The organism is Mycobacterium sp. SMC-11, assembly GCF_046250095.1.
Taxonomy (GTDB): Bacteria; Actinomycetota; Actinomycetes; order Mycobacteriales; family Mycobacteriaceae; genus Mycobacterium; species Mycobacterium heraklionense_A.
This window is the reverse complement of record NZ_CP176430.1, coordinates 3201476-3259146: the sequence shown is the minus strand read 5'-3', so window position 1 is coordinate 3259146 and position 57671 is coordinate 3201476. Positions and strand designations below refer to the sequence as shown.

The window sequence follows — 57671 nt, the reverse complement described above, 5'->3', positions numbered from 1 at the left end:
CTGTTCGTCACCGAAGTCCTGGACCGCGGGCCCTCCTTCGCCGGACTGACACTGGCCATGATCGGGATAGGCAATGTCTGTGCGGTGCTGCCCAGCGGCCAGCTCTCCGACCGGATTGGTCGCAAGGGGCTGCTGATCGCCGGCCTGGCGGCATCTGGTGTCACGACGATCTTGCTGGGCGCGAGCGCATCGCTGGTGGTGTTCTTGTTGGTGTCGTACCTGACCGGAGTGGCCTCGGGGATCTACGGGTCGCCGCAGCAGGCCGTCATCTCCGACCTGGTCGGAAACCAAGCCCGGGCGGGCACCGCGGTGGCGACCTATCAGATGATGGCCGACTTCGGGTCGATCGTCGGTTCGATTGCGGTCGGCCAGATCGCCGAACGGATGTCTTTCGAGTGGGGTTTTGCGATCAGCGGTGGGGTGCTGCTGGTGGCGGCGCTCACGTGGCTGTGGGCGCCGGAGACCAGGGAGAGCAGCCCGATCGGCGGGCTCGCCGACGAGACGTGGCTAGGCTCGGTTGATGGTGACACTGGACCGGCTGGTCAACGTGGTGGGCAGCTACGGGGTTCGGCTGAGGTTCTGCTCCATTCCGAGGACGACGCGGCTGAGCAGTGTCGTGATGCACGAGGTGACCGGTGAGCGTGTCGTTGTCGGCGACGTCCTGTTGGCGGTCGGCGCCCGCTCGGTAAAGGAGGCGGTGCGCTGGGCGGTGGCCGCCAAGGCCGTCGCTGTACTGGTGCGCGACGTCGAAGACAAGACCTCCTTCGCCGGCGAGGGTGAGTCGCTTGCCGTGCTCGTGGTGGACGCCGCGGTGTCCTGGAGCGAGCTGGCCGCGGTGGTCTACGGCTTGGTGCTCGAAGGCCGGGAGACCGAATCGGGCCGTGGGCCAACGGATCTTTTCGCCGTGGCCGACAGTCTCGCCGAAGCGGTGGGCGGTGCGGTCACCATCGAGGACCAGCTGGGCAGGGTGCTGTCCTACTCGCGTGGCCAGCGGCATGCCGACCCGGCGCGATCGGCGACGATCCTGAACCGGCAGGAGTCCGAGCCGCTTCGGGAGTTATTCGAAAAGCGCGGCGTTTTAGCGCATTTGGATATCCACGACGAGCCGCTATTCGTCGCTGCCGATCCCGAGTACGGCTTGACCGGCCGGATGGTGGTGGCGGTGCGTGCCGGCCGCGAGACGCTGGGTGCGGTATGGGTGGCCTGCCCGCACCCGTTGAGCGGTGAGCGGCTGACCGCACTGGCCGACGGTGCCCGCACGGTGGCCTTGCATGTGCTGCGGTCGCGGGCTAGTGCCGACTTGGAGCGACAAGTCGAATCCGACTGGGTGACCAGGCTTTTGGATGAACAGACTGAGCCGGACGATGCGCTGGCCCTGGTGGCCAGATTGGGGCTGCCGCAGGCTCCGTTGCGAGTAATTGCCGTGCACACCCGGATCGCTACGCAACCTCATGCCGGGCTGCTGTTGGCTTTCGAGGCCGTCACCACGGGATTCGGCTGGTCGCGTCCAGGTCGCAGCGCACTGGCCGCCAACACCGTCTACACCCTGCTGCCCGCTGAGGACGCCGCTGCTGCCCGGCAGTGGGTGCGCGGCCTGGCCGGTGCCCTGCCGCCACACGCGAGCGTGTGGGCCGGGATCAGTGCGGTTGCCACGGTCACCGAGCTGGCCGCCGCGGGTCGCGAAGCCGAAGAATGCCTCGGGCTGCACGAAGTCGGCCGGCCCGAGAGCGTTCCGCCGGCCTACGACGAGTCCTGGGACGAGATCGTGCTGCGCCGGCTGCACACCGCGGCGCGAGCCGGACGGGTGCCGACCCGCGGGCCGGTCGCAGAGCTACGACACCACGACGCGGCCCACAACACGCCCTATGTGTCCACGCTGCGGGCCTGGCTCGACGCACAAGGCGACCTGGCCCGGGCCGCCGAGCAGCTGGGCGTGCACGAGAACACCGTCCGGTACCGGCTGCGCAAGATGGCCGAGGTGACGCCACTGGGGCTGGAGGATCCGCGGACCCGATTCGCGGCGATGATCGAGCTCGCGGCGGGTGACATGTCGGAACTCGACAAACAGTGACGTCGCTGTTGTGCGATTCGGTTAAACCAGGTGTCTGAGGGCAGTCGCATCATGGAGTAATGGGTGCAGCCAATCGAATCGACGGCGCACCACGATCTGTGATCGTGGTGGGTGCCGGCGTCGTTGGCTTGTCCACCGCCTGGTTTCTGCAGGAGCGCGGCGTCGAAGTCACCGTGGTCGACCGTGTCGGAGTGGCGGCCGGGTCCTCGTGGGGCAACGCCGGCTGGATCTCCCCGGCGCTGGCGATTCCGCTCAACGAGCCGGCCAACCTGCGCTTCGGGCTGCGGTCCCTGCTGAGTCGGACCGCGCCGCTGCAGGTGCCGCTCAATGCCGGCCCGGCACTGTGGACGTTCTTGGCGCGCTTCGCGGCGAACAGCCGTCCCGCGGCCTGGCGCCGCGCGGTGCGGGCCAACGCGCCTCTGAGCGCGGAATGCATTGAGGCCTATGACGTTCTGCTCGCCAACGGGGTGGACGCCCCGATCACCGATGCCCCCATCACCGCGATCTTCCGCACCTCGGCTGACGCGGAGCGACTGCTCGACGAGCTGCGCCGGTTCTCCGAGGCCGGCCAGCCGGTGTACGGCACCGAACTGACCGGTGCCGCATTGGCCGAGCGGGTGCCGCTGGCGTCCTCGGCGGTCGCTGCCGGGGTGCAGATCGACGGTCAGCGCTTCCTCGACCCGGGCCGGTTCGTGACTGCACTGGGCCGCACGGTGGTGCAGCGCGGTGCCGTTCTGCACGTTCTCGATGTCGCCGATGTGTCGCCCCACGGTGACGGCGTGGCCGTGACCAGCAGCGACGGCAGCACTTTGACGGCCGATGCAGCGGTGATCGCCAGCGGTGCCTGGCTGTCCCGACTCGCAGCGCGCTGGATCCGGGTGCCGGTGCGGGCCGGGCGCGGCTACTCCTTCTCGGTGCCGGTCGATGGGCCGGTCACCGGGCCGATCTACCTGCCCGATGCCCGGGTGGCCTGCACGCCGTTGAATGCCCGGCTGCGAGTCGCCGGCACCATGGAGTTCGGCGATCCCGACGCCCCGATCGTCCCGGCCCGCGTCGAAGCCATCGTCGCCGCCACCCGACCCCTGCTCGACGGTGTCCGCTGGGATGAGCGCACCGACGTGTGGGTGGGTCCACGTCCGGTCAGCCCCGACGGGCGGCCCTTGGTGGGGGAGGTGTGCCCGCACACCGTTTACGTTGCCGGTGGGCACGGCATGTGGGGCATGACGCACGGTCCGATAACGGGCCGATTGTTGGCCGAGCAGATCACCACCGGCAAACAGTCCGCCGTGCTGCGTGACCTCGATCCCTTGCGCTGACCCACTCGGGTCGGTGAATTTTCGAATCAAATGCTGTTGTAAAGGAGAACTGTCGATGACTGATACGAACGGTGTCTGGATGACCCAGCAGACCAAGGACCGGTTGCTGGCCGAGCTGGCGGAACTATCTGCACCGCAAGATGTTTCGGGCGGTGAAGACATCAGTGACCAACAGGCACGCCAGGCTCGGATCCACCAGATCCACGACCTGCTGGCGGTCGCCGTGGTCGGCCAGGATCCGCCGGACGACGGGGTCGCCGAGCCCGGCATGGTACTGACTGTCCGCTACAGCGACGGGGACACCGAGACCTTCCTGCTCGGCGTCCGCGATGACGACCAGAGCGGGTTGGAGGTCTATTCGCCGCAGTCGCCGCTGGGCATGGCGATCACCGGAGCCCGGCCCGGGGAGGAGCGCAGTTACCAGGTGCCCAGCGGGGCCAACGTGACGGTGACGCTGCTCGACGCGGTGCCCTACGGGTTGCATCAGACCCAGCATCCGGCCTGAAAACAGGCCCACTGAGTAGCTGTTTTGAACCTTGGTGCGCCTGTGGTGTAGCTTCGATGAGCACGACAACGCGGGGCTATGGCGCAGCTGGTAGCGCACCACACTGGCAGTGTGGGGGTCAGGGGTTCGAGTCCCCTTAGCTCCACTCATTTCGATGGGTATCCCGTTCGGTCTGCGCTGATTGCGCAGAATCGCGACCAGGCCGCCTGGTGAACATAGAGTCACAAAGCCTGAACCGCATCGTTACGGTAACGAGTCAATTGGCCGGCCCGGTAACTTACACGCCTGTGATACGGTTCGTTTTGCAGTCAGAAGATTGCGTGTCCGGGGGGACTGGATACTAATCATCGGAGTTTACGTGAAGAGCCTCGGGAGACTCGGTAAAGCGATATTCGCCGGTATCGGCTTTTATGCAAGCGGGTTGATTCTCAGCGGTCCGGCGGGTGCTGTGCCCGTCGGGAACCTGCCCCTTGGTGGGCCGGTGTGTGCGGGTGGTGTGATCGCTCAAACATCCGGTGACGGTGGGGCACCGGCAGGCGTGGTCGGGGCGGCCGGCGCGGTGCCCTGTGGGCCAGCTGCGGCTGATCTGACCACTCTTGCTGGTCCTGTACCGATGGGACTGCCGGGGCCGGTGCCCCCGATCCCGATTGCCCCGATTCCGGTGGTTCCCGGACTGCCGCCGCCCGTGCCTCTGGTGGCGCCGGGTCCGGCCGGAGCCGCTGCGGCCAGCCCGATCGCGGGACTGATGACAGACGCCATCAGTGCCCCTATCGGTTTGGCTGGCGGCACTAAATAGCACGTTTCAGAAAAGGGTCCGCGAACATTGTGTTCGCGGACCTTTTTCTGTTACGGAATCATTGTGAAATCGTCCGACGATAGTTTGTTTGTAGAACCGTTATTCCAGGGCGACTGCACCGTTACAAAAAGCTGTTATCGGAAAAGGTGTGAACGGCGCGATTATGGTTTCACCAACCGGCACGGAGTACCGGCGCAGTAGCCGACGATGTCGTCGACGATATCGCGATAAAAGACGTTCATGCAGTTCTCGGTCACGTAGCCCAGGTGCGGGGTCAGCACGGTGTTGCCCAGCGTGGTGAGCGGGTGCCCGGCCGGCAGCGGCTCCTGGTCGTAGACGTCGAGCCCCGCCCCGCGGATCCGGTTGGTGCGCAGTGCGTCGATCAGTGCCGCCTCATCGATCAACCCGCCCCGGGAGGTGTTGACCAGGATCGCGCTGGATTTCATCGCGGCCAGCTCGTCGCGACCGACGAGGCCGCGGGTCGCCTCGGAGAGCACCATGTGGATCGATACGACGTCGGCGCTCTCGAACAGACTGCGCCGGTCCAGCAGCTGCGCCTGCGCCTCGGCGGCCCGCTCTGGAGTCAGGTGTGGGCTCCATGCCGTCACTCGCATGCCGTAGGCGTGGCCCACCGCGGCGACCAGCCGGCCGATGCGGCCCAGCCCCACCAGTCCGAGCGTCGCGCCGGCCAGATCGGCGCCGACGGTCTGCTGCCACCGACCGGCCCGCAGCGCCGCGTCCTCGGCGATCAGCTGGCGTTGCAAGGCATGGATCAACGCCCAGGTGAGTTCGACCGTGGGCGTGATGGTGCCACCGGTCCCGCACACCGTGATCCCGAGCCGGTGGGCCGCGGCCACGTCGATGGCGGCGTTGAACGGCCCGGTGGTGACCAGCAGCTTCAGCTCCGACAGCCGAGACAGCAGGTCGGCGCCGATCGGCGTGCGTTCGCGCATCGCCACCACCACCTCGCGGTCGGCCAGCCGGGCCACCAGTTCGTCACCGGGAGCGAGGTGTTCACGGATCGCCAACAGATCCACGGGCCGGGGGATGGGCGACCAGTCCACCGTGGCGGCGATGCCCTGGTAGTCATCGAGCACCGCAACTCGTAGCGGTGACGGTGAGGCAGCCATGTTCAGTACGCATCCGGGTTGTGCTGGACCGCCTCGGGAACCGGATGCCGATAGAGGCGAGAGGCGTTCTGCCAGGTGAACTTCCGGATCACCTCGGGGGCAAGGTTGCCGATCTCCTCATGGATCACCTGCTGAGTGTTCGGCCAGGTCGAATCGCAGTGCGGGTAGTCGGCTTCCAGCATGATGTGGTCGGTGCCGATGCGCTCGTGCTGGCAGAACGACGACTGATCCTCGACCGCGCAGAACCAGAAGTTGCGTTGCAGCACCTCAGCCGGGGAGAGCGTCTCGCCGAGCGCCTTCCAGGTTCCGTACATTTCGTGATAGCTCAGCATGTGGTCGAGGCGGTCCAGCAGCCCTGCGACCCAGCCGATTCCGCCCTCGGACAGGCAGATCTTCAACTCGGGGAAGCGGCTGGGCAACCCGGAGTACAGCCAGTCGACCGCGGCGGAGATGGCGTAGGCGAAGAACAGGACGCCGGCGACGTCGGGCGGAGCATCATCGGTGGTCGACGGCGAGGTGCCCGACGAACCGATGTGCAGATTGACTACGGTGCCGGTTTCGGCGCAGGCGGCGATCATCGGGTCCCAATGCCCGGAGTGAATGGTCGGCAGCCCCAGCATGGCCGGATTCTCACTGAAAGTGATGGCGCGAAAGCCTCTTTCGGCGTTCTCGTAGATCATGGCTGCGCCGACCTCGGGATCCAGCAGCCAGGGCAGCTGACAGCCGATGATGCGGTCGGGATAGGAACCGGCCCATACCTCGTGGTGCCAGTCGTTCCATGCCCGCACTGATGCCAGTGCCAGCTCGCGGTCGCCGGTCGTCAGTTGCAGGCGCTGGCCGGCGAACCCGGGCAGGAAGGAGGGAAAGTTCAGCGAGGCGTAGACGCCGTTGAGGTCCATGTCTTTGATGCGTGCGTGGATATCCCAGGCGCCGCGGCGCATCTCGTCGAATCGGGCCGGCTCGAAGCCGAACTCCGACACCGGACGCCCCACCACGGCGTTGAACCCGACGTTGGGCAGTGATTGGCCGTCGTACATCCAGGTCTGGCCGCCAGTCTCGGTCTCGACCACCCGCGGCGCCCGGTCGGCAAGTTTGCGGGGTACTCGACCGAGGAAGGTGTCCGGGGGTTCGACGATGTGGTCGTCGACCGAGATCACCGTGTAGCGGCGTTGTGCGCGGGGCGGTTCCGGGAGGAAGGTCACGGTGCGTTCCGCTCCGGCCTTGGCGGTGGTGAAGCTCAGGTCGGAGCTGAGCTCGTCAATCGATTTCACCGGTGAACCTCAGTCTTGGTCAGTCGAGAGTCTTGATCAGTCGAGCACATGCCGGTCGGCCTTGATGGTCATGCGGGCCGCGCCGGCCCAGTACACGTCGGCGGCGCGTTCGATCAGCGACGCCTGCATCCCGGCCATATCGGAGCGTTTCATCGGCGTGGGCGTCCGGCCGGTCAACATGACGTGGTAGGCCAGCTTGCACACCCGCTCTATGGTGGCGGACCGATAGACCGCCTCGGCCAGGGTGCGTCCGGTGGCGATCACCCCGTGCGAAGCCAGGATCGCCAGGTTCGCGGTACCGATACGCTCGGCCAGATCCCGGGCCCGCGCGGCGCTGTCCACCTCGCCGTCGTAGTCCTCGACGAAGCACAGGTCGTCGAGGAACAGCGAGCCGGTCTGGTGGACCAGCTCCGGCAGCGTCTGCAGCGACGCCAACAGGCTCACGTAGTAGGGGTGGTTGTGGATCACCACGCGTGCGTCGGGGCGGGCGCGGTGCAGTTCGGTGTGGATATGAATGGCGGGGGTGACATCCCAGCGGCCGGCGACGACGCGGGCGTCCGCGTCGACGGTGCAGATGTCGGAGGCGGTGAGTTCGGCCCACCACAGGCCCCACGGATTGACCAGCATGTCGGTCTGGCCGGTGGGCTGCCAGGTGATGTGGCCGGCCATGTTCTCGGCGAAGCCGATGTCGGCGAGATGACGAAACGCGATGGCCAGCGCCTGGGCGTTGCTCAGCTCGACGCCGATCGGCGGAACCACGGATGGCGACCAGACCGCTGAGCCGCCGGGACGGGCGCACTGGACGTCGACGGACTCCGTCATGAACAAATCATATGGAAATAAGGGGCCCCGTCAACGGAGTCGACGAGTTCCTCAAAGGTCGGGGTGCCCGGCGCTGGAGATCCCGCGGGGACGGACCATGGCGGGGTCGACGACCCCCGAACGGCCGGGATAGTGCTGGACGTGCAGAAGGTGCGCCGCGGCGAGGTCGCGGGCCCGCTGGGCGTCGCCGACATCGATGGCGTCGATCACCTGACGGTGGTCCTCCAAGACAGCGCGGCGCTCGGGAACGGGCACCGTCGAATGGTCGGTGACCTGGCTGGACCAGCTTTGCTCGTGTGCGGACCACAGGGCTTCGAGCGCGCCCGCCATGACGAGCATGGTGGTGTTGCCGCAGTGGGTGACCAGGGCCTCGTGGTAGCGGCGGCTGGCGGAGGTGGCCTTCTGCAGGTCGTCGACCGCGGCCACCGATTCCTCGTGTAAACGGCGCAGAATGGGCACCACCGTGCTTTTTCGGTCCGGCCGCCCCGCGCACAGTGCCGCGCAGGCCGGTTCGACCTGCAGCAGTGCGGTCCCGACGTCGGCGAGACTGACCTGTTGCGAGCCCAAGACCAGGCCCATGGTGTAGGCGACGTTTGCTGGAGTGGGTCGATGGATCACCGCGCCGCCCCGTTTGCCCCGGCGCACGGTGAGCAGGCCCTCGGCCTCGAGGATGCGCATGGCCTCACGCAGGGACGGCTTGCTGATGGCGAACTCGACCAGGAGTTCGTCCTCCTTGGGGAGCACGTGATCGTCGGTCAGCTCGCCGGTCAGAATGCGCCGACGAAGTTCGTCGGCGACCTGTTCGGCGAGCCGCCGAAAGCGAACGGTGGGAGCTGCCACGCGTCGAGTGTGCCAGATCGGGCCGCACGGACCCGGTTCCTCGAATCGCTCACTTCCAAATGATTCGTGGCATACGATCGCGCTGCGAGAAGGGGACCCTGGCGTGCAGCACTGGACCGTCGGCGACGTTGACATCCACGCGGTCCTGCAGGCGGTCATACCGATCCCACCCGCCCTGCTCTTCGAAGCGGCATCCGAGCGATTCGCGGACGACACGCTGGCGGACTACCGCGACGCGTCGGGCAACATCTTGATGGCGATCCAGTCCTATCTGATCGCGTCCGAGGCGTCGTGCGTGCTGGTCGACACCTGCTTCGCCGAAAGCTTTCTGCGGACGCGCAACCTCCCCGACCGCTTCGAGGAGTCGTTGGCGGCTACCGGATTCAGCCCCGGCGACATCACGGCGGTGGTGTGCACGCATCTGCACCGAGATCACGCCGGGGGCAACACCATCGAGCAGGACGGGCAGTGGGTGCCGAGGTTCGCCGGCGCCGACTACCTGGTGACCGCGGCCGAGCACGCGCACTGGAGCGAATTCACCGGTGAGGACCGGGTGGCACCCGAATGCGTCGCGCCGCTGGCTCAGCACGGCAAGCTGCGGCTGGTCGGGCCGGATCATCGGCTGACCGAGACGGTCCGGCTCGTCCCCACTGCCGGTCACACCCCGGGCCACGTGTCGGTGCGTATCGAATCCGCGGGCGCGGTCGCCTACATCAGCGGCGACGTCGTGCACCATCCGGTCCAGATCGCCGACCCCGAGATCAGTGCCCGGCCCGACGCCGACCCGAGCGCTGCTCGCGCCAGCCGTCGGGCTCTGCTGCGCCGCGTCGCCGACGAGCGGGCGCTGCTGCTCGGATCGCATTTCGCCGCCCCCTCGGGCGGCTACATCAACAGCGCCGGTGCAGGTTTGGCGTGGCAACCGCTGGTAGAGCGAGAGGGAGCACGATGACCGACACACAGCACCTGCTGCCGGAGGGGTTCGACTTCACCGACCCCGCACTCATCGGCGAGCGGATCCCGCACGAGGAGTTCGCCTTGCTGCGCAAAACCGAACCGATCTGGTGGAACGCTCAGCCCTTCGGCGTATCTGGCTACCCGGACGAGGGCTACTGGGTCGTCACCAAGCACGCCGATGTCCGGGCGGTGTCTCTGCAGGACGAGGTGTTCTCCTCGCACGAGAACACCTCGCTGATCCGGACGAATACCACGGACAACCAAGAGCTCCACGATGCCAGCCGCGACAACATCATGCTGTTTCTCGATGGACCCAAGCACGCCAAGCTGCGCCGGATCGTCTCGCGGGGTTTCACGCCCCGCGTGGTTGCCGGCATGCGGGATTCGCTGGACCGCCAAGCCCGAGAGATCGTCACGGCCGCCGCCGAGCACAACACCGGCGACTTCGTCACCGAGGTGGCCTCGCAGCTGCCATTGGCGACCATCTGCGAGTTGATCGGTGTCCCAGCAGACGAGCGCCAGCAGGTCTTCGACTGGAGCAACCGGCTGGTGGGCGGCGGCAACGGCGAACCGGAAGCCGGAGCCGACGGGCTCCAAGCCTCCGCCGAACTGTTGGGCTACGCCTATCAGATGGCCGAAGACCGCAAGGCACACCCGCGCGACGACATCGCGACGGCGTTGGTTACCGCGACCATCGATGGCGAAGAGCTGACCGCGCTGGAATTCGGTTACTACGTGATGATGCTGATGGTGGCCGGCAACGAGACCACCCGCAACGCCACCTCGCAGGGGATGCTGGCGTTCTTCGACCACCCCGACCAATGGCGGCTGTTCGTCGACGAACGCCCCACCACCATGGCCGAAGAAGTGGTTCGCTGGGCGACGCCGGTCATCTCCTTCCAGCGCACGGCGTTACGCGATGTCGAACTCGGCGGAGTGCAGATCCGTAAGGGCCAGCGGGTCGGCATGTTCTACGGCTCGGCCAACTACGACGACGAGGTGTTCGACAACCCGTTCAGGTTCGACATCCTGCGAAGCCCCAATCCGCACTTGGGCTTCGGGGCTCCCGGAGCGCACTACTGCATCGGGGCCAACCTCGCCCGCATGCAGATCAACCTGATCTTCGGTGCGCTGGCAGACATCATTCCCGACATCCACCAGCTGGATCGCCCGTCACGGTCGGTGCTGCCCTGGATCAACGGGATCGACGCTATGCCGGTCGAATTCGGCAGCGCTGGGACGTCCTAGCGGACGTCCCAGCGGCCCGCGTCACTCCTTGATGATCACCGGGTCGCCGATGTTGACCCGGTCGAAGTACCACTCGGCATCGGTGGGGCTCAGGCCGACACAACCGTGGCTGACGTTCTCCAGCCCCAGGGAGTGCAGCGCCCAGGGTGCGGAGTGGACGTAGAGTCCGCGGCGGGTGATACGTACCGCCTGCTCGACCTCGAAGCGGTAGCCCTCGGCGGAGTCGATCGGGATCCCCACACTGCTCGAGTCCATCACGACCTTGCGGTCCTTGCCCAGCACGGTGTAGTTGCCCGTCGGCGTCTCGTATTCGGTCTTGCCCATGGTGGCGGGCATGACGCCGTCTTCGCCCCAGTGCGGGCGGTGGTGCGGCGTGGGCAGCGGGCCGGCCTCGTCGCTGTCACCGTCGACGGTCACGGTGAAGGTGTGCGCCGAGATGCTGGCGACGCCGACAACCTTTGCGCCCGTGCTGAAGTCGACGGAGAGCTTGCCCACCGACAGTGCCACGGCGCTGTGCGCGGGCCAGTAGTGGTCGGGAACCCACTGCACCTCGGTGTCGTCGACCCAGTCAAACGTTCCGGTCATTGGCGGGTTGGACCGCACCGCGATGGAGCGCTCGGCGGCCCGGCGGTCGATCACCGGTGCGGAGAACGTCACCACGACCGGGTGCGCCACGCCGACGACCGCACCCGACGACGGCTGGATCGACGCGATCCCCGCGCCGGGCGGCTGGCTGGCCGCGGCCGAACTTGTTCCGGGCGGCGTCACGAGCGTTGTGACCGCGACCCCGATCACCACCATTGCTGAGCGCACCGATGTCCACATCGTCGGCATACCTTCCCGATCTTGTAACTTTGGTTATCGCCGTTGATGGTAGGGAGATTCGCGTCGATATGCCTCGCGCACATGCCCACGAGACGGTCAAGGCTTCATTAAGGTTTGGACACGGCCCGTGGGCGGCGGTGTCAGCAGCAGCGCGCTCCGGGATCGCCGTCGTGACGGCGCCGCCAGTAGTCGCGCTCGGAGAGCACCGGTTCGCCGGGATGAGCACGGCGGCGGTACTCCAGGTAGCGGTGGTAGTGGTTGTCGCCCAACAGCGATGCCCAGTACCAGCCGACATGGCGAGCGGCCCGCGCTAATCCGAGCAGCGGGCGTCCCATTGCTCCTGCACCTTTCGTTCGGCCGCGGTCGGAATCAACCCAGCAGGCGCGAACCGCTTCGATGGCATCGGCGGCGGCTCGATTGTCGAGACTGTTCCACGAATCGCCCGTAGCGACACCACAATTCCGGCGACGACCACCGCCGCCACCAGCGAGGCGAACACAATCGACAAGGTGCCCTGGATGAAGGTGTTGCGGACGACATCGTGCAACTGCGATGCGTTGGCCGCCGATCCGAACGACGTCTCGCCGGCCCGCTCAGCGGCCCGATAGGCGAAATGCTGCGTCCAGTAGCCCACCCGCGGATCGCCGGAGAAGATCTTCTGCCACGAGGCCGTCATGGTGACCGTTAGATCCCACAGCAGCGGAATGCCCGGGACCAGCGCCCATTTCAGGCCGTAGTTGCCCCGGCTCTTCTTGATCACGATCACCGTCACCACCGTCAGCGCGATCGCGGCCAGCAGCTGGTTGGCGATACCGAACAACGGGAACAGGGTGTTGATCCCGCCGAGCGGATCGGTGACGCCCATCAACAGGATCGAACCCCACCCGGCGACCACGGCCACACTGCACACCCACGCCCCGATCCGCCAACTGGGGTTGGACAGCCGGCGCAGCGGCCCACCCAGGTTGCTCAGGGCGTCGGAGAGCATGAATCGAGCCACCCGGGTGCCGGCGTCAACGGTGGTCAGGATGAACAGCGCTTCGAACATGATCGCGAAGTGGTACCAGAAGGCCTTGAGACCCGGTCCGCCGAACACACGCCCCAGCACGTCGGCCATTCCTAGCGCCAGGGTGGGGGCCCCGCCGGTGCGCGACACGATCGACTGTTCCCCGACCGAGGTGGCGGCCTCGGTGATCTGCTCGGCGGTCACCGGGGGCCCGTCCAGCCCGAGCCCGTTGACGTACGCGGCGGCACTCTCGGCGGTACCGCCGGTTGCGGCGACCGGTGCATTGAGCGTGAAGAACAGGTGCTGGTCCAGGATCGATGCGGTGATCAGCGCCATCACCGCCACGAAGGACTCGGTGAGCATGCCGCCATAGCCGATCAGCCGCATCTGGCTCTCTTTTTCGAGCAGTTTCGGCGTGGTACCCGAGGCGATCAGCGAATGAAATCCGGACAGCGCTCCGCACGCGATCGTGATGAACAGGAACGGGAAGAGGGACCCGGCGAACACCGGTCCGTCGCCGGTGCGGGCGAACTCCGAGACGGCCGGCGCGGCCATCAGCGGCCGGGCAACCAGGATGCCGACGGCCAGCAGGATGATGGTGCCGACCTTCATGAACGTCGACAGATAGTCGCGCGGCGCCAGCAGCAGCCACACCGGCAGCACCGAGGCGGCGAAACCGTAACCGATGATGCACCAGGACAACGTCACCGGGGACAACGTGAACCATGCGACACCCCAAGAGGTTTCGGCGACCCACTTGCCCGCTGCTACAGCGCCCAGCAACGCGACGATTCCGATCAGGGACACCTCGGATACCCGGCCTGGCCGCAGGAACCGCAGATAGAACCCCATGAACAGGGCGATCGGAATCGTCATCGCGATGGAGAACACACCCCAGGGACTTACGGCCAACGCCCGCACCACGATCAGTGCCAGTACCGCGATCAGAATCACCATGATGACCAGCACGCCGATGATCGCGGCCGCACCGCCGACGGCGCCCAGCTCCTCGCGGGCCATCTGTCCCAAGGAGCGACCCCGTCGGCGCACCGAGCACCACAGCACCAGGTAGTCCTGCACGCAACCGGCCACCACCGCGCCGATGATGATCCAGATGGTCCCCGGCAGGTAGCCCATCTGAGTGGCCAGTACCGGGCCGACCAGCGGACCTGCGCCGGCGATGGCAGCGAAATGGTGGCCGAAGAGCACCCTGCGATCGGTCGGCAGATAGTCGGTGCCGTCCTCCAAGATCTCCGCAGGCGTGGCGTGGTCGTCGCGCGGTTGCACGATCTTGCGCTCGATAAACCGTGCGTAGAAACGGAATCCGATGATGTAGGTGCACACCGCGGCGATGACGAACCACACCGCGTTCACCGACTCGCCGCGGGCGAACGCGATCGATGCCCAGGCCACCGCCCCCGCGACCGCCAGCGCACCGAACACCGTCTTGTGCCGCGCGGAGATGGGGGAGCGGTCGAGCACGGCCACCGGGGGCAGCTGGGGATCGGTGTGCACATAGGTCACCGGCCCGTCGTGTCGCTCGACTACCTCTGGCGCCGTCGGTGCGGCCACGGGTACCTCCTGGGGGCCTTCTGTGATGCCCGAGGGGCAGCGGTTTCCGAGCGGAACGATAACTTGTCCTAGATTCTCAACTACTAGATTTCCAGTAACGGCGGCGAAGGGGTCTGCATGGACATCAACGGGAAGAAGGTCATCATCGTCGGTGGCGCCTCCGGAATGGGCCGCGCTACCGCGGAGTTGCTGGCTGCCGGCGGGGCGGATGTTGCGGTGCTCGACCGGGAAGGCTCGGAGGGCGGGGAGGTGGCCGCCGGTCTGAAGGGCGGAGCCGGTGTCTTCTACCCGGTGGACATCACCGACTTCGACGCTACCGAGAAGACTCTGGCTGCGGCGGTCGAGGGCCTGGGCGGGCTGCACGTCATCGTCACCACGGCCGGCGGGGGTATCGCCAAGCGCACCCTGTCCAAGTCCGGCCCGCACGATTTGGAGTCCTTCCGTGCGGTGATCGACCTGAATCTGATCGCCACGTTCAACATCAACCGGCTGGCCGCCGCGCACATGAGCACCAACGAGCCCGAAGACGAAGAGCGCGGCGTCATCATCAACACGGCGTCGATCGCGGCCTTCGAGGGCCAGATCGGCCAGGTCGCCTACACCGCCGCCAAGGCGGGCGTGGCCGGTATGGCCCTGACCATGGCTCGCGACCTCGGTTCGGTGGGCATCCGGGCGCTGGCGATCGCGCCGAGCCTGTTCGCCACCGGCCTGACCAAGGGCATCCCGGAGGAGTTCGCCAGTGCCCTGACCAAAGACGCGGCGTTCCCCAAGCGCCTCGGCCGGCCCGAGGAGTTCGCCAAGTTGGTTGCCGCTGTCGTCGACAACCCGATGCTTAACGGACAATGCCTGCGGCTCGACGCCGGGCAGCGGTTCGCCCCCAAGTAAACGAAAGCCAGGAGACTCCCCATGGGCATTGGATTGACCGACGACCACCGCGAACTTGCCGAGGTGGCCCGCGGGTTCTTGACCGCACAGAAGGCCCGCTCGGCGGCCCGGACGCTGCTGGACGCCGCCGAGGAGACTCGGCCCCCGTTCTGGACCGAACTGGCGTCCCTGGGCTGGCTGGGCCTGCATATCGGCGAGGAGCACGGCGGCTCCGGTTTCGGGCTGCCCGAGTTGGTGGTGGTGATCGAGGAGCTGGGCCGCGCAGTTGCCCCGGGTCCGTTCGTTCCGACCGTCATCGCCTCCGCGGTGATCGCCGCCGCCGGCACCCCCGAGCAGCAGGCCCGCCTGCTGCCCGGACTGATCGACGGTTCGGTGACCGCCGGGGTCGGACTGGCCGGCGGCCCGGGCGGCCTGGTCCTGGACGGCGGAGTGGCCTCCGGTGACGCCGGGGTGGTGCTGGGCGCGGGCCTGGCCGATGTGCTGCTGGTGGCCGCCGGCGAGGACGTGCTGGTGCTCGAGCGCGACCGCGCCGGTGTCAATGTCGACGTGCCCGGCAACCTCGACCCGACCCGCCGGTCCGGGCGCGTGACGCTGACCGGGGTCGGCGTCACCCCGGACGACGTCTTGGCCGGCGGGCGCGAGTCCGCGCTGGCGCGCGCCCGGGTGCTGCTGGCCGCCGAAGCGGTCGGCGGCGCGGCCGACTGCACCGATTCGGCAGTCGAGTACGCCAAGGTGCGCGAACAGTTCGGCCGCACCATCGCCACCTTCCAGGCCATCAAGCACCACTGCGCCAACATGCTGGTCGGCGCCGAATCGGCAATCGCCGCAGTGTGGGATGCCGCTCGGGCTGATGGCGAGGACGAATTCGCCTTCCGGCTGGCCGCCGCGGTGGCCGCCACGTTGGCGTTCCCCGCCTACGTGCGCAACGCCGAGCTCAACATCCAGGTGCACGGCGGTATCGGCTACACCTGGGAGCACGACGCACACCTGCAGCTGCGCCGGGCCCTGACGGTGCAGGCGTTGTTCGGCGGCGACGCACCGGCCCTGGCCGTCTTCGAGAGCGCCGCGGCCGGCATCACCCGGGCCAACAGCCTGGACCTGCCGCCCGAGGCCGAGGAGCTGCGCACCCGGATCCACGCCGACGCCGCCGAGATCGCGGCGTTGGGCAGCGAAGACCAGCTGGACAAGCTGATCGCGACCGGCTATGTCATGCCGCACTGGCCCAAGCCCTGGGGTCGGGCCGCCGACGCCGTCGAGCAGCTGGTGATCGAGCAGGAATTCAGCGCCGCCGGAATCCAGCGGCCCGACTACTCGATCACCGGCTGGGTGATCCTGACGCTGATTCAGCAGGGCACCGACTGGCAGATCGAGCGATTCGTGGAGAAGGCGCTGCGCCAGGAGGAGATCTGGTGCCAGCTGTTCTCCGAGCCCGCCGCCGGCTCGGATGCCGCCGCGGTCAAGACCAAGGCGACCCGGGTCGAGGGTGGCTGGAAGATCAGCGGCCAGAAGGTGTGGACCTCCGGTGCGCACCTGTGCCGGCGCGGCCTGGCCACGGTGCGCACCGACTTCGACGTCCCGAAGCATGCCGGCATCACCATGGTGATCATCGACATGAAGGCGCCCGGCGTCGAAGTGCGGCCGTTGCGCCAGATCACCGGCGGGTCGGAGTTCAACGAGGTGTTCTTCAACGACGTCTTCGTTCCCGACGAGGACGTCGTCGGCGAGGTCAACGAGGGCTGGAAGGTCGCCCGTGCCACCTTGGGCAACGAGCGGGTCAGCATCGGCGGTGGCGGCTCCTACACCGCCGGAGTGGACCAGCGGCTGATCGCATTGGCGCAGCAGCATCGGAATTCCGTGGCCGACGCTGCGGTGCGGATCGGCCGGTTCGTCGCCGACGAGCATGCGTTGCGGCTGCTGAACCTGCGCCGGGTGGCACGCAGCATCGCCGGCGCCGGCCCGGGACCGGAGGGCAACGTCACCAAGCTCAAGCTCGCCGAGCACATGGGTGATGGGGCGGCCATCGGAGCGGCGCTGCTGGGCCCGGACGTCGCCCTGGACGACGGGCCGGGCGCCATGGCTGGCCGGATGGTGATGGGGGCGCGCGGTATCGCGATCGCCGGCGGCACCTCGGAGGTGACCCGCAACCAGATCGCCGAGCGAATTTTGGGGATGCCCCGCGACCCGCTGATCAAGTAGCGTTCCCCATGACGCGAGCTGGGGGCACCTCCCGCTCGCGGGGGAGCGCGTTTGCACAGCGACACGCCGGCTGCGCTGGCATTCCGCGCACGCTCGCTCGCGGTGAGGAGAACGCGAAATGGCAACCGTCGCAGACCATGTCATCGCCACTCTCAAACACAGCGGGGTGCAGCGCATCTTCGGGATACCCGGCGACAGTCTCAACGGGCTCACCGATGCGATCCGCCGGGCCGGCGACTTCGGCTGGGAACAGGTGCGCCACGAGGAGACCGCCGCATTCGCGGCAGCCGCGGAGGCGGCGCTCAGCGGCAACTTGGCGGTGTGCGCAGGTAGTTGCGGACCCGGCAACCTGCATCTGATCAACGGCCTGTTCGACGCCCAGCGCAGCCGGGTGCCGGTGCTGGCGATCGCTGCCCATATCCCGCTGGCCGAGGTCGGCTCCGACTACTTCCAGGAAACCCATCCGCAGAACCTGTTTCGCGAGTGCAGCGTCTACTGCGAGTTGGTCAGCACTCCCGAGCAGGCGCCGCGGATCCTGGAGCTGGCCATGCGTGCGGCGGTGGAGGAGAACGGCGTCGCCGTCGTGGTGGTGCCGGGCGAGATCTTCGGCCACCGGCTTGACGAGACCGCCTGGGGGAGGCGCCCGGTGCGACCCAGCGGATCGGTCTGCCGCCCCGACGAGCAGGGACTGCGGGCGGCCGCGGCCATGCTCAACTCCGCCGCCAACGTCACCATTTTGGCCGGTGCGGGGGTCGCCGGTGCCCATGACCAGGTGATGCAGCTGGCGCACACCTTGGCAGCGCCGATCGTGCACGCGTTGCGCGGCAAGGAATACATCGAGTACGACAACCCCTATGACGTCGGTATGACGGGGCTGCTCGGTTTTGCGTCCGGATACAAGGCGATCGCCGAAGCCGACGTATTGCTGATGCTCGGCACCGACTTTCCCTACCAGCAGTTCTATCCCGATCGTGCGCAGATCATTCAAGTTGATATTCGCGGTCGAAACCTGGGCCGACGCACCCCGATCGATCTCGGACTGCTCGGCACGGTTGCCGACACCGTCGCCGCGTTGCAGCCATTGCTGGCAAGTAAGAACGACCGTAGCCACCTGGAAAGGTCGCTGAAGCACTACCGCAAGACCCGCCAGCGACTCGACTCGCTGGCGTCCAACGATCGAGACCGCACTCCGATACGTCCCGAATATGTTGCTGCGGTTGCTAATCGGTTGGCCTCGGATGACGCGGTGTTCACCGTCGACGTCGGATCCCCGGTGGTATGGGCGGCACGCTACGTAACCATGAACGGACGACGGCGATTGATCGGGTCGTTCAACCACGGCACCATGGCGTGCGCGCTGCCACACGCGATCGGCGCCCAGTCCCTCGACCGGAAGCGACAGGTGATCGCGTTGGCCGGCGACGGTGGCCTGGCGATGCTGTTCGGCGAGTTGCTCACCCTGACGCAGAATCGCTTGCCGGTCAAGGTGATCGTGTTCAATAATTCGTCGCTGAATTTTGTCGAACTGGAGATGAAGGCCGCCGGCATCGTGAACTTCGGTACCGAGTTGGATAATCCGGACTTCGGCGCCGTCGCCACCGCGCTGGGCATGTTCGGCCGTCGGGTGGAGCATCCTGCCGATTTGGAAGCGGCGCTGACCGAGGCGTTGGCCTACGACGGACCGGCCGTCGTCGACGTCGTCACCGCACGTCAGGAACTGTCGATTCCGCCGGCGATCACCGCTGAACAGGCCAAAGGCTTCTCGCTCTACGCGATCCGGACCATCTTGGCGGGTCGCGGCGACGAACTGCTGGACCTGGTGACCACCAACGTGGCTCGCCGCATCTTGAATTGATATCGATCTCGACGCCAGTCCATAAATGCGTTGCGCGTCCAGCGGGCGCGCTATTAGCCTTGGTGACACCATGCGTTATCTAGTTGTAGTAGCCGGCACCCGCAGCGGGGTCTGATCCAGACCGACCCCCCGCTGTGGGTCGGAAGCTACTCCCGTCGGTCGCTCTCTTCGAGCAGAAAAGACCGCACTATGGCCAACACATCCTTCGCAGACCGATTCGACACCCGACTACCGCGTGAACTGCGCGACCCGGGCGCCCAACTCACCTGGGATGGCTTCGTGGCCCACTATGGGCGTTGTGCCGGGCCGCTGCGGCTGGGCCGCTGGCGCTGTCTGGATGCCGATCGACCCGCGGCCCGGTTGGGGCTGCAGGGCCGCACCTACCAGGCGACGATCGCCATCGGAGACCGGACCGGCACCTGCACCGCAGCGGCGCACGGCCCGCTGGGCGCGCTGACCGAGATGCTGTACGAGCGTGGAATCACGTTGGAAATCCTAGGATTTCATCAGCTCGGCTGCGGTGCCGAGACCGCGACGTTCATCCATGGGTCCAATGGCCGGGCGGCGGCTTGGGCGGTGGGCTTCGCGCCCGACGCCGCGGCCTCGGCCGTGGATGCCGTCGTCACGTGCGTTAATCGGCTGCTGACAGCAGCGTGATCAACGAGCCGCCCGGCAAGTGAACTGGCGCGCGGCTCAGAGCCGCCGCAAGACGATCGGCATTCCGTCCATCGGGATCGGCATGCCGCCGTAGTCCCAGCGCGGCTGGTAGCCGGGGTGCGACAGCTCAATCCGGTACTGGCGCAGCAGCCGGTGTAGCACCGTCTTGACCTCCAGGCGGCCGAACACCATCCCAATGCACTTGTGCGCCCCGCCACCGAACGGCGCCCAGGCGTAGCGGTGTTTCTTGTGCTCGGCCCGCGGCTCGAGGAATCGCTCCGGGTCGAACTGGCGCGGGTTGGTGTACAGCTCGGGCAGCCAGTGGTTCATGCCCGGCCAGGTGACCACGTTGGTGCCGGCCGGCACGTAATGGCCCAGCAGGTCGGTGTCGCGCACGGTCTGGCGCATGTTGAACGGCAGTGGCGTCACCAGCCGCAGGGACTCGTCCATGACAAGGTCGAGAGTCTCGAGCTTCTCCAGGGACTCGATGTCCAAGGGGCTGTCGCCGAGCCGTTGCGACTCGTCGCGCGCCCGCTCCTGCCACTCCGGGTGTGCGGCCAGGTGGTAGATCATCGTGGTCACCGTCGAGGTGGTGGTGTCGTGGGCGGCCATCATCAAGAAGATCATGTGGTTGACGATGTCGGCGTCGGAGAAGCTGTTGCCGTCCTCGTCGGCGGTGTGACAGAGCACGGTCAGCATGTCGGTGCCCTCGGCCTTACGGCGCTCTTTGACCCGCTCGACGAAGTAGTCCTCCAGCAGTTTGCGGCCCTGCAGGCCCTGCCACCACTTGAATGGCGGCAAGCCGGTCCGGATGATCGCGCCGCCGGCCCGAGTGGTCTGCTCGAAGGCGCGGTTGACCTTGGTGACCAGCTGGTGGTCGCTGCCCGGCTCGTGGCCCATGAACACCACCGAGGCGACATCGAGGGTCAGTTCCTTCATCGCCGGGTACACCAGGAAACGGCCGTCGTCGGTGGGCCAGTCGGCCACGATCGCCGAAGCCACCCGGTCGATGTCCTCGACGTAGCTGGCCAGCCGCGGCCGGGTGAAGGCGGACTGCATGATCCGCCGATGGCCCATGTGCTCGTCGAAGTCCAGCATCATCAGGCCGCGGTTGAAGAACGGCCCAATGACCGGGAGCCAGCCCTTCTGCGAGTAGTCCTTGTTCTTGTTGGTGAAGATCGTCTGGGTGGCGTCAGGCCCCAGCGCGACGATCGACGGCAGGATGGGCGAGTCGGCGAAGGTGATCGGGCCCCGGGTGTTGTACAGGTGCAGCGGGAAGTCGGGTCCCTGACGAAACATCTCGACGATGTGACCCAGCAGTGGGAGTCCCGAGTCGCCGACGATGGGCTTCAGGCCGCTGCCCGGGGGCGGCGCGGCCAGCGTCCGCTGCGGCCAGTCCACCGTCATCAGCCGCTTTTCCAGCAATCCCATCCCGGGGATGGTGTTCACGGTCGGGATGAACCGGCGTTTTGCCTGGTCGAGCAGGTAACGCGGGGTACTGATGGTGGTCACAGACGCTCCTCTAAATGCCCGGACAGATTGTGGTAACCGTCACTCGGCCCTAATCCTTGGAGTAAGTTTGACGCCTGTCAAGTTTGAATCCGGCGCGGCGTGGTGCAAGGTGCAAAGGTGAATAGCGAGGTTGACGCGGGTGGGCGGTCTGCCGACGATCTGCCGTTGCGGCGGGGCGACAAGCAACGTCAGGCGATTGTCCAGGCGGTACGGGAACTGCTGGAGGAGAAACCCTTCGCAGAACTGTCGGTCAGCACCATCAGCGACCGGGCCGGGGTGGCGCGCTCGGGGTTCTATTTCTACTTCGATTCCAAATACGCCGTGCTCGCCCACATCTTGGCGGAGGCCACGCACGAGCTCGAAGAACTGACGCACTACTTTGCGCCGCGGGGCGCGGACGAATCGACGGAGGCATTCGCCCGGCGCATGGTGGGCAGCGCGGCCGCGGTCTACGCCCACAACGATCCGGTGATGTCGGCGTGCAACATGGCGCGCAACAGCGACGCCGAGATCCGGGAGCTGCTGGACGCACAGATCGATGCGGTGATCGACCAGATCGTCGGCGTGGTCAACGACGAGCTCGCCGCGGGGACCGCGAACCCGATCAGCGACGACATCCCTGCGCTGGTGCGGACCCTGGGCGCCACCACGGCCTACATGCTTTCCGGGGACAGTGCCTTCGTGGGCCCCGGCGGCGATGTGAGTCGCGGCGTGCAGGTGCTCGAGGCGTTGTGGCGCAACGCGCTGTGGGGCGGCGGCACGGGCTAGCCGACACCGGCGCAACAGGGGATCGAATCATCGGTGCGCGGTACCGCCGGTATCGTCTGCACCCATGACACGCGTAGCGCAGTACTACCGGGGCAAACGGTGCTTCATCACCGGAGCGGCGAGCGGGATCGGACGGGCCACTGCATTGCGGCTGGCTGAGCATGGTGCCGAGCTGTACCTGACCGACCGAAACGCTGAGGGCCTGGCTGAAACCGTCGCCGACGCACGCGCTCTGGGCGCGCTGGTACCCGAGCACCGGGTGGTCGACATCGCTGATTACGACGACGTCGCCGCCTTCGCCGCCGACATCCATGAGCGCCACGATCCCATGGACGTCGTGATGAACATTGCCGGGGTCTCGGCGTGGGGGACAGTCGACCGGTTGTCTCACCAGCAGTGGCGAAAGATGGTCGACATCAACTTGATGGGCCCGATTCACGTCATCGAATCGTTCCTGCCGCAGATGGTCGCCGCCGGCCGCGGCGGGCGCCTGGTGAATGTGTCCTCGGCAGCCGGAATCGTCGCATTGCCTTGGCACGCGGCCTATTCCGCCAGCAAGTACGGCCTGCGCGGAGTGTCGGAGGTACTGCGCTTCGACCTGGCCCGGCACCGCATCGGGGTGTCGGTGGTGGTTCCCGGCGCGGTCAAGACCGGGCTGGTCAACACCGTCGAGATCGCCGGCGTGGACCGCGAGGACCCGCACGTGGAGAAATGGGTGGGCCGATTTGCCGGCCACGCCGTGTCCCCGGAGAAGGCGGCCGAAAAGATCCTGGCCGGGGTGGCACGCAACCGCTACCTGGTCTACACCTCCGGCGACATCCGGGCGCTGTACGCGTTCAAGCGGCTAGCGTGGCTGCCCTACAGCGTGGCCATGCGTCAGGCCAACGTGCTGTTCAGCCGGGCGCTGCGGCCCTCGCGGGATTCGTTGCGCAGCTCCTGAGGCGCCGGACAGGTCAACGGCTGCCCCAGTCCCACGGCGGGGTGTTGAGCAGGCCCAGACCGGCGACCCGCGTCTCGCCGAAGTCTTTGTAGACCTCGATCTCCGCGGTGTCGTGGCGATCGGCATCGGCGACCGGCACGGCGGCCAGCAGTTCGGGCATGGTGCGTGCGTGGGTGACCACCACAACCTGGGTTCGGGTGGCGGCCGCCCGGATGAGCTCGGCCAGTGGCGCCACCAAGTCGGGATGCAGAGACGTCTCCGGCTCGTTGAGCACCATCAGCGACGGTGGCTGCGGGCTCAGCAGGGCGGCAGCCCACAGCAGGAAGCGCAGGGTGCCGTCGGACAGTTCGGCGGCACGCAACGGGCGCAGCATGCCCCGTTGGTGCAGCTGCAGGTCGAACATGCCGTCGTGCGAGCTGACCGACAGCGTCGCGCCGTCGAATGCGGCCGCGATCGCACGGTCCAGCTCGTCGTCACCGGACTCGATGATGGTCTGTACCGCCGCAGCCAGATCGACGCCGTCGCCGGCGAGTACCGGCGTGCGCGTACCGACCTGCGGCCGTCGCACCGGCGCGCCGGCATCGACCCGGAAGCCGTCGTAGAAGCGCCAGTCCCGTAGCCGGTCGCGGACCGCGGCCAGTTCCGGATGCGCGCCGGGGTGGGCGAATTCGGCGAGCACGCTGCGATAGGTGGGCAGGGTCCGTGACAGTTCCTCCACACCGGAGTCCGTGCTGGCCTGCGCGAAAGCCCGGGTGCGGCTCACCAACGTGGCGCCGCGCCGCGGCACCGGCCCGGCGAAGATCACTTCACGCTTGATCTCTGGATCGTGGGCGAACGCCGACGCCTGCGCGGGGTCCTGTGGCAGTCCCAGATCGACCAGGTAGCCGAAATCGTCGGAGGCGAAACCCATCTCCAGCGAGACCACTCGGGTGCGCACGCTGCCCTGGGCGGTTCCGCTGCGGCGCGCTTCGCGGAGCTGTTCGGGGCCGGCCCACAGCACTGACTCCAGGCCGCCCTCGCGAGCCAGCGAGCCGATCACCTCGCCACGCCCGCAGTCGGCCAACAGTCGTAATGCCCGGTACAGCGAGGACTTGCCGGTGCCATTGGCCCCGGTCACGACCGTGAGAGGTCTCAACGGCAGCACCAGCTCGCGCAGCGAGCGGTAACCCCGTACGGCCAGCGTCGACAGCATGCCCGGCAGGGTAGCGGGTGACTCCGACGCGGTGGGCGTCGTGAGCAAACCCGCGGCCTCAGTGCCATCACAGCGGCGGCGGGCGACGATGACGGGCATGCTGTGTCGGTATGCGATGAAGCGGGAGGCGGGGTGAGGGGCAACACGCACCGGATGCGGGCCGTCATCAAGCGGGTTCGCTCGCTGTACAGCGGAGTTCGGACCCGCACGGCGCTGGCCGCCGCGGCGGTGATGACGGTCTGCCTCGCGATTGCGGGCGGGCTGCTCCTGTTGGTGCTGTACCGGTCGCTGGAATCGACCGCCGAGACCGCGGCCGGACTTCGTGCCGAACACATCGCCGCCCAGCTGCGGTCCGGCCACTTCGACGACCTGGAGTCGGCGTTACTGGCCACCGATGGGCACATCGCCGTCGTACAGGTCGTCGGCGCGTCGGGCGTGATCCGGGCCGCCTCCAACGGCGCACCCCGATCACCGCTGACCGCGATAGCCCTCGCCGACGGTCAAGCGCGCTATGTGGGCCGCGTCGAATCCGCCACCGGCGAGGAATATTGGGTCTCGGCCCGCGGTGCTGTCGCGGACGGAGCGCCGGTCACCGTGCTGGTGGGGGTGGACCGCGAACCGGTCGAGGAGATCGTGACCGTGGTGGGTGTGCTGTTGGCGGTGGGCGCGCCGATTCTGATCGTGCTGGTGGCGGTGGGAACGTTCCGCCTGGTGGGCGCCGCACTGCGGCCGGTGGAAGCGATCCGCGCCCGGGTGGCGTCGATCTCGAGCGCTGATCTGACCGAGCGGGTGCCGGTTCCGCGAACCCATGACGAGATCGCCGAACTGGCAACGACAATGAACGCCATGCTGTCTCGCCTGGAGCACGGCAGGGCCGCGCAGCTGCGTCTGGTCAGCGATGTCTCACACGAACTGCGCAGCCCGCTGGCCACGATCACCACCGCGCTGGAGTTGGCCAGTGCCCGGCCCGAGCTGATGGACCGGGCACTGATCGACGAATCGCTTCTTCCGGAATCACATCGGATGAGCCGACTTCTCGAGGACCTGTTGCTGCTGGCCCGCTCCGACGAAGGGGCATTGGGATTACGGGGAGAGGACGTCGACGTCGACGATCTGTTGGCGGCCGAGGCGAACCGACTCGGCGGCAGCGGCTCGGTCAGCGTCGTGACAGATATCCGGGCGTGCCGGGTCACCGGCGACCGCGCCGCCCTGACCCGGGTGATTCGCAACCTGGTCGACAACGCGGCACGGTATGCGTGCAGCACGGTGACGCTGAGCTGCCGTCCGGTCCCGGACGGCGTGGTCATCACGATCGCCGACGACGGTCCGGGGATCCCCGCGGCCGACCGGAGCCGGATCTTCGACCGGTTCGTCCGGCTCGACGCGGCCCGTGCCCGGACCTCGGGCGGCACCGGACTCGGCCTGGCGATCGTCGCGGAGGTGGTGCGTGCCCACCGCGGAACCGTTGCCGTGGCCGATGCTGCCGACGGTGGTGCGGTGTTCACCGTCGCACTGCCGCAGCGGGGTTTCCCCGATCAAGAGTCGGTGTCCGAGCGCAGGCGGTAGCCGGCGCCGCGCACCGTCTCGATGGTGGCGAGCCCGAACGGCACGTCGATCTTGCGGCGCAGATACCCGACGTAGACCTCGACGACGTTCTCGTCGCCGGTGTAGTTCGTGTCCCATACCGACCGCAAGATGTCGGCCTTGGTGACGACGTCATCCTGGTGTCGCATCAAGAACTGCAGCAGTCCGAATTCTCGCGGTGTCAACGTGATCACCGTGTCGCCGCGGGTCACCCGGCGGCGAGCCGGATCCAGTGACAGGGTGCCGGCAGTGAGCACCGTCGGACGTGCCGGGGCGCCTCGGCGCAGCAGCGCGCGCAGCCGCGCCACCAGCACGACGAACGAGAACGGCTTGGTCAGGTAGTCGTCGGCGCCGATATCGAAGGCATCGGCCATGTCGTACTCGCCGTCCTTGGCCGACAACATGAGCACCGGCGTCCACACCTGCTGCGCCCGCAGCTCGCGGACCACCTGGTAGCCGCTGAGGCCGGGCAACATGATGTCCAGCACGATCACGTCGTAGTCGCCGGTGGTGGCGGCGGCCAGGCCGTCTGCACCATCGTGTTCGATATCGACGACGAAGCCCTCGGCCGCCAGTCCACGACGCACGGTCTCAGCCAGCCGAGCTTCGTCTTCGACCAGCAATATCCGCACGACACCAGTACAGCAGAGCTCGGCCACCTGGCCCGCCGCGTTCTCAGCGGTCCCACAGCGCCTGGCGGACAAGCTGGCGCCATGACCGGAATTACTACCAACCCGGACACCTTGATCGCCACGTTCGGTCTGTTGGGCGTGCTGGCGGTGGTGTTCGTCGAGACAGGTCTCTTGGTGGGCTTCTTCCTGCCCGGCGACTCGCTGCTGTTCACCGCGGGAGTGCTGGCCGCTCAAGTTCACCCGGCGGTTCCGATGTGGCTGCTGGTCCTGACGGTGCCGGCCGCCGCGATCGCCGGCGACCAGTGCGGCTATCTCCTCGGGGCCAAGGCGGGGCCGGCGGTACTGGAGACGCGGGCCGCCCGACGGCTCGGCCACCAACAGGTGGAACGGGCCCAGCGCTACTTCGCCACCCACGGCAAGGCCACCGTCTTTCTGGCGCGCTTCGTGGCGGTGGCGCGGACCCTGACGCCGGTGCTGGCCGGGGCGTCCGGAATGCGCCACCGCACCTTCACCGCGTACAGCATCGCCGGCTCCGTGGCCTGGGGTGCGGGCGTTCCTTTGCTGGGGTATCTGCTGGGTGGCATCGGGTTCGTCCGCGCTCACCTTGACCTGGTTCTGCTGGCGGTCATCGCGGTCTCGCTGGTCCCGGTGCTGCTGGGTGTCGTGGGCGGTCGTCTGCGGCGGCACAGCGTGCGTCCGGCGCCGGTCGATGCCGCGAATCCGCCGGAGTCGGTACCTGCCGGGATGCGCTGAGGCGCGGGCCGGAAGGCTTTGCTGGCCGGCGGTCGGCGGCGGCTTGACCGACTCGCTTGTCGGTGCCGAGTGGTAGACCTGCGGTTATGAGCAGAGGGACGTTCGAATGTGAGCTGCGACACGCCGAGGCGGATGGTGGTCGCAGGCTTACGACCAGCGAATTTCAACAATGTCGTTCAGAACATCTAGTATTAACCCCGAGGGATGACCACTAGGTGTAGTGTTCGGGGGACCGACAGGCCCGGGATCTTCCAGTTATTCGGGCCGCGGCGACCGGCACCTATTGGGTGCTCTGCCACGGCTGCGGAGCTGGAGAACGGAAAGTCCTGACGGCCCGCTGAAACGTAGTGCCCGATCCGTTATCCGTTCGTTGTCGACGATTCGCTGAGGAGCCTGCCGCCATGAGCATCACTGTCTACACCAAGCCCGCGTGCGTGCAGTGCAACGCCACCTACAAGGCGTTGGACAAGCAGGGCATCGCTTACGAGAAGGTCGACATCTCGCTGGACCCCGACGCCCGTGACTACGTCATGGCGCTGGGCTACCTGCAGGCCCCGGTCGTGGTCGCCGGCGACGAGCACTGGTCGGGATTCCGGCCGGATCGCATCAAGGCGCTGGCGCAGACCGCGCTGAGCGCGTAGGGGCCGGTCGTCGAGGTGCGGGTACGGGTGGAGTCTGACTGAGAGCTGAAGGGGGTCGCCATGTCTGCGGATTCGGAATGCAGCCTGGTGTATTTCTCTTCGGTGTCGGAGAACACCCACCGCTTCGTGCAGAAGCTGGGCGTGCCGGCCATCCGGATCCCGCTGCACGGACGCATCGAGGTCGATCACCCCTATGTATTGGTCCTGCCGACCTACGGCGGAGGGCGGCAACAGCCCGACATGGACGAGGGCGGCTACGTGCCGAAGCAGGTCATCGCTTTTTTGAACAACGAACGCAACCGGGGACTGCTGCGCGGCGTGATCGCGGCCGGCAACACCAACTTCGGTGCGGAGTTCTGCTACGCGGGCAACGTGGTGTCCCGCAAGTGTGGAGTGCCGTACCTGTATCGATTCGAATTGATGGGAACCGACGAGGACGTACAAGCCGTCCGCGCGGGCTTGGCTGATTTCTGGAAGGACGAGGCATGCCACCAACCGCTGCAACTGCAGAGCAGGTAACCGCAACCACCCGCAGCGCTCCGGTGGGCGAGCTGGACTTCCACGCGCTCAACGCGATGCTCAATCTGTACGACGCCGAGGGCAAGATCCAGTTCGACATGGATGTGCTGGCCGCTCGCCAGTACTTTTTGGAGCACGTCAACCAGAACACGGTGTTCTTCCACAATCAGGACGAGAAGCTCGACTACCTGATCCAGAAGGAGTACTACGAGCGCGAGGTGCTCGACCAGTACTCGCGCAACTTCGTCAAGTCGCTACTGGATCGGGCCTACGCCAAGAAGTTTCGCTTCCCGACCTTCCTGGGTGCGTTCAAGTACTACACCTCCTACACCCTGAAAACCTTCGACGGCAAGCGCTACCTGGAGCGGTTCGAGGACCGGGTGTGCATGGTGGCGCTGACCCTGGCCGCCGGTGACACCAAGCTGGCCGAGCAACTCGTCGAGGAGATCATCGACGGCCGCTTCCAGCCCGCCACCCCGACGTTTTTGAACTCCGGCAAGAAGCAGCGCGGCGAAGCGGTCAGCTGCTTTTTGCTGCGCATCGAAGACAACATGGAGTCGATCGGCCGATCGATCAACTCCGCCCTGCAGCTGTCCAAGCGTGGCGGGGGAGTGGCGTTGCTGCTCAGCAACATTCGCGAACACGGCGCACCGATCAAGAACATCGAGAACCAGTCTTCCGGGGTCATCCCGATCATGAAGCTGCTGGAGGACTCGTTCTCCTACGCCAACCAGCTCGGCGCCCGCCAGGGTGCCGGTGCGGTGTACCTGCACGCCCACCACCCCGATATCTACCGCTTCCTGGACACCAAGCGGGAGAACGCCGACGAAAAGATCCGGATCAAGACGCTGAGCCTGGGCGTGGTGATCCCCGACATCACCTTCGAGCTGGCGAAGAAGAACGAGGACATGTACCTGTTCTCGCCCTACGACGTCGAGAAGTTCTACGGGGTGCCGTTCGCCGACATCTCCGTCAGCGAGAAGTACTACGAGATGGTGGACAACGCCGCGATCCGCAAGACCAAGATCAAGGCGCGCGAGTTCTTCCAGACGTTGGCCGAGCTGCAGTTCGAATCCGGCTACCCCTACGTCATGTTCGAGGACACGGTGAACCGGGCCAACCCGATCGCCGGCAAGATCACCCACTCGAACCTGTGCTCGGAGATCCTGCAGGTCTCCACCCCCTCGGAGTTCAACGACGACCTGTCCTACGCCAAGGTGGGCAAGGACATCTCCTGCAACCTCGGCTCGCTCAACATCGCCAAGGCGATGGATTCGCCCGACTTCGGCCAGACCATCGAGGTCGCGATCCGGGCGCTGACTGCGGTGTCGGATCAGACCCACATCTGGTCGGTGCCGTCGATCGAGCAGGGCAACAACCAATCGCACGCCATCGGGCTGGGCCAGATGAACCTGCACGGGTATCTGGCCCGGGAGCGGATCTTCTACGGTTCCGAAGAGGGCATCGACTTCACCAACATCTACTTCTACACGGTGCTGTATCACGCACTGCGCGCATCGAATCGCCTTGCCCTCGAACGGGGTACGTCATTCGTCGGCTTTGAGGATTCCAAGTACGCCTCGGGGGAGTTCTTCGACAAGTACACCGAGCAGGTGTGGGAGCCCAAGACCGAGCGGGTCCGGCAGCTGTTCGCCGAGGCGGGCATCCGGATTCCGGGCCAAGACGACTGGCGCCGGCTCAAGGAATCAGTGCAGACCCACGGGATCTACAACCAGAACCTGCAGGCCGTTCCGCCGACCGGGTCGATCTCCTACATCAACCACTCGACGTCGTCGATCCACCCGATCGTGGCGCGAGTCGAGATCCGCAAGGAAGGCAAGATCGGTCGGGTCTACTACCCGGCGCCCTACATGACCAACGACAACCTGGAGTACTACCAGGACGCGTACGAGATCGGTTACGAGAAGATCATCGACACCTACGCCGCGGCCACCCAGCACGTGGACCAGGGGTTGAGCCTGACGTTGTTCTTCAAGGACACCGCGACCACGCGCGACGTCAACCGCGCTCAGATCTACGCCTGGCGCAAGGGAATCAAGACGCTGTACTACATCCGCCTGCGGCAGATGGCGCTGGAAGGCACCGAGGTCGAGGGTTGCGTGTCCTGCATGCTGTGACCATTTTTCCGACGACTCGCGGGCCAGGGGAGACATCCCCTGGCCCGTTTGTTCTTTGATGGCGGTCAGAGTCCCTCGGTCGACCGACTTGCCTGCCTGAACTGCCTCGACGTAATTGGCACTTTCGGGTCCCGCGACCAAGTGTTTATTCTTGGTGTGAAGTCACTGTATAAACCAGTCTAGACATTCACTTCTGTGCGGGGTAACCGCGGAAAGGCGTCATATGGCCCAGATCAAAGCCAGGTACTCGCGGATCATGCTGGCCGCCATCCTTCTCTCGACCCTCCCCTCGTTGGCCGTTGGTACCGCACACGCCGACGCCAACAGCTACCTCCGTGAGGTGCACAACACGGTGAGGGTCCGGTTAAGGGATAACCAGGCGCTGCAATTGGGTTATGAAGCGTGCCACGTCCTGCGCAAGGGGACGGACGGAAAGACGACCCCGCAGTCGCGTGGTGAGGCTGCTCAAGTCGTCAGCAGGGCAGCACGCAAGTTGGGCGTAAACCGCCACGACGGCTTGGATCGCGGAAGCGTCAGCCGTCTGGTCGATGCCGCCGAACACTACCTGTGTTGATCGGCCATCCGAAGTATCTAGGCTGGGCGCCGTGACCCGGATCAGACCGTTTCTCATGTTCCAGGGCGGCACCGCCGTGGCGGCGATCGACAAATACCTGGCCGTGTTCCCGGGCGCCTCGGTGATCTCCTCGACCCCGCACCCCGAGCCGGACACCGGCATCATGCTGGCCGAGCTCGACCTGGCCGGGCTGCGAGTGCTGGTCAGCGACAGCGCGGTCAAGCACGGCTTCGACTTCACCCCGTCGAGCTCGCTGTTCGTAGACGTCGCCGATCGCGCGGAGCTGGAGCGGCTGGTGGCCGAGCTGGGGGAGGGCGGCGCCACCTTGATGCCGCTCGGTGACTACGGCTTCTCCACCGCGTTCGCCTGGGTCAACGACCGATTCGGGGTGTCCTGGCAGCTCAACCTACCCTGAGCGATGGTCAGGCCGGCCGCGGGACCGAAGCCGCTCTGCCCTGCCCGAGCCATGCCGGGATGGCTCGACGCACATCGGCGGGCCCCGACAAGGTGACCCTGCCGTCGTGCATGGCGTGTGACCAGCCCACGTCGCCACGCCAGATCAGGGTCAGAACCCGCAGGCTGGTCTCGACAGTCCCGGTCACCTCGTAACCGGGGTCGAAGTCGCACACCTCGGCTTCACCGTTGGCGACCACCAGCCACCACCGAGAGGCCTTGGCCGCCACTCCGTCGAGAATGAACTCCAACGTGGTGCGCGACCGCGGCCAGTCGCCGACCGGGATGGTGCGGCGGATGTCCCAGAACAACAGGTGGGGGTCGAGGTCGGCGTCGCCGAGATCGCTGATCCAGCGCACCCCCCACGCGGTGAGCGCATCCACCGCACCGGCCAGGTCCTGCCCGCATCGGGTAAGGGAATACGTTGCACGACCGTCGATTTCGGTGCGTTCAATGACGCCGGCGCGGGCAAGTGACTTGAGTCGTTTGGACAGCAGCGCCGGTGACATCTTGGGCACGCCGCGGCGCAGATCGTTGAAGTGGGTGCTGCCGAGCAGCAGTTCCCGCACCACCAGCAATGTCCAGCGTTCGTCGAGCAACTCCATGGCCTTGGCCATGGGACAGAACTGGTCGTATCCCGCCATCTGCGTGCCTTTCGTGGATCGCCCGAATCTATGGTCTCGCAGCCGGCCTGGCCAGTACAGATCTGGAACTGGATGCCTGCTCCGGTCGGACCGACGATGGGCTCACCGGGTGCGGGAGGGAGCAGAACCGATGAACGCTGTAGTGAACGACATTGAGGCCAAGCACCGTGCGCTGTGGGCGCTAGGCGACTACGCGGCGATCGCCACCGATGTGGTGACACCGTTGGGGCCGGTACTCGTGACGGCCTGCGGGATCGGGCCGCAGGACCGGGTGCTGGATGTGGCTGCGGGAACCGGCAATGCGGCCATCTCTGCCGCGGCCACCGGAGCCCACGTCGTGGCCAGCGACCTGTGCCCGCAATTGCTGCATCGCGGCCGCGCGCAGAGCGCACAGCGGGGTCTTGTGTTGGACTGGCGCGAGGCCAATGCCGAGGCGTTGCCGTTCGACGACGATGAATTCGACGTGGTGATGTCCTGTATCGGCGTGATGTTCGCACCGCACCATCAGTCGGCTGCAGATGAACTGATCCGCGTCTGCCGCCCCGGTGGCCGCATCGGTGTGATCAGTTGGACGCCAGAGGGTTTCATTGGCCAGCTGTTCGCCACTATGAAGCCGTACGTGCCTGCGCCGCCGGCAGGGGTGTCTGCGCCGCCGTTATGGGGCAGCGAGCCCTATGTGCATGCCCTGCTGGGCGAGCAGGTCACCGATGTTACGACCGAGCGCCGCGGGCTGACGGTCTCCGCCTTCGCCGACGGCGCCGCGTTTCGCGAATACTTCAAGGCGAACTACGGGCCGACCATCGCGGCCTACCGGGGGATCGCCGAGGCCCCCGATCGCGTGGCCGCACTGGACGCCGATATCGCGGCGTTGGCCGATCGCGCTCTGCGGGGCGGCTCGATGGAGTGGGAGTACCTGCTGCTGACCGCGCGTAAGGGCTGAGCGACTGGACGATCCGCTCGGTGGCCAGCGCGTTCTCGCGCAAGTCAGCCACCAGTGGACTACCAGTGGGCTCTGCCATCGTTCGGGACGAGGACGCCCGAGCGGGCATCCCTTACGCAGAGGAGTCTTTGTGACTGTGTTGTTGCCCGGCCAGGCCGCTGCCCCGGAAGGGCCGGCCGACTTGCGGATGATGTACGTGATGCACCACGGATTCCGGCGTGACCTCACGCATTTCTGCATCGCCGTGCGCCGCACCCCGGTTTCTGACGGGCGCACCTGGCGAGCCCTGTTGGCGCGGTGGGATCTGCTGTCCACCGTGTTGCATGATCACCACCGCAAGGAGGACACGGTGCTCTGGCCGCTGTTGCGTGAACGCGCCGAGGCCGACGGCGACGCCCACGCACTCGCCGTCCTGGACGCCATGGATGCCGAGCACGACCAGATTGACCCGCTGCTGCTCCGGGTCCGAGCCGGCCTCGAGGCGATGACGATCGGCGCCGGCACGCCCGATCGGGAGACACTGACCGCCGGCGTCGACGACGCCTACGCCTGCCTCACCGGCCACCTGTCGCACGAGGAGCGCGATGCGAATGTGGTGCTGCAGGCGCGGATTGGGGGCGAGGAATGGGATCACCTCGAGCGGACGAAATTACGGGGCGGAATGAGCCCCCGCGAACTCACGCAGATGCTGCCCTGGGCCTTCAAAGACCTCCCGGATCCGATGGCCTCCGAACTGCTCGCCGAGGCTCCGTTTCCGCTCCGTGCGATGCTGCGGATGGGGAGGCGTCGTTTCCAGCGTCTGGACGTCGCCGCGTTCGTGGCGGTGCCGGCGGGCACGACCGTGGGCACGAGCTTGGTGCGCTGAGCCAACCCGTCAGAAGCCGTGCCGATCCCGCATTTCGGCGATCCGCGCCTCGATGCGCGGCAACCCCCAGCGGCCAGCCTGGTCGGCCGCTGCGTCGGCATACGCGGCGGCCGCCGGGGCATCCCCGGTGACCGCTGCGCCGTAGGCCAAGAACATGTCCACCGGGCCGATCGCCGCGGCGGTGCCCGCGCTTGCCATCCGCCCCGAATAGTCCCGCAGGTAGCGGAAGGCGTCCCCGGCCAGATCGCGGCGATCGAGTTCCAGCGCGATCTCGCAACTCATTGCGGCAAGCACGGATCCGAGGTAGGTGTGGCGTTCGACGGGCAGCGGATGCGTCTCAACAAAGGTCGCCGCGCGCTCCCGTTCACCGGCGCGCAGCAGCATCAGCGCCACCGTCGACGCGGCCGGGATGCGGCTATCCCGGAGGAACCCGTCCAATGTCGGCAACAACTCGGCTGCGCGGTCCGCGTGTAGGCACGCCAGCGCGGCCACGACCTGGGCGGCCTCGACAACGTTGGGGGTCCTCACTTCCACCGCCAGCTCGTGCAGCCGCTGCACCGAGGCGAACGCGGCCGCGTCGTCGCCGGCCATCGCGTGCCAGGGTCCGGAAACGGTGTGCAGTACCACCTCGGCGGTACCGAGCCCGGCCGAACGCAGCCGGCTGGTGAGTGCCCGAATCCCGGACCACACCGCATCCGCATCGCCGAACTCGTTGGCCAAGCCGGTGGCCAGCGTCGCGACCATCATCTCCAGCCGCGGATCACCCAACAGGTCGGAATCCGCGCGGGCGAGGCGCAGGTATTCGGCACGGTCTTCCGCCGTGTCCGGCCGGAAGCGGGCCACGTATGCGCCCAGCTGTACCGACACCCGGACCCGCGGATCGTCGATCGGGCGCGCCACGGCGAGCGCCTCGGTGACCAGGGCGTCGATCCGGCCGGTGTCCCCGGAGTAGAACAGTTCCATGGCCAGCGTCAGCAACGCCCGGCTACGCACGGACGCCCGGTGCGGCGGCAGCTGCGGCAGCACCTCGGTGAGCGCGTCGACCACCGGCGCGTGCACCTCGCCGTACGGTCTGACCTGCCACAAGGCGCCGTCGAGGTTGGCGGACAGGGTGCGCGCCGCCAGCTCCGCGGTGGCGCTCCGGTCGGCCGGATCGCTGAGCCGGCCGACCAGCAGCGTCGCGGCGTCCACGCAGTCCGAGACACCCTGCCAGTCACCGGACCAGCGGTGCGCGTCGGTGGCCAGCATGAGCAGTTCGTATCGCTCCCGGGCGGACGCCGTGCGGTCGGTCCGTTGCAGGTCCAGCGCTAGGACCAGATGCGCCGCCTCTTCGTCGTAGTGGGAGCCGGCCCGCGCGTACTGCGCGACCTCGACCAGCGCCCGCCAGCCGGTACCGGGGTCCGCGGGGGCGGCGCTGCGCAGATGGTGCTGCACCGACGCGCGCACGTCGGCTCGGCTCAGATCGCCCTGCGCGGCGACTCCCGCGGCGCGTCGGTGCAGGTCGGTGCGCACATCCTTGGCCAACGCTCGGTAGATCACTTCCTGCACGATCACGTGGCCGAACCGGAACCCGGCACCCGTGTCGGCCACGATCCCGGCCCGACGCGCGGGTTCCACGAGCTCCATCGTGCGCCCGGGGTCCGTCTTCGTGATTCCGGCGAGATCCTCGGTCCGAAACGTCGTTCCGAGCACACTGGCCGCGTGTAACGCCTTGACGGCCGCGGCGGGGAGGGCCCCTACTCGCTCCAGCACCACGTCCGCGAGGGTGCCGCTGGGCGCGCCCGCGCTCTGCAGCAGTTCCACCAGGTACAGCGTGTTCCCACCGGTCCGGTTCCACAGCGCGCACGCACGGTCATCACCGATGGCGGATCCGGCCACCGCTTCGGCGAGCGGCTCCACCGCGTCGATCGGAAGCGGGCCCAACTCGATCCGGCTACCCGGCTCGCGGGCGGTGGCGCGCAGGAACCGCTGCAATTCGGAGCCTTCTGCAGGGTCCGGCCTGGCGGTCGTGACCAGCAGGAATCGTTGATCGGTGAGCCGCTCGATCAGCGCCGTCAGCGTCCGGATCACCACCGGCCCGGCCCAGTGCAAATCCTCGATGACCAGCGCCGTCGGCACCGTCGATGCGGATTCCGCGGCCAGTCGCACGGTCAGATCCCGCAGCGCGAACTCGGAACCGGCGGTCAGCTCCTCGTAGAGGATCGTCGTTGGGCGGCCCGAAATCTCGGCCAGCGCCTCCGCCAGCGGCCACAGTTCCGGTTGGTCGCTGTCCCGGCAGCGCCCCACCCCGATTCGGAAGCCCAGCGCGGCCGCGTCCTCCGCGAACGCGACCAGCAGCCGGGTCTTCCCGGCGCCGGGTTCGCCCACCACGACAGTGACGCCGGGCGCGCCCGCCGCGGCCGTCTCCGCCTCGGCTCGGAGCCGGCGCCGTTCCGGGGCGCGTCCCACCAGCGGCCAGCGCGGTCGCGCGAAGGGGGCCGGGCGTGGCGTCTGCTCCGTGCTCGGCGGTGCGGTGCTGGACGCCGGCCGGCGAATCGTCGAGGCGGACGACGGCGCCGGCCAGCCGAGCGACGGATCGCGGCGCAGGATCGCGCTCTGTAGGGTGCGGACCGCTTCGCTGGGATCGAGCCCCAGCTCATCGGCCAGTTCGGCCCGCAGGGTCTGTAGCGTGGCAAGCGATTCGGGCAGCCGCCCGCAGCGGAAAAGGGCGACAGCCCACAGCGACCACCAACGTTCGTGCAGTGGATTCTCGACGCACAGGGTGGCGAGCTCACCCACTACCTCGTCGTGTTCGCCGACCGCGAGGCTGGCGACGATCCGCATTTCCCGGGCAGCGGCCCGTAGGTCGGCGAGCCGCACTCGCTCTGCGACCGCGTTCGGGTCGTCGCCGAGTTCCAGATAGGGCTCGCCGTGCCAGGAAGACAGCCGTTCGTCGAGGGCCGTCGCAACGCGCGCGATCGGGCCCGCGGCGGCTCCTACCGCGGACGGACGATCGAAGTCGACGAGTTCGGTCAATGTGGCGCGTGCCGCGGTCACCACCTGTTGCAGGGCGACGTCGTCACGTTCGATGGCCGGGATGCGCAGCGCGTAGCCAGCATGCTCCCGAACCAATACCGTCGCCGGCTGGCGAGGACCGCGCCCAGGTTCCAGGGTGCGGCGCAACTTGCCGATGTAGCTGTGCAGGGTGGCCGTCGCTGAGTCGGGCGGTATCTCGCCCCATACCCGTTGAGCGAGTGTCTCGACCGACACTCGCTCGCCCTGCGCCAAGGCGAGCGCTGCGATCACGGCGCGCTGCCGGGGCGTCCCCAGGTCAATCGCCGCGCCGTCCCGCAGGATGCGGATCGGCCCGAGGACAGCCAAATTCACGCTTGAATCAGCCCTCGCGCGCTTGGTCGGCGCGCAACGCCTTGATGCGCCGCTGCTCGCGCAGGACTTCCTGGTAGCTCTCGCGTTCGGCGACCAGCCACTCCGGCTTCTCCTCGAGCAGCGCGACGATCTGCTCGGTGGTCAACGCGTTCTCCATGCCGCTACGGGTCAGACCGGAGATGGAAATGCCCAGCTTGGCTGCCACCAGGTTCTTCGGGTGCGGCCCGTTCTTGCGCAGGTCCTTGAGCCACTGCGGCGGTTCGGCCTGCAGGGCGGCGAGCTCGGTGCGGGTGATCGAGTTCTCCTGGAACTCCGCGGGTGTGGCGGGCAGGTACACGTCCAGCTTCTTGGCCGCCGTGGCGGGTTTCATGGACTGCGCGTTCGGCCTGCTCATGGCGCCAGCCTATCGGTAGCCTGATGCGGTGAACCCGCCTTCCCTCACCCTCGGGTACGTCCCCGGCGGGACGCCCGCGAAGTGGGCACGAGTCTGGGGACAGCGGCATCCAGACGTTCCGCTGCTGCTGCACACCCTTGAAGCCGCCGACGCGGTGGCCGCGGTGCGGGCAGGCACTGTCGATGTGGCGCTATTGCGGCCGTTGTCTGACACCGCAGGGCTGGCTGTCATTCCGCTCTACGAGGAGACGACGGTGGCCGTGGTGCCGAAGGACCACGTGTTCAATGCCGTCGATGAGATCACCTCGGCGGATCTCGCCGACGAACCGCTGCTGCTTCCACTCGACGATGTCGTCGCCTGGGCGGACGTGCCCGGCAAGCCGATTGACCATCGTCCTGAAACCACCCAGGACGCAATAGAACTCGTCGCGGCCGGGCTCGGTGCGCTGATCGTTCCGCAGTCGTTGGCGCGGCTGTATCACCGCAAGGACCTGGCCTACCGTCCGATCAGCGATGCGCCCACCTGCCCGGTGTCACTCGCCTTCGGCGAAGGGCAGCAGGCGGCGCTGGTTGAAGAGTTCGTCGGCATTGTGCGCGGCCGCAAACCCGGCTCGTCGCGGGGACAGTCCGAGCCGGCACCGAAACGCAGCGCGCGGGAGAAGACCCTTGCCAAGCAGGCCGCCCGCGCGGCTGCGGGCAAGACCGCACGCAAGCCGAGCCGGGCCCAGCGCGGTCGACGCTGAGGTAGCCAGTCGAGTTCAGAAGTCCCAGTCGTCGTCTGTCGTGGGCTGCTGCGCGCCGATCACGTATGAGCTTCCCGAACCGGAGAAGAAGTCGTGGTTCTCGCCAGCCCCGGGGTCGAGGGCGGACATGATCTCGGGCGGCACCCGACAGTCTTCAGCTGCGAACAACGGGTCGAGGCCGAGGTTGGCCAGCGCCTTATTGGCGTTGTAGCGCATGTAGGGCAGGACCGGTTCGGTCATGCCGAGTGGATCGTATAAGTCTCGCGCATAGTCGATCTCGTTGTCGTAGAGCTCGGTGAGCATCGAGTACGCGAAGTCTGCCAGCTCGGTGCGGCGCTGCCCGGTGGCCGCGTGCATGCCCTGCTGGAACTTGTAGCCGACGTAGAAGCCGTGCACCGCCTCGTCGCGGATAATCAGCCGGATGATGTCCGCGGTGTTGGTCAGGATCGACCGCGATGCCCAGTGCAGTGGTAGGTAGAAGCCGCTGTAGAACATGAACGACTCCAGCATCACCGAGCTGATCTTCTTCTTCAGCGGGTCGTCGCCCCGGTAGTAGTCGTGCACGATGTGGGCCTTGCGCTGCAGGAAGCTGTTTTCGCGCGACCACGCGAATGCTGCGGTGATCTCGGGTGTCGAGCACAGGGTGGAAAAGATGGAGCTATAGCTCTTGGCGTGGACCGACTCCATGAACGCCATGTTGGTGTACACCGCCTCCTCGTGCGGTGTGGCGGAGTCGGCGAGCATCTCGATGCATCCGACGGTGCCCTGCATGGTGTCGAGCAGGGTCAATCCGGTGAACACCCGGATCGTCAGGGTCTGCTGTTCGGGGGTAAGGGTGTGCCAGCTGGGCAGGTCGTTGGAGAGCGGGACCTTCTCGGGGAGCCAGAAATTCGCGGTGAGCCGGTTCCACACGTCCAGGTCCCGCTGGTCGGCGATGTCGTTCCAGTTGATCGCCTCGATCGGATCGGCGGCCACGATCTAGCCTACGTCGACGGTGAACGGTGTCGCGGCCCCTCCGGCGCGGGCGGCGTCGAACCGCTCGGTGACATCGGCCCAATCGATCAGCGACCACAGCCGGTCGATGTAGTCGGTCTTGACGTTGCGGTACTGGAGATAGAACGCGTGCTCCCAGGCGTCGAACACCAGCAGCGGGGTGCTGGTCGGGACCACGGTGATGTGGTGGTCGTGGATCTGGTTGACCACCAGCCGTGCCCCGAGCGGATCCCAGGCCAGCGCCCCCCAACCCGATCCCTGCACGCTGGCGGTGGCCGCGGTCAGCTCCGCCTGGAAGGCATCGAAGTCCCCGAAGGACTCATCGATCGCCGCGGCGAGCACTCCGCCGGGCCGGTCGCCGCCGTTGGGGGACAGGTTGTTCCAGAACAGCGAATGTAGGCTGTGGCCGGCCACGTGGAAGGCCAGAGTGCGTTCGAGTCCGGGCAATTGGGAGAAGTCACGGGCCTGGCGCATCTCGCCGAGTCGTTCCAGCGTTGCGTTCGCGCCCTTGACGTAGGCGGCGTGATGCGCGCCGTGGTGCAGCGCCATGATTTCGCCGCTGATCGCGGGCTCCAGATCGCCGTAGTCGTAGGTCAGATCAGGCAGTTGGTACACCGGCATCGCGTGGTTCTCCTCGGACAGGTAGGGCGGTTGCGCTCCCACACCGTAACGTGAATTCGGTAAACCGAACAAATAAGTTCGGGCGGCCGCATTATTATGGCGCGTCGGCAACGATGTGCGTCGACGCTGAGCTCAGCGGCACGGCGAGCGGAGGGCGAGCAGCAGTCGGATGAGGTCGGCTTGCCGATGAGTTCCGGTCTTGTCGAAGACGTGCTGCAGGTGTGTTTTGACGGTGGACTGTGAAAGGGACATGCGTTCGGCGATCTCTTTGACACCACCACCGTTCATGACCATGACGGCAATCTCGGTTTCGCCAGGGGTCAGGCCATAGTGGCGGCGCAAAAATGTTGGTGCGGTGTCGGATTCGTGCTCTGGATCGGCGACGACGACGATGGCATGCCGGCCGGAGCCGGTGGCGCCGGATGGATCGGTGGGCAGAACCTCTATGACGTACGGGCGTCGACCCGAGGGACGGGCGCACAGCAGAGAGTTCCCCGACGGGTGGCTGCCCACAGGTGCCACGGCGGCGTGAATGCTGCCCTGCAGTGCGGTGTCGGTGCCGGTGGTTGCCGCTTCGAGTCGCCCGGCGTGGACCATGAGTCCGTCGGCCGACCGCAACAAGTCCTCGGCGGCGGAGTTGGTGTAGACGATGCGGGACGCAGCGGTGACCACGATGACGGCGTGACCCAGCGCTTGGGTGACCGCGCCGAACTCGTCGGCTCGTCGGCGCAGGTGTTCCAGGTGTGCCTGGCTGCGCAGAGCCTGCTGCAGATGGGGCACCAGGGCGCTGACCAAGGGGACGAACGGCTCCGGAGGACGTGGCCCAGCGGTGAGGAACGCCATGGGGGCCGGGCCGTCGGTGAGTCGCACGAATAAGCCGTCGGTCATATCCAGGGGCCGCAGCCAGTCGATGTGGAACTCCGACTGGGCCTGCAACGCCACCAACGCCCGCCCACTTTGGAGTGAACCTACGGGGCTGTGTTCGACGGCCTCGAGCACGTAGTCGAGCCGGCGGTAATGCCGCTGGTAATCGGCGCACGCATCCGGGGCCAGACTCGCGGCCTGAATCGACCGCCCCGTTTCGTCCACCCGTATCAGCGCGCAGTGAGTATCGAGTGTGCGCTGAAGGTCGCTTAGCGTCTCGTTCCAGTTCTCGGGAGCCAGCACCGAGCTGTAGACGGACGCGACCAGTCGCGAAAAGTCATCAAGGGTCGCCATCGCCGACATCGCAGGTCTCCGGTCTGGGGATCGTCTCCCACCTGTGGAAATTCTGCACCCGACTCGCGGAATGGTGAAACGATTTCGGGTGAAAATTTCAACCGTTTGGATGAGGCGACGGCGGATCGAGCCTGGTTGGCTACCGCCATGACCGTGCAGGATGTCGGCACCGATGTGCGCGCGCTGCCCTTAGCGCCGAAGAACCCGTTGCCCTATTGGCAGCAGGTGCGGCAGTTCCGGGAGCTGCGTACCGGAATCGAAATACTGCGCGATGCCGGCGGCCCGGTGACCCGGCTGGAACTGGCGCCACGCTGGCTCGCGCCCCCGATCGTGGTGGTGACCTCGCCGCAAGGTGCGCACGACGTGCTCAGCAGCGGCGACGTCGACCGCACCCTGGCCCACGACGAGATACGCCACCTGATGGGCCCCAACCTCTTCGATCTGCCCAACGATGCGTGGTTGCCGCGGCGGCGGACGTTGCAGCCGCTGTTCACTAAGCAGCATGTCCGTGGATTCGCCGGGCATATGGGCCAGGCCGCCGAGACCACCGCTGCCGGCTGGAAAGACGGCTCGACGGTTGATTTGGACGCCGAGTGCCGCCGATTGACGCTGCGAGCGTTGGGGCGCTCGGTGCTCGGCGCCGACCTGGACGAGCAGGCCGCCGCGCTGGGTGCGCCGATGCGCGTCGCGCAGGAGTACGTCACGCAGCGGACGTTTGCTCCGGCACGCGCGCCGCGCTGGCTGCCGACCCCGGCGCGACACCGTGCCCGGGCGGCGAGCGCCACGTTGCATCGGCTCGCTAACGACATCCTGCAGGCCTGCCGTGCCGACCCTGACCGTGACGCACCGCTGGTGCGCGGACTGATCGCTGCCACCGACCCGGACACGGGCCGCGGACTGACCGATCAGGAGATCTGCGACGAGCTGATCGTGTTCATGCTGGCCGGTCACGACACCACTGCGACAACATTGGCATACGCGTTGTGGGCGTTGGGAAATCATCCCGACATGCAGCGCCGAGTCGCCGCCGAGGTCGCCGAACTCGATGCGAACCTCAGCCCTGACGATGTGGCCAGACTGCCGTACACCATCCAAGTCTTGCATGAAGCACTGCGGTTATGCCCGCCCGGTGCGCTCAACGGCCGGACCGCAGTGCGCGATATCGCGGTCGACGGTTTCCGTGTGCAGGCCGGCTCCATGGTCGGGATCGGCATCCACGCGTTGCACCGCGATCCGACACTGTGGGAACACCCACTGGAGTTCGACCCGGACCGGTTCAGTCCGGAGAACTCTGCTGGTCGTAATCGATGGCAGTATCTGCCATTCGGTGGCGGACCACGCAAGTGCGTCGGCGATCACTTCGCGATGTTGGAAGCCACCCTGGCGCTGGCCACCTGCGTGCGGCACCGCGAGATCAGTTCGCTGAGCAACGAATTCCCGGTAGCGGTGCCGTTCACGACGGTCGCCGCGGGGCCGATCTATGCCCGCGTCACGCGGCGAGCGGGCGCGCTGCCGTGACCGCGCAACCGGTACCTCCGGGCGTTCCGGAGTCAACAGCGGCGCCCCGGCTCGAGATCCTCGACGTCGGTGTCACCACCAGCGCCCACCCGGCTCCACTGCTGTTCGTGCACGGTGCCTGGCACGGGGCGTGGTGTTGGGCCGAACACTTCCTGGACTTCTTCGCCGACAAGGGATATCGCGCAGTGGCGGTCAACCTGCGCGGCCACGGCGGGAGCTCGCTGCACCAGCGGTTGCGCGGGTGCTCGGCCGGTGACTACGTCGACGATGTCCGCTCGGTGGTCGATGACCTGCCGACCACACCGGTGTTGATCGGCCACTCGATGGGCGGCTATGTGGTGCAGAAGTATTTGGAGTCCTCGGCCGCGCCGGCCGGAGTCCTGCTGGCGTCCCTGACTTCTCGGGCTGGGCTTGCTATGTCATTGCGGCAGACCAGGAGACACCCCTGGCTGATGACCCAATTCATGTACACCGGAAAGTCGTTGAAGCTGGTTCACTCGCCTGAACGAGCACGTGAGGCCTTCTACTCAGCGACAACGCCTGAATCCGATGTGGAACGGCATGCGGCGCGCCTGCAGGAAGAGTGTCAACGAGCTCTCCTGGACGGAATGCTGCTCAAGACCGCCCGTCCCAAGCGGATCACTACACCGCTGCTGGTGCTTGGCGCCGAACACGACGGTTGCATCAACGCCAAGGCAACGCGAGCGCTGGCGCGTGCCTGTGGGACTGACGCCGAGATCTTCGCCGGCATGGGCCACAACATGATGCTCGAGCCTGGCTGGGACGCGGTAGCGCAACGCATCCACGGCTGGCTCGGCGAACGCGGGCTGTAGCCGACTCGTCGGCGTGGCGCGTCGTGAGACGCACACTCGGTCAAAGGCCCGACGTCAGTGCGTGTGCGCCGGTCCCTCCTGGCCCTTGTACAGCCGGGAAAGCATCAGATCGCGGAATCGCGCGTTGTCGAGCAGCTTGAGTCCGGCGTTAGCCAGCGCCGGCCTACCGGCCAGCTTGTGAAAGAACCGGCCGCGCTTGTACTCCCGGCCCCAGGCCGCTTCCATCCGCTGCGCGTAGTTGGTGAAATCGTCGGGCCCGCCGTTGGTCAGCGCCGCCACGGCGCACTCGCCGGCGGCCAGCCCCGACTCCAGAGCCTTGGAGATCCCGGCACCCGAGGTCGGCCTGCCCGCGCCCAAGGAGTCCCCGGTGAACAGCACCCCGGGTCGCCACGGCGGCCACGCGGTGAAGCCCATCGGCAGGCGCCAGGCACGGACGGTCTTGGACTGTTTGAGTTCGGTGATCGAGGGCAATTCCCACTCGCGAGGCAGCGTCTGGAGAAAGTCGCCGAGGAAGTGCGTGGCGTTGATCGCGTGCCAGTTCTTGTAGCTGTTGACGTAGCCCAAGCCGATGTTGACCCGGCCGTCGCCCAGCGGGAACACCCACCCGTAGCCGGGCAGCTGGTCGCCCTGAAAGATCAGCTTCATATAGATGTCGAGGGAGTCGACGTCGGGCCGGATGGCGGGCATCTCCGCGCGGATCGCTATCGCGGAGTAGCCGTTGTAGTCCGAGTCGAGCTTCAGCGCCCGCTTGATCGGCGAGTAGGCGCCGTCGGCGGCGATCACCGCATCGGCCAGCACTTTCTCGCCGCCCTTGAGCAGCACCCCGGTGACGCGGCCGGTGTCGTCGAGGACGGGGCCGGCGGCCTCGGCGGACTGCCGGACTTCGGCACCGGCCGATTCGGCGTGCTTGAGCAGCAACGTGTCGAGGTCGGGGCGGCGTGCGACGTAGCCGTGGTCGGGCATGCCGGGTCGGCGCGGAAACGACAGCTCCCACTCGCTCGGGCTGAACACCTTCACCCGGTTGACCCGGTGGAACTTGTCCACCTGCTCGGCCAAGCCCATTTTCTGCAGGTAGCTGACGGCGCGAGCGGTCAAGCCGTCACCGCAGGGCTTGTCCCGCGGGAACTCCGCCTTGTCCAAGACAACGACGCTTGCGCCGGCTTGCCTGGCCTGCCAGGCGGCCGCTGACCCTGCTGGACCTCCGCCGACAACTGCAAGGTCGAATCGCTGCACCACAGCGGCGATGTTAGCCGACGGCCGGTCTGCCCAGGTCAGCGACGGCAACGCTGTAAGGTGCTTGACGTGCGTGGAACGACGAGACCCAAGCCGACCGAAAACGGTGGGCAGAAGGTCGACGCGCGCAGCGAACGTTGGCGCGAGCACCGCAAGAAGGTCCGCCGCGAGATCGTCGACGCCGCCTTCCGATCCATCGACCGTCTCGGCCCCGAAGTGAGCGTGCGCGAGATCGCCGAGGAAGCCGGTACCGCCAAACCCAAGATCTACCGGCATTTCGCCGACAAGGACGACCTGTTCGAGGCGGTCGGGGCCCGGCTGCGTGATGATTTGTGGACAGCGATCTTCGCCTCCATCGATGTCGCCACCAACTCGCTGCGCGACATCGTCCAGCGCAGTGTGGAAGAGTACGTCGCCCTGGTCGACGAGCATCCCAATGTGCTGCGGTTCTTCATCCAGGGGCGGGCGCGCGCGCAGGCCGAGTCGAGGATGCGGGCGCTCAACGAAGGCCGGACCATCACCCTGGCGATGGCCGAGATGATCAACAACGAACTGCAGGATTTGGATCTCAACCGCGGTGCGCTAGATCTGGCCGCCTTCGCGGCTTTCGGGAGCGCGACCTCGGCCACCGACTGGTGGCTGGGCCCGGAGCTGGACAGCCCGCGACGCATGCCGCGTGACACCTTCGTGGACTACCTGACGACCATCATGATCAGCGTTGTCAGTGGCACCGCCCAGAACCTTGGCATCGTGATGGACCCCGATCAGCCGATTCAGTCGGCGGTCCGGAACCAACCGGTCGCCTGATCAGCGAACCGCCTGAATCCCGCCCCGCAACCTGATAAATGCCGTATAAACGGCTGAATGAAGCGCAATAACGCATGGCGGATGGGTGTCGGAGTCCTCTCGACGGCCACCGCAGCAGCACTGGTCGTCCCGGCAACGCAGGCGGCAGCGGTGTCCGATCTGACCACCGCGTTGGCGGTCTCGCCGACGGCGTTGCCCACCTTTCCCGCCGGGGGCCCGCCGGGTGACCCGTACGCATGCTTTGCGGCGGACGTGTTCGGGTGCTCAATCGTGTTCGGCGGCAGTGGAATTCCGATACCGCACCAGGACTACATCGACGCGGTCAACGAGCGCTTCATTCAGCCGTTGAATCCCGGGTTCACCCCGCAGGCCCTGTTCACCCCGGAAGGGCTGCAGCCGTTCACCGGTGTCAAGACGTTGCCGCTGGACGTTTCGATGGCGCAGGGATTGACGATGCTGCAGTCCGCCGTCGACAAGCAGTTCGACTTGGGGCATGCCGTCAACCTCTACGGCTACTCGCAAAGCGCCTCGATCGACACGCTGCTGATGAGGCAGTATCTCGCGTTGCCCCCTGATCAACGGCCCGATGCGGACCAGCTGACGTTCACGTTCCTCGGCAACCCCAACACCCCCAACGGCGGGCTGATGCAGATCTTCAACCTGCCGGAATTCGGTGGATCTGTGCCCATCGCGTCACTGGGCCTAACTCTCAATGGCGCAACCCCGGACGGTCCGTGGGCGACCAACAACTACACGCTGGAATACGACGGCTTCGCCGACTTCCCGCGCTACCCGCTGAACATGCTTGCCAACCTCAATGCGGTAGCCGGCATCCTCTACACCCACAACCAGTACCCGATGCTGCCGATGACCCCCGATGGCCAGCTCGCCAACGCGATCCTGCTGCCGGGCTCGGTGGACTACGTCGGTGAGCTGCCCGACGGCGTTACGGCCAGTACCGCGACCAACTACTGGATGATCCCGACCGAAAACCTTCCCTTGCTGGAGCCGTTCCGCGGCAGCCCGTTTGGGAACGCGATCGCCGACCTGGTGCAGCCGTCCCTGCGGGTGCTGGTCAACCTCGGCTACGGGCAGATCGAACACGGCTGGGACGCGGGGCCGGCAAACGTACCCACCACCTTGGGATTGTTCCCCGACGTCAACCCCATGGATGTCTTGACGGCCTTGGTCAACGGCGCGCAACAGGGCTGGCAGGATTTTGTCCAAGACTTGGGTTCGCTGTCGTCAGCCGTCGCGGACGGGCCCGACACGGCTGTGGACATGACCGCGTTCACGATGCCTAGCCTGGTCGACATCGCCAACGCATTCAGCGGCTCGATCTCCGCGATCAATGGGGCGTTGATGGTGACCGGGGACATCCTCAATGCGCTGACTACCACGCTGCCGGCCGCCATGGCCCAGGTCTTCTTCTCCGAACTCTCCCAGGGCGACCTGCTCGATGCGATCGGTCTTCCACTGGCCGCGGCCACCGGGCTGGGGTCGCTGGCGGCGGGCTTCGAGTTGATCGGCATCATGCACGCCACGTCCCAGATTCAGGCGGAATTCGCGGCCCTGTTCGGCTGACCCGACTGGGGCGGCATCAGACCGTTAGAACCCGAGGTCGAGCAATACGCTGATGGCGCCCGCGTCCATCGTGGCCAGCTGCAGGTAGACCACCTCGGCGTCCGGCAGCGGGGCGCGCTGTAGTCCGGCGGGGTGCCGTGGGCGTTGGCGGCGATCAGCTCGGCAGCCAGGTTGGGCGTGCCATCGTCGGTGAACAGGCCGAAGGTGGCCTCGTGGTTGAGTTCGAGGCGGCTAACCCGCGCCGCCGCGCCAACGCAGGGCTTCCAACGCCACCGCGACGTAGAGGCTGCTGTCTTCCAACGGCTTCGGCAACAGCTCATCGGCTCGGGCAATCCTGCGCAGCAACGTATTTCGATGAATGAACAAGTGGGCGGCCGCGCGTGAAGCGTTGCACTGCTGATGGATAAAGGTCAGGACGGTCTGCTGCAGTTCGGCGTCGGCCGACGCGAAGTCGCCGAGCGTTCGCGTGATGAACCGGTCGGCCCACTCCGGATCGGCACTGATCAGGGCGACCAGTTCGATATCGGCGAACCGGGCCACCCGCTGGGTGGAGTGCAGCCGCACCATCATGCGTTGTGCCGTGATGGCGTCGAGGTGGCTGCGGCGAAAGCCATCGAGGCCGGGCGCCGTTGTGCCGATCGCGATCTGTACCCCGGGCAGGTTGCTCACCACGGTAGAGACGGCGGCCAGATCCGGGCCTGCGGGGCCGGGCACCCACACCCAGCGGGTCGCCGCGCTGGCGAGCACCGACAGCGCGCGCTGCCCGTCGTCAGTACGTATCAAGGCCTCCGCGGCGGCATCGAGATCGGACAGGTTGGTGGTAGACTCGTCTCCCCAGATCACTGCCGCGGTATGACTTTGGTCGAGGCGATAGCCGAGCCGGCTTTCGGCGCGCTGTTTGGTGATCGACGCCCCGTCGAGGATCAGTGCGACGGTCTCGCGACGTTCGGCGTGGGTGCCTCGGGTGAGGGCTTCGCGTTCCCGCTGCATCTGCTCGCCGATACCGGCGATGGTGGCATCGATGAACGAGGTCAACGACCGGGCCGTGACGTCGAGCAGTTCGCGCAGTTCGTCGGGGTCGTTCGTGAGGGTGAACGCGGTCTGCATCCACGACCGCCACGCCACATTAGTTCCCACTCGGTAGGCATCAAGGACGGCCGATTCGTCGAGGCCCCGGCGAAATCCGTCGCGGACGATGAGCAGTGACTCCGTCGCGAGATTGGCCGGTACTGGTTCGCCGGGGTGGCTGACATTGGCGGCCGCCCAGTGCAGCAGGTTGGCGCGGTTGCTGCGGCGGATGCCTTCGGCGAGAACCGGATCGGAGGCCATGGCCTGCGTGTATACGGCCGACAGGGTGGCCTCGTGGAGTTCTTCCAGTGACTCCGGGGGAGCGCTGATCATCAGCTGGGCGCCGTGCCGGATCAGCTCGCGTACCGGCTCGGATGGCCGTGCCCAGTCCATGGCCGCAGCTTATGTCGGTGGTGCATTATGCACCGGGTATTGGGTCTATTAGGTGTTAAATGCTCTTTCGCGTCCGCCTCGGTTCCCCGAACAATCAGGTTGCTATCAGGTGACAGCCGTCACAGCGCACCTTGACCACACTGGAGGACCACATGTCGCGCACCGGATCCACACAACGCGCAGCCGTCGAGCGCGCCCACGAAAAGGCCGTTCAGCGGCGCCGGGTCCGGCAGCGGCTGCGCGTCCTTGCCGCCACCGCGCCGGGAGCCGTGGCCGGGGCGCTGGCGATGACGTTGGCGACCCCGCATGCGGTCGCCGCGACGGGGCCGACGGCGGCCATGCAATCGATCATCGATCAACTGCTCGACGCGCAGCAGCAGGTGTACGACACGAACAGCCAATACCCGTTCATCATTCCGTCGGATCTTGATTCCTTGCCGCGGTACATCCAGGGCCTGTCGGCCACCGAGCTGGTGCTGCAGTACGGCGAGATGTACAACCCCAATACCGGAATCCAGTGGATGCTCGGATTCCCGTGGGACGCAAACTCGGCCGACCCGGGACAGTTCTACATCCTGGTGAACCCGGACAACCAGTACGGCGTCATCCCGATCAGCGCCGACGGCACGTACACGATGACGGTCCACCCTGGTCCCGGCAGCCTCGACGTGTCGTTCACAACACTGTCCGGAACGATCGGCTCGCAGCAGGGCTACCTGCCGACCGGCCAGGTGCTCAGTCTGTCCGGGGCTACGCCGAACGCCGACGGCAGCTACACGATCACCTTCAGCCCGACGCCGCACGACGGTAACTGGATCGACACCACCGGCGCCGAAACCATGCTCATTCGCAACTCCATCGGTGACGCCGGACTGCCGCACGACTTCTTCTCGCTCCAGCAGGAGGGCGTCGCGCCGACCTACCACCTGCCGTTCCTCTCGGACGAGCAGCTGACGACGCTGTTGAGCAACGTCGCCAGGGACATCCCCACCACCAACGCCGACGCCGTCTACTACGACCAGACCGCGATCCCGAACAAGCTCCCGGTCAACTGGATGACGCCGGTCGCATCGTCCACCACCGCGATCAACGGGCTCATGCCCGGTCAATACAGCACGATGGGGCACTTCCGCCTCGATGACGACGAGGCACTGATCATCAAGGTGCCCAACCTCGACGCCCGGTACTCCGGACTCGAGCTGGCCAACGCGTGGGGGCAGAACGTCCCGATCGTGACCGCGCAGGGCAGCCTGAACAGCACTCAGACATTCGCCGATCCCGACGGCTACACGTACTACGTCGTCAGCGCTAAAGACCCCGGCGTCGCCAACTGGATCGACACCGGTGGCCTCGTCAACGGCATGCTCGGAGTTCGCTGGCAGGGCGTGGAGGGCAATCCGACGGGCTCCCAGACGTTTTCCCAGGTGGTGAACGTCGCCGATGTCAAGGATTACCTGCCGGCGGATCATCCCCTTGTCAGCCCCGAAGAGCAGGCGGCGCTGCTGCACGAGCGCCTGTTCAATTGGAACTACAACCAGGATCAGGACCACGACATCTCCTGGCTGGGGGCCAACCTCCTGCGCTACCAGGTTGTGGCCGCGATGGGCGAGGAGAATTTCGAGAAGATCTTCGGCAGCCAGGTTGATGTGCCGACGATCTGGGACCGGATGACCGACCCTGCGCTGATGCCACGCTTGGATGCCGTCGCCTCGGAGTTTCTGACCAACCCGGCCGGCGCCATGGCGGCGTTCGTCGGCAATATGCCGTTGGCGTTCAAAGACATCGAGATACCGATGCTGCTGGCCATGATGAGTTCGAAGGCAGTCGCGGACCAGACCTGGCAGGGGCTGCAGGGCGACTTCAGTTCCGGTGACTGGACGCAGGCCTGGACAACGCTGACCGGTGGTCTGGAAAGGCTGGGGACGGTCTTCGAGGTGGCCTGGGACGACCCGACCACCGGCATTGTCGCGGGCTTGCTCAATGCGCGCGACGACATGGCGACCGGAATCCTGAACGCCGGCAACAGCTTCGACCTGAGCCCGTACTCGCCGTTGATGGAGTCACTGGTCGATCTGAACAACCAGGTCATGGCGGCCCTGATGGGCTGATCCGGGACTGATCACGCGCCGTGCCGCCTTCCCGCGCGAAGGCGGCACGGGCGTTGACGGACTCGGATCCGGCAAACACACTGAACATCGATACCCCACAAGGGAGGAATGCGCGATGACGCTGACCGATCACACCACTGAGGACGCCGTCCGTCGGGCGCCGGTACACACCCGGGCGCTCGTCATCGGGACCGGATTCTCGGGCCTAGGCATGGCCATTGCGCTGCAGAAGCAGGGTGTGGAGTTCCTCATTCTGGAAAAGGCTGACGAGATCGGCGGGACGTGGCGGGACAACACCTACCCGGGTTGCGCCTGCGACGTGCCGTCGCACCTCTATTCGTTCTCGTTCGAGCCGAAGGCCACCTGGAGCCGACTGTTCTCCCCCCAGCCGGAGATCCTGGACTACCTCAAGGGCGTCACCGACAAGTACGGCCTGCGTCGCCATATCCGCTTCGGTTCGAAAGTGACCCGCGCGGCGTGGGCTGACGAAGAGTTCCGCTGGCATGTGTTCACCGAAGACGGCCAGGAATATGTGGCCCAGTTCGTGGTCTCTGGAGTCGGCGGTCTGCACATCCCACGACTTCCCGATATCGATGGAATCGACGAATTTGCCGGTACTGCATTCCATTCCGCGCAGTGGGACCACGGCGTGGACCTGACTGGTAAGCGGGTCGCGGTGATCGGAACCGGCGCCAGCGCGATCCAGATCGTGCCCGCGATCGTCGACCGGGTCGCCGAACTGCAGCTCTATCAGCGCACCCCGGCGTGGGTGGTACCGGTGCCGCATCATCAGCTACCGGATGCGGTGCGACAGGCGTTCGCGGTGGTGCCCGGACTGCGCTACGCGGTGCGGGCGGCCATCTATTGGGCGCTGGAAGGCGTCGGATTCGCGATGACCAAGCGGCCCGGCCTGCTGCGTCTGATCGAGGCGGTCGGCAAGCTCAACATCCGTCGACAGGTCCGCGACAAAGAGCTCCGCCGCAAGCTGACGCCGCAGTATCGGGCCGGGTGCAAGCGAATTCTCTACTCCGGCAACAACTACTACCGCGCGGTGGCTGACCCGAAGACCACGCTGGTGACCGACCGGATCACCCGCATCACCCGGGACGGCATCGTCACCGCCGACAACGTGGAACATGCCGCCGACGTCATCATCTACGCCACCGGATTCCATGTCACCGACTCCTACACCTACGTTGGCATCACCGGTCCGAACGGAGAGGATCTGGTCGAGCGCTGGAACCGCGAAGGGGTCCAGGCGCATCGCGGCATCGCCGTGGCCGACATGCCCAACCTGTTCTTCCTGCTCGGCCCCAACACCGCGCTCGGCCATACCTCGGTGGTGTTCATGATCGAGTCGCAGATCCGCTACGTCGCCAAGGCGATCGCCGCGGCCGACCACGCCGGTGCGCAGGCGTTGGCGCCGAGTCGGGCGGCCCAGGACCGCTACAACGCCGAGCTGCAGGACAAGCTCGCCGGTTCGGTGTGGATCACCGGCGGTTGCAACAGTTGGTATCTGGACGAGCACGGCGTCAACCGGACCCTGTGGAGCGGCATGACCTGGCAGTACTGGCAGGCCACCCGCACGTTGCGGGCGGGCGAGTACCGTTTTTCCGGCGTGCGCTGACCCGACACGCAGACCACAACTTCTTGTGTTGGCGCGGGTTGTCGGCCCCCAGGGGTAGTGTCAAAGGCCTAGATTTCGGCGGGTGAAATGGGGTTCTGGTGTCCGAAAATGTGAAGCTGATCGACCGCACTTCGGCCATCAACTGGAACCGGGTGCAAGACGACAAAGACTCCGAGGTCTGGGACCGTCTGACCGGCAATTTCTGGCTGCCGGAGAAGGTGCCGGTCTCCAACGACCTGCCGTCGTGGGGGACCCTGACCGACAGCGAGAAGCAGCTCACGATGCGGGTGTTCACCGGCCTGACGTTGCTGGACACCATCCAGGGCACGGTCGGGGCGGTCAGCCTTATTCCGGACTCGCTGACCCCGCACGAGCAGGCGGTCTACACCAACATCGCGTTCATGGAGTCGGTCCACGCCAAGAGCTACAGCCAGATCTTCTCCACGTTGTGTTCGACCAGTGAGATCGACGACGCCTTCCGCTGGTCGGAGGAGAACCCCAATCTGCAGCGCAAGGCCGAGATCGTCATGCAGTACTACCGCGGTGACGAGCCGCTCAAGCGCAAGGTGGCCTCCACGCTGCTGGAGAGCTTCCTGTTCTACTCCGGCTTCTACTTGCCGATGTACTGGTCGAGCCGGGCCAAGCTGACCAACACCGCCGACATGATCCGGCTGATCATCCGCGACGAGGCGGTGCACGGCTACTACATCGGCTACAAGTATCAGCGCGGGCTGGCCCTCGTTGACGAAGCCAAGCAGGGTGAGCTCAAGGAGTACACCTACGACCTGCTCTACGAGCTCTACGAGAACGAGGTCGAGTACACCCAGGACCTGTACGACAATGTCGGCCTGACCGAGGACGTGAAGAAGTTCCTGCGCTACAACGCCAACAAGGCGTTGATGAACCTCGGCTACGAGGCGCTGTTCCCGCGCGAGGAGACCGACGTGAACCCGGCGATCCTGTCAGCGCTGTCGCCCAACGCCGACGAGAACCACGACTTCTTCTCCGGTTCGGGATCGTCGTACGTGATCGGTAAGGCCGTCGTCACCGAAGACGAGGACTGGGAGTTCTGAGGTTTGGTCGGGCACATCAAGTCCGGCCACTGAGGACGTCCATCACTAGGCCGCGACTCGTTCGCGGATCTCGACGGCCGCGTCGAGCATCTGCCGGGTGTTGGTGAACCAGTCCTGCAGATTCAGGTCCACGATGAGTTCGTCCGCCCCGGCTTCTTCGGCCGTTCGGATGTCATCCATGATCTGGTCAAGGGTGCCGACGAATGCCGATCGCTCCGAATTCGCCGGACGGTTTGTGAAGGTGACGTTGCCGATCACGACCATCTGCATGCTGCTCGCGTCCCGGCCTGCGGCAGAAGCCATTTCGCGAATACGTGCCCAGCCGGAGCGCAGTTCGGCGGCACCGGCCGGGCCCGTGGTGGTCAGCACCGGCAGCCATCCGTCCGCATGTTCGGCAATGCGCTGCAAGGCCTTGGAGCTGGTGCGACGGCCCAGGTTGTTGCCTCCTCCGCCCAGCAGCACCGGAATTTTCGACACGGGCTTGGGCAGTACCGAGGCACGGTCGATGACGGTCCGTGGTCCCCGAACGGTTACTGGGTCCGGCCCCCAGGCCGCATTGAAGACGTCCAGTGTTTCGTCGAGGAAACGGCCGCGGTCGGCTCGGGTGGCACCGGTGGCCCGCAGTTCGTCGCTGGACCATCCAGTGCCCAGGCCCGCGACCACGCGGCCACCGCTGATCTGATCGACCGTCGCCAACGCCTTCGCCAACTGGACGGGCGTGTGTAGCGCAGCGATCAGAACCGCAGTGCCCAGTCGCACACGTTCGGTCACCACGGCCGCGGCGGTGAGCACAGCGAGCGGATCGGCGGCCTGCCGCGATGACTCCGGCCATTCCACGGTCGTCGGGCTGTACGGATCGACTGGCGACTCCGGGAAGAGCAGTCGTTCATAGGTCCACAAGCTGGCGTATCCGGCCGCTTCGGCGGTTCGGGCGGCTTCGACCACGTCGTGGCGGAGGTCGGTTCCCAACCCCTGCGGCAGACGAAGACCAAGTTTCAACGGAAACCTCCGACTAGTCGGCGTTGGCGATGGCGACGATGGTCTTGCCACGGCCGCGCCGTGCGGGGTCGAATGCCGTCGGCACTTCGGCCAGTGAACATGTCGCTCCAAGGATGGGACGCAGCCGGCCTTCGCGAAGTCTGCGCTCGAGGACAGCCAGACCCGACCGATCGGGTTCGACAACGAAAAAGATGGTCCGTGCGTCTTCGGGACGAACACGCGGTGGTTCGGCGATCGAAACCAGCGCCCCGCCGGGACGTACCAAGGCCGCTGAAGAATCGAGAAGTTCGCCGCCGATCACGTCGAACACCACGTCCACGTGCCCGACATCGTGTAGTTGATCCTGTTGCAGGTCGAAAAATTCATCGGCGTCGAGACCCAATATCGTGTCGCGGTGCTCGGTTCGGCCGCTTCCGATCACCCGCGCCCCGGCCTCACGGGCCAGCTGTACGGCGATGGCGCCAACGGCACCGGCGGCACCATGGATCAGTATGGTCTGACCGGCGACAAGACGTGCATGGTCGAACAAGCCTTGCCATGCGGTCAGCCCCGATATGGGCAATGCGGCCGCCGCCGTGTGGTCTACGTCGGCCGATAGCGGCGCAAGGTTGCGGGCCTCCACGGCAACGTACTCGGCCAGCGAGCCGTTGCGGGCCCAGTCGGTCATTCCAAAGACACGCTGGCCCAACGTCAGTCCGGTTGTGCCGTAGCCCAGCTCGGCGACAACCCCGGAGACTTCATGCCCGGGGATGCTGGGTGACCGGTCACGTCCAGAGCGGTCGGTCCAGGTGGCCGGCCAATCGAGCTCACCCGGTGTGAAACCGGCGGCGTGCACCCGGACGATGACGTCGTTCTCGGCGGCGTGCGGGTAGGGAACATCGGCCAGCGAAAGCCCACCGACGCCGGCAGCGCGCTCAGTTGCAACAATCGCCTGCACGGGTTCTCAACCCACCGTGGCCAGGTCGGGCGTCAGGTAGTCGTGCGGCCACAGCGGTTGCGGGACTACGACGCCGAACGGTGCACCCCAGCGGTTCCGTGATGAAACCTCCTGCACGGGACGCCGATTGGCAGCGACACCCCACTTTCCTCGTGGATAGCCGAGTGCCAGCATCGCCGACATCGTCCAACCCTCCGCTACAGGTACGCCCAGCAACTCGTTGACGCGGTCCTCGAAATTGCGGAGCACCATCGTCATGACGCCGCCGACACCCTCGGCGCGGGCGGCAAGCAGTGCGCTCCAGATCGCCGGATAGATGTTGGCCCCGCCGAGATCGTCGATGGCGAAGACGAACAGCAGCAGCGGGATGTCCTCGAAATGGTCGGCCAGGTAATCTCCGGAGCCCTTCATGCGACGCATCGTCTCGACATGTTGGGTCGGATCCGCACCGGGAGCCGGCGCGGCCATCGGCCCCATGCCCGTCGCGAACTTCTCGTACTCGACTGCGCGGCCTTGGCGGAACAACTGGGCAAGCTCATGTTTGAGCTCTGGATCATCGACGGCCAGAAAATGCCAGCGTTGGGTGTTGCCCCCGTTGGGGGCACGCACCGCCGCATCCAGGATGCGGGCTTGGGTGTCCAGCGGAATCGGGTCGGGCCGCAGCCGCCGCATCATCCTGGTGGTGTACAGCGCTTCGTGGATCTCCATGTGCCTGCTCCTTTCCGCTACTCGGGCCATGGGCTGTTGAGAATGCTGTCGACAAGGTTGCCGGGCTGGAAGGTGGGATCGAAGTGCGCCAGCACGTCGTCGTTCATCGTCCCGAACGTGGTTTCCGGGCGGTGCTTCATACCGTCGTTGAAGGCCGCCAGAATCCGGTTCTTGAAGTCGTGCCGCGGATGGGCGGTGACCACCGCGTCAATATCGGACTCGGGCAGATCTTCCAGACCTACGCCCACCACATCGGTCTTGACACCCGCTGCGAGCAAGGCGGTTTCGGTGTCGAGCCGCCCGGTGACCTCCGGCGTCGTGTGCAACGCGATGCCGAGCCACACCTTGTCGACGTCGGACTGTGCTACGCCGTGGTCCGTCAGGAACTCGCGTGCGGCATCGGCGCCGTCGATCTCGAAACGTTGGGTCGACGAGCGGTAGCGCGTGGTAAGGCCGAAGTCGTGAAACATTGCCGCCAGGTAGAGCAGCTCCAGGTCTGGCTGTAGGCCCGACCGCCGGCCGTGCAGGGCGCCGAACAAGAACACCCGTCGGGAGTGGTGGAAGAGCACGTCGTCCTCGGCGCTGCGGACGAACTCGGTTGCCTCGCGGGCGAGCTGAGTGTCGGGTACGACGACGTCAGCGATGCTCTCGATCCGCTGAGTTGCCATGGCCGGTCTCCTTGGTTTGGTCGACTGCTGACCAGCTTGCGCCCGTCGCGTTTCGTTGACACGCGGAGAACGGGCCGTCAAAGCCACAGATTGCGACAGGATCGCCGGTACTAGTGGGGAAGTGGGCCGGCATTTTGTACGAATGATGAACCGATCACGCTTCGAGGTGTTTGCATGACTTCGTGATGAGCGCTGATCGACCCAGTAGCGGCGCCGGCCCGGGCGTCAACCTGTTCCTGGCCACCTGGGTCTCGGTGATCTGCTTCTGGGCGTGGACCTTGATCGGCCCGCTGTCGACGCGCTACGCGAGCCAGTTGTCGCTCAGTTCCAACCGGGAGGCGCTGCTGGTGGCCACCCCGATCCTGGTCGGAGCGCTGGGCCGGATCGCCACCGGACTGATGACCGACCGCTTCGGGGGTCGCGCGATGTTCATCGGGGTCTCGGTGGCCTCGATACTCCCGGTGCTAGCGGTCGGGTACGCGGCAAAGATCGGTTCCTATTCGCTGATGCTGGTCGCGGGGTTCTTCCTCGGCGTGGCCGGCACCGTCTTTGCGATTGGAATCCCGTTCGCCAACAACTGGTTTGCCCCGCAGCGCCGCGGCTTCGCCACCGGAGTGTTCGGCATGGGCATGGTCGGTACCGCGGTCTCGGCATTCTTCACCCCGCGGTTCGTGAAG

52 protein-coding genes and 1 tRNA gene (2 of these 53 running past the window's edge) are annotated in these 57671 nt (G+C 66.5%); 31 read left to right on the top strand and 22 right to left on the bottom strand.

Features of this window, described 5'->3' with window-relative positions; genetic code table 11:
- The 5 genes from ACKY0X_RS15430 to ACKY0X_RS15410 all read left to right on the top strand — a co-directional run.
- On the top strand, positions 1-639 hold the 3' portion of the coding sequence (locus tag ACKY0X_RS15430; RefSeq protein WP_409426750.1) for an MFS transporter. It extends 714 nt beyond the left edge of the window; 639 of the gene's 1353 nt are visible here — the last part of the coding sequence; its start codon lies beyond the left edge, outside the window; its stop codon occupies positions 637-639.
- Entirely contained in the window at positions 521-2071 is a 1551-nt protein-coding gene (locus ACKY0X_RS15425; protein ID WP_409426749.1) for a PucR family transcriptional regulator, read from the top strand. Before ACKY0X_RS15430 ends, ACKY0X_RS15425 begins: the two co-directional genes overlap by 119 nt.
- A 59-nt stretch (positions 2072-2130) precedes the next feature.
- A complete protein-coding gene (locus ACKY0X_RS15420) occupies positions 2131-3387 on the top strand; it encodes an NAD(P)/FAD-dependent oxidoreductase (RefSeq protein WP_409426748.1) in 1257 nt (418 codons plus the stop codon).
- Between the two features lie 55 nt (positions 3388-3442).
- Positions 3443-3892: a GreA/GreB family elongation factor gene (locus ACKY0X_RS15415; protein WP_409426747.1), complete on the top strand. Its 450-nt coding sequence runs from the start codon at positions 3443-3445 to the stop codon at positions 3890-3892.
- A 72-nt stretch (positions 3893-3964) separates the two neighbouring features.
- Positions 3965-4037 (top strand) — tRNA-Ala (locus tag ACKY0X_RS15410).
- A gap of 812 nt (positions 4038-4849) precedes the next feature.
- Here ACKY0X_RS15410 and ACKY0X_RS15405 read toward each other — a convergent pair.
- Genes ACKY0X_RS15405 through ACKY0X_RS15390 form a run of 4 tightly spaced genes read right to left on the bottom strand, consistent with a single transcriptional unit; the run spans position 4850 to position 8751 of the window.
- The gene (locus ACKY0X_RS15405; protein WP_409426746.1) at positions 4850-5818 is read right to left on the bottom strand and encodes a D-2-hydroxyacid dehydrogenase family protein; all 969 of its coding nucleotides are present in this window, start codon (positions 5816-5818) and stop codon (positions 4850-4852) included.
- Between the two features lie 2 nt (positions 5819-5820).
- Positions 5821-7089: an amidohydrolase family protein gene (locus tag ACKY0X_RS15400; protein WP_409426745.1), complete on the bottom strand. Its 1269-nt coding sequence runs from the start codon at positions 7087-7089 to the stop codon at positions 5821-5823.
- A 36-nt stretch (positions 7090-7125) separates the two neighbouring features.
- Entirely contained in the window at positions 7126-7911 is a 786-nt protein-coding gene (locus ACKY0X_RS15395) for a class II aldolase/adducin family protein (protein WP_409426744.1), read from the bottom strand.
- A gap of 51 nt (positions 7912-7962) precedes the next feature.
- Positions 7963-8751 carry a FadR/GntR family transcriptional regulator gene (locus ACKY0X_RS15390; protein ID WP_409426743.1) on the bottom strand — a complete coding sequence of 263 codons (789 nt, stop codon included), beginning with the start codon at positions 8749-8751 and terminating at the stop codon, positions 7963-7965.
- Between the two features lie 103 nt (positions 8752-8854).
- Between ACKY0X_RS15390 and ACKY0X_RS15385 the strand changes: the two genes are divergently transcribed.
- Complete coding sequence (locus tag ACKY0X_RS15385) at positions 8855-9700, top strand: MBL fold metallo-hydrolase (RefSeq protein WP_409426742.1); 846 nt, start codon at positions 8855-8857, stop codon at positions 9698-9700.
- Positions 9697-10953 carry a cytochrome P450 gene (locus tag ACKY0X_RS15380; RefSeq protein WP_409426741.1) on the top strand — a complete coding sequence of 419 codons (1257 nt, stop codon included), beginning with the start codon at positions 9697-9699 and terminating at the stop codon, positions 10951-10953. The genes ACKY0X_RS15385 and ACKY0X_RS15380 overlap by 4 nt, the downstream gene beginning before the upstream one ends.
- Positions 10954-10974: 21 nt before the next feature.
- On the opposite strand, the gene ACKY0X_RS15375 is transcribed toward ACKY0X_RS15380, so the two are convergent.
- The 3 genes from ACKY0X_RS15375 to ACKY0X_RS15365 form a co-directional block, all read right to left on the bottom strand.
- Positions 10975-11778 (bottom strand): L,D-transpeptidase, encoded by an 804-nt coding sequence (locus ACKY0X_RS15375; protein ID WP_109413703.1) that lies wholly within the window; start codon positions 11776-11778, stop codon positions 10975-10977.
- Positions 11779-11918: 140 nt separating this feature from the next.
- Positions 11919-12113 carry a YbdD/YjiX family protein gene (locus ACKY0X_RS15370; RefSeq protein ID WP_409426740.1) on the bottom strand — a complete coding sequence of 65 codons (195 nt, stop codon included), beginning with the start codon at positions 12111-12113 and terminating at the stop codon, positions 11919-11921.
- On the bottom strand, positions 12089-14356 hold the full coding sequence (locus ACKY0X_RS15365) for a carbon starvation CstA family protein (protein WP_409426739.1): 2268 nt from the start codon (positions 14354-14356) through the stop codon (positions 12089-12091). Before ACKY0X_RS15365 ends, ACKY0X_RS15370 begins: the two co-directional genes overlap by 25 nt.
- Before the next feature lie 117 nt (positions 14357-14473).
- Here ACKY0X_RS15365 and ACKY0X_RS15360 point away from each other — a divergent pair, with 117 nt between their 5' ends.
- From ACKY0X_RS15360 to ACKY0X_RS15345, 4 genes are all read left to right on the top strand, one after another.
- Complete coding sequence (locus tag ACKY0X_RS15360; RefSeq protein ID WP_409426738.1) at positions 14474-15241, top strand: SDR family NAD(P)-dependent oxidoreductase; 768 nt, start codon at positions 14474-14476, stop codon at positions 15239-15241.
- Positions 15242-15262: 21 nt separating this feature from the next.
- Entirely contained in the window at positions 15263-17437 is a 2175-nt protein-coding gene (locus tag ACKY0X_RS15355; RefSeq protein WP_409426737.1) for an acyl-CoA dehydrogenase, read from the top strand.
- A gap of 118 nt (positions 17438-17555) precedes the next feature.
- Positions 17556-19292 carry a ubiquinone-dependent pyruvate dehydrogenase gene (gene poxB, locus ACKY0X_RS15350; protein ID WP_409426736.1) on the top strand — a complete coding sequence of 579 codons (1737 nt, stop codon included), beginning with the start codon at positions 17556-17558 and terminating at the stop codon, positions 19290-19292.
- Between the two features lie 189 nt (positions 19293-19481).
- Complete coding sequence (locus ACKY0X_RS15345; protein ID WP_065042278.1) at positions 19482-19949, top strand: homocitrate synthase; 468 nt, start codon at positions 19482-19484, stop codon at positions 19947-19949.
- Positions 19950-19985: 36 nt separating this feature from the next.
- Here ACKY0X_RS15345 and ACKY0X_RS15340 read toward each other — a convergent pair whose 3' ends face one another.
- Positions 19986-21461 carry a cytochrome P450 gene (locus ACKY0X_RS15340; RefSeq protein WP_409426735.1) on the bottom strand — a complete coding sequence of 492 codons (1476 nt, stop codon included), beginning with the start codon at positions 21459-21461 and terminating at the stop codon, positions 19986-19988.
- A gap of 117 nt (positions 21462-21578) precedes the next feature.
- Between ACKY0X_RS15340 and ACKY0X_RS15335 the strand changes: the two genes are divergently transcribed.
- Both ACKY0X_RS15335 and ACKY0X_RS15330 read left to right on the top strand, forming a co-directional pair.
- Complete coding sequence (locus ACKY0X_RS15335; protein WP_409426734.1) at positions 21579-22229, top strand: TetR/AcrR family transcriptional regulator; 651 nt, start codon at positions 21579-21581, stop codon at positions 22227-22229.
- A gap of 64 nt (positions 22230-22293) precedes the next feature.
- Entirely contained in the window at positions 22294-23169 is an 876-nt protein-coding gene (locus ACKY0X_RS15330) for an SDR family oxidoreductase (RefSeq protein ID WP_409426733.1), read from the top strand.
- Between the two features lie 13 nt (positions 23170-23182).
- Here ACKY0X_RS15330 and ACKY0X_RS15325 read toward each other — a convergent pair whose 3' ends face one another.
- A complete protein-coding gene (locus tag ACKY0X_RS15325; RefSeq protein WP_409429651.1) occupies positions 23183-24361 on the bottom strand; it encodes an AAA family ATPase in 1179 nt (392 codons plus the stop codon).
- 132 nt (positions 24362-24493) lie between these two features.
- Between ACKY0X_RS15325 and ACKY0X_RS15320 the strand changes: the two genes are divergently transcribed.
- Positions 24494-25927 carry a sensor histidine kinase gene (locus ACKY0X_RS15320; RefSeq protein ID WP_409426732.1) on the top strand — a complete coding sequence of 478 codons (1434 nt, stop codon included), beginning with the start codon at positions 24494-24496 and terminating at the stop codon, positions 25925-25927.
- On the opposite strand, the gene ACKY0X_RS15315 is transcribed toward ACKY0X_RS15320, so the two are convergent.
- A complete protein-coding gene (locus ACKY0X_RS15315) occupies positions 25897-26577 on the bottom strand; it encodes a response regulator transcription factor (protein ID WP_409426731.1) in 681 nt (226 codons plus the stop codon). The genes ACKY0X_RS15320 and ACKY0X_RS15315 overlap by 31 nt on opposite strands.
- Before the next feature lie 81 nt (positions 26578-26658).
- Here ACKY0X_RS15315 and ACKY0X_RS15310 point away from each other — a divergent pair, with 81 nt between their 5' ends.
- From ACKY0X_RS15310 to ACKY0X_RS15285, 6 genes are all read left to right on the top strand, one after another.
- A complete protein-coding gene (locus ACKY0X_RS15310; RefSeq protein WP_409426730.1) occupies positions 26659-27330 on the top strand; it encodes a DedA family protein in 672 nt (223 codons plus the stop codon).
- Between the two features lie 401 nt (positions 27331-27731).
- On the top strand, positions 27732-27971 hold the full coding sequence (locus tag ACKY0X_RS15305; protein WP_065042282.1) for a redoxin NrdH: 240 nt from the start codon (positions 27732-27734) through the stop codon (positions 27969-27971).
- Positions 27972-28031: 60 nt separating this feature from the next.
- Positions 28032-28490 carry a class Ib ribonucleoside-diphosphate reductase assembly flavoprotein NrdI gene (gene nrdI / locus ACKY0X_RS15300; RefSeq protein ID WP_409426729.1) on the top strand — a complete coding sequence of 153 codons (459 nt, stop codon included), beginning with the start codon at positions 28032-28034 and terminating at the stop codon, positions 28488-28490.
- Entirely contained in the window at positions 28457-30628 is a 2172-nt protein-coding gene (nrdE, locus tag ACKY0X_RS15295) for a class 1b ribonucleoside-diphosphate reductase subunit alpha (RefSeq protein ID WP_409426728.1), read from the top strand. The genes nrdI and nrdE overlap by 34 nt, the downstream gene beginning before the upstream one ends.
- 223 nt (positions 30629-30851) lie before the next feature.
- The gene (locus ACKY0X_RS15290; RefSeq protein WP_409426727.1) at positions 30852-31202 is read left to right on the top strand and encodes a DUF732 domain-containing protein; all 351 of its coding nucleotides are present in this window, start codon (positions 30852-30854) and stop codon (positions 31200-31202) included.
- Positions 31203-31233: 31 nt separating this feature from the next.
- Complete coding sequence (locus tag ACKY0X_RS15285; protein WP_409426726.1) at positions 31234-31617, top strand: VOC family protein; 384 nt, start codon at positions 31234-31236, stop codon at positions 31615-31617.
- A 7-nt stretch (positions 31618-31624) separates the two neighbouring features.
- Here the strand turns inward: ACKY0X_RS15285 and ACKY0X_RS15280 are convergent, their stop codons facing one another.
- Positions 31625-32299, bottom strand: a complete 675-nt coding sequence (locus ACKY0X_RS15280) for a winged helix-turn-helix transcriptional regulator (RefSeq protein ID WP_409426725.1) — start codon at positions 32297-32299, stop codon at positions 31625-31627.
- A 130-nt stretch (positions 32300-32429) separates the two neighbouring features.
- Here ACKY0X_RS15280 and ACKY0X_RS15275 point away from each other — a divergent pair, with 130 nt between their 5' ends.
- Both ACKY0X_RS15275 and ACKY0X_RS15270 read left to right on the top strand, forming a co-directional pair.
- Positions 32430-33239, top strand: a complete 810-nt coding sequence (locus ACKY0X_RS15275; protein ID WP_409426724.1) for a class I SAM-dependent methyltransferase — start codon at positions 32430-32432, stop codon at positions 33237-33239.
- A gap of 130 nt (positions 33240-33369) precedes the next feature.
- A complete protein-coding gene (locus ACKY0X_RS15270) occupies positions 33370-34104 on the top strand; it encodes a hemerythrin domain-containing protein (protein ID WP_409426723.1) in 735 nt (244 codons plus the stop codon).
- A 9-nt stretch (positions 34105-34113) separates the two neighbouring features.
- Here ACKY0X_RS15270 and ACKY0X_RS15265 read toward each other — a convergent pair whose 3' ends face one another.
- Positions 34114-37470, bottom strand: a complete 3357-nt coding sequence (locus ACKY0X_RS15265) for a BTAD domain-containing putative transcriptional regulator (RefSeq protein ID WP_409426722.1) — start codon at positions 37468-37470, stop codon at positions 34114-34116.
- Positions 37471-37477: 7 nt separating this feature from the next.
- Positions 37478-37864 carry a DUF5997 family protein gene (locus ACKY0X_RS15260; protein WP_065042287.1) on the bottom strand — a complete coding sequence of 129 codons (387 nt, stop codon included), beginning with the start codon at positions 37862-37864 and terminating at the stop codon, positions 37478-37480.
- A gap of 28 nt (positions 37865-37892) precedes the next feature.
- On the opposite strand from ACKY0X_RS15260, the gene ACKY0X_RS15255 reads away from it, so the two are divergent.
- Positions 37893-38606, top strand: a complete 714-nt coding sequence (locus ACKY0X_RS15255) for a LysR family substrate-binding domain-containing protein (protein ID WP_046284462.1) — start codon at positions 37893-37895, stop codon at positions 38604-38606.
- A 15-nt stretch (positions 38607-38621) separates the two neighbouring features.
- On the opposite strand, the gene nrdF (ACKY0X_RS15250) is transcribed toward ACKY0X_RS15255, so the two are convergent.
- The 3 genes from nrdF (ACKY0X_RS15250) to ACKY0X_RS15240 form a co-directional block, all read right to left on the bottom strand.
- Positions 38622-39584, bottom strand: a complete 963-nt coding sequence (gene nrdF, locus ACKY0X_RS15250; RefSeq protein ID WP_046284461.1) for a class 1b ribonucleoside-diphosphate reductase subunit beta — start codon at positions 39582-39584, stop codon at positions 38622-38624.
- Positions 39585-40220, bottom strand: coding sequence for a superoxide dismutase (locus ACKY0X_RS15245; RefSeq protein WP_409429650.1), 636 nt, complete (start codon positions 40218-40220; stop codon positions 39585-39587).
- A gap of 132 nt (positions 40221-40352) precedes the next feature.
- Positions 40353-41438, bottom strand: coding sequence for a LuxR C-terminal-related transcriptional regulator (locus ACKY0X_RS15240; RefSeq protein WP_409426721.1), 1086 nt, complete (start codon positions 41436-41438; stop codon positions 40353-40355).
- Positions 41439-41585: 147 nt separating this feature from the next.
- Here ACKY0X_RS15240 and ACKY0X_RS15235 point away from each other — a divergent pair, with 147 nt between their 5' ends.
- Positions 41586-42956 (top strand): cytochrome P450, encoded by a 1371-nt coding sequence (locus ACKY0X_RS15235; RefSeq protein WP_409426720.1) that lies wholly within the window; start codon positions 41586-41588, stop codon positions 42954-42956.
- A complete protein-coding gene (locus ACKY0X_RS15230; protein ID WP_409426719.1) occupies positions 42953-43789 on the top strand; it encodes an alpha/beta hydrolase in 837 nt (278 codons plus the stop codon). Before ACKY0X_RS15235 ends, ACKY0X_RS15230 begins: the two co-directional genes overlap by 4 nt.
- 54 nt (positions 43790-43843) lie before the next feature.
- Here the strand turns inward: ACKY0X_RS15230 and ACKY0X_RS15225 are convergent, their stop codons facing one another.
- The gene (locus ACKY0X_RS15225) at positions 43844-45025 is read right to left on the bottom strand and encodes an NAD(P)/FAD-dependent oxidoreductase (RefSeq protein WP_065042290.1); all 1182 of its coding nucleotides are present in this window, start codon (positions 45023-45025) and stop codon (positions 43844-43846) included.
- Between the two features lie 57 nt (positions 45026-45082).
- Here ACKY0X_RS15225 and ACKY0X_RS15220 point away from each other — a divergent pair, with 57 nt between their 5' ends.
- Both ACKY0X_RS15220 and ACKY0X_RS15215 read left to right on the top strand, forming a co-directional pair.
- A complete protein-coding gene (locus tag ACKY0X_RS15220; RefSeq protein ID WP_396876454.1) occupies positions 45083-45829 on the top strand; it encodes a TetR/AcrR family transcriptional regulator in 747 nt (248 codons plus the stop codon).
- Between the two features lie 57 nt (positions 45830-45886).
- Complete coding sequence (locus ACKY0X_RS15215) at positions 45887-47413, top strand: PE-PPE domain-containing protein (RefSeq protein ID WP_409426718.1); 1527 nt, start codon at positions 45887-45889, stop codon at positions 47411-47413.
- Between the two features lie 231 nt (positions 47414-47644).
- Here the strand turns inward: ACKY0X_RS15215 and ACKY0X_RS15210 are convergent, their stop codons facing one another.
- Complete coding sequence (locus tag ACKY0X_RS15210) at positions 47645-48874, bottom strand: PucR family transcriptional regulator (protein WP_409426717.1); 1230 nt, start codon at positions 48872-48874, stop codon at positions 47645-47647.
- Between the two features lie 152 nt (positions 48875-49026).
- On the opposite strand from ACKY0X_RS15210, the gene ACKY0X_RS15205 reads away from it, so the two are divergent.
- The 3 genes from ACKY0X_RS15205 to nrdF (ACKY0X_RS15195) all read left to right on the top strand — a co-directional run bounded on the left by ACKY0X_RS15205 (position 49027) and on the right by nrdF (ACKY0X_RS15195) (position 53682).
- Positions 49027-50982, top strand: a complete 1956-nt coding sequence (locus ACKY0X_RS15205; protein WP_409426716.1) for a hypothetical protein — start codon at positions 49027-49029, stop codon at positions 50980-50982.
- A gap of 115 nt (positions 50983-51097) precedes the next feature.
- Positions 51098-52609, top strand: coding sequence for a flavin-containing monooxygenase (locus ACKY0X_RS15200; protein WP_409426715.1), 1512 nt, complete (start codon positions 51098-51100; stop codon positions 52607-52609).
- A gap of 98 nt (positions 52610-52707) precedes the next feature.
- A complete protein-coding gene (nrdF, locus tag ACKY0X_RS15195; protein ID WP_409426714.1) occupies positions 52708-53682 on the top strand; it encodes a class 1b ribonucleoside-diphosphate reductase subunit beta in 975 nt (324 codons plus the stop codon).
- A gap of 45 nt (positions 53683-53727) precedes the next feature.
- Here the strand turns inward: nrdF (ACKY0X_RS15195) and ACKY0X_RS15190 are convergent, their stop codons facing one another.
- Genes ACKY0X_RS15190 through ACKY0X_RS15175 form a run of 4 tightly spaced genes read right to left on the bottom strand, consistent with a single transcriptional unit; the run spans position 53728 to position 56994 of the window.
- Entirely contained in the window at positions 53728-54681 is a 954-nt protein-coding gene (locus ACKY0X_RS15190; protein ID WP_409426713.1) for a TIGR03619 family F420-dependent LLM class oxidoreductase, read from the bottom strand.
- Between the two features lie 13 nt (positions 54682-54694).
- Complete coding sequence (locus ACKY0X_RS15185) at positions 54695-55618, bottom strand: NADP-dependent oxidoreductase (RefSeq protein ID WP_409426712.1); 924 nt, start codon at positions 55616-55618, stop codon at positions 54695-54697.
- 6 nt (positions 55619-55624) lie between these two features.
- The gene (locus ACKY0X_RS15180) at positions 55625-56326 is read right to left on the bottom strand and encodes a nitroreductase family protein (protein WP_409426711.1); all 702 of its coding nucleotides are present in this window, start codon (positions 56324-56326) and stop codon (positions 55625-55627) included.
- Positions 56327-56343: 17 nt separating this feature from the next.
- Positions 56344-56994 carry an HD domain-containing protein gene (locus ACKY0X_RS15175; RefSeq protein WP_409426710.1) on the bottom strand — a complete coding sequence of 217 codons (651 nt, stop codon included), beginning with the start codon at positions 56992-56994 and terminating at the stop codon, positions 56344-56346.
- A gap of 185 nt (positions 56995-57179) precedes the next feature.
- On the opposite strand from ACKY0X_RS15175, the gene ACKY0X_RS15170 reads away from it, so the two are divergent.
- Positions 57180-57671, top strand: the 5' portion of a protein-coding gene (locus ACKY0X_RS15170; protein WP_409426709.1) for an MFS transporter. Its footprint extends 741 nt past the window's final position; 492 of the gene's 1233 nt are visible here — the first part of the coding sequence; its start codon is at positions 57180-57182; its stop codon lies off the right edge, out of view.

Bases quoted from the DNA above. Each gene is read 5' to 3' on its own strand.
- ACKY0X_RS15425 (WP_409426749.1), top strand. From the start codon at position 521: ATGGTGACACTGGACCGGCTGGTCAACGTGGTGGGCAGCTACGGGGTT.
- ACKY0X_RS15280 (WP_409426725.1), bottom strand. From the start codon at position 32,299: ATGGCGGGATACGACCAGTTCTGTCCCATGGCCAAGGCCATGGAGTTG.
- ACKY0X_RS15375 (WP_109413703.1), bottom strand. From the start codon at position 11,778: ATGTGGACATCGGTGCGCTCAGCAATGGTGGTGATCGGGGTCGCGGTC.
- ACKY0X_RS15215 (WP_409426718.1), top strand. From the start codon at position 45,887: ATGAAGCGCAATAACGCATGGCGGATGGGTGTCGGAGTCCTCTCGACG.
- ACKY0X_RS15205 (WP_409426716.1), top strand. From the start codon at position 49,027: ATGTCGCGCACCGGATCCACACAACGCGCAGCCGTCGAGCGCGCCCAC.
- ACKY0X_RS15360 (WP_409426738.1), top strand. From the start codon at position 14,474: ATGGACATCAACGGGAAGAAGGTCATCATCGTCGGTGGCGCCTCCGGA.
- poxB (WP_409426736.1), top strand. From the start codon at position 17,556: ATGGCAACCGTCGCAGACCATGTCATCGCCACTCTCAAACACAGCGGG.
- nrdE (WP_409426728.1), top strand. From the start codon at position 28,457: ATGCCACCAACCGCTGCAACTGCAGAGCAGGTAACCGCAACCACCCGC.
- nrdI (WP_409426729.1), top strand. From the start codon at position 28,032: ATGTCTGCGGATTCGGAATGCAGCCTGGTGTATTTCTCTTCGGTGTCG.
- ACKY0X_RS15380 (WP_409426741.1), top strand. From the start codon at position 9,697: ATGACCGACACACAGCACCTGCTGCCGGAGGGGTTCGACTTCACCGAC.
- ACKY0X_RS15290 (WP_409426727.1), top strand. From the start codon at position 30,852: ATGGCCCAGATCAAAGCCAGGTACTCGCGGATCATGCTGGCCGCCATC.
- ACKY0X_RS15325 (WP_409429651.1), bottom strand. From the start codon at position 24,361: ATGCTGTCGACGCTGGCCGTACGGGGTTACCGCTCGCTGCGCGAGCTG.
- ACKY0X_RS15245 (WP_409429650.1), bottom strand. From the start codon at position 40,220: ATGCCGGTGTACCAACTGCCTGATCTGACCTACGACTACGGCGATCTG.
- ACKY0X_RS15305 (WP_065042282.1), top strand. From the start codon at position 27,732: ATGAGCATCACTGTCTACACCAAGCCCGCGTGCGTGCAGTGCAACGCC.
- ACKY0X_RS15310 (WP_409426730.1), top strand. From the start codon at position 26,659: ATGACCGGAATTACTACCAACCCGGACACCTTGATCGCCACGTTCGGT.
- ACKY0X_RS15395 (WP_409426744.1), bottom strand. From the start codon at position 7,911: ATGACGGAGTCCGTCGACGTCCAGTGCGCCCGTCCCGGCGGCTCAGCG.
- ACKY0X_RS15260 (WP_065042287.1), bottom strand. From the start codon at position 37,864: ATGAGCAGGCCGAACGCGCAGTCCATGAAACCCGCCACGGCGGCCAAG.
- ACKY0X_RS15180 (WP_409426711.1), bottom strand. From the start codon at position 56,326: ATGGAGATCCACGAAGCGCTGTACACCACCAGGATGATGCGGCGGCTG.
- ACKY0X_RS15345 (WP_065042278.1), top strand. From the start codon at position 19,482: ATGGCCAACACATCCTTCGCAGACCGATTCGACACCCGACTACCGCGT.
- ACKY0X_RS15235 (WP_409426720.1), top strand. From the start codon at position 41,586: ATGACCGTGCAGGATGTCGGCACCGATGTGCGCGCGCTGCCCTTAGCG.
- ACKY0X_RS15355 (WP_409426737.1), top strand. From the start codon at position 15,263: ATGGGCATTGGATTGACCGACGACCACCGCGAACTTGCCGAGGTGGCC.
- ACKY0X_RS15200 (WP_409426715.1), top strand. From the start codon at position 51,098: ATGACGCTGACCGATCACACCACTGAGGACGCCGTCCGTCGGGCGCCG.
- ACKY0X_RS15275 (WP_409426724.1), top strand. From the start codon at position 32,430: ATGAACGCTGTAGTGAACGACATTGAGGCCAAGCACCGTGCGCTGTGG.
- ACKY0X_RS15420 (WP_409426748.1), top strand. From the start codon at position 2,131: ATGGGTGCAGCCAATCGAATCGACGGCGCACCACGATCTGTGATCGTG.
- ACKY0X_RS15210 (WP_409426717.1), bottom strand. From the start codon at position 48,874: ATGGACTGGGCACGGCCATCCGAGCCGGTACGCGAGCTGATCCGGCAC.
- ACKY0X_RS15175 (WP_409426710.1), bottom strand. From the start codon at position 56,994: ATGGCAACTCAGCGGATCGAGAGCATCGCTGACGTCGTCGTACCCGAC.
- ACKY0X_RS15405 (WP_409426746.1), bottom strand. From the start codon at position 5,818: ATGGCTGCCTCACCGTCACCGCTACGAGTTGCGGTGCTCGATGACTAC.
- ACKY0X_RS15240 (WP_409426721.1), bottom strand. From the start codon at position 41,438: ATGGCGACCCTTGATGACTTTTCGCGACTGGTCGCGTCCGTCTACAGC.
- ACKY0X_RS15370 (WP_409426740.1), bottom strand. From the start codon at position 12,113: ATGGGACGCCCGCTGCTCGGATTAGCGCGGGCCGCTCGCCATGTCGGC.
- ACKY0X_RS15415 (WP_409426747.1), top strand. From the start codon at position 3,443: ATGACTGATACGAACGGTGTCTGGATGACCCAGCAGACCAAGGACCGG.
- ACKY0X_RS15330 (WP_409426733.1), top strand. From the start codon at position 22,294: ATGACACGCGTAGCGCAGTACTACCGGGGCAAACGGTGCTTCATCACC.